General features: G+C 41.0%; 85 protein-coding genes (1 of these 85 only partly in view). 44 read left to right on the forward strand and 41 right to left on the reverse strand.

Annotation, left to right across the window (positions count from 1 at the left end; genetic code table 11):
- Positions 1 to 117 precede the first annotated feature (117 nt).
- From fliR to fliF, 13 genes are all read right to left on the reverse strand, one after another.
- The gene (fliR, locus tag JEP40_RS07745) at positions 118 to 900 is read right to left on the reverse strand and encodes a flagellar biosynthetic protein FliR (protein ID WP_198623077.1); all 783 of its coding nucleotides are present in this window, start codon (positions 898 to 900) and stop codon (positions 118 to 120) included.
- 5 nt (positions 901 to 905) lie between these two features.
- Positions 906 to 1,175 (reverse strand): flagellar biosynthesis protein FliQ, encoded by a 270-nt coding sequence (fliQ, locus tag JEP40_RS07750; protein ID WP_064720361.1) that lies wholly within the window; start codon positions 1,173 to 1,175, stop codon positions 906 to 908.
- Between the two features lie 15 nt (positions 1,176 to 1,190).
- Positions 1,191 to 1,961 carry a flagellar type III secretion system pore protein FliP gene (fliP, locus tag JEP40_RS07755; RefSeq protein ID WP_198623078.1) on the reverse strand — a complete coding sequence of 257 codons (771 nt, stop codon included), beginning with the start codon at positions 1,959 to 1,961 and terminating at the stop codon, positions 1,191 to 1,193.
- On the reverse strand, positions 1,961 to 2,407 hold the full coding sequence (fliO, locus tag JEP40_RS07760) for a flagellar biosynthetic protein FliO (RefSeq protein ID WP_198623079.1): 447 nt from the start codon (positions 2,405 to 2,407) through the stop codon (positions 1,961 to 1,963). The genes fliP and fliO overlap by 1 nt, the downstream gene beginning before the upstream one ends.
- A gap of 3 nt (positions 2,408 to 2,410) precedes the next feature.
- A complete protein-coding gene (gene fliN, locus JEP40_RS07765) occupies positions 2,411 to 2,821 on the reverse strand; it encodes a flagellar motor switch protein FliN (protein ID WP_006533153.1) in 411 nt (136 codons plus the stop codon).
- On the reverse strand, positions 2,814 to 3,842 hold the full coding sequence (gene fliM / locus JEP40_RS07770) for a flagellar motor switch protein FliM (protein WP_088495228.1): 1,029 nt from the start codon (positions 3,840 to 3,842) through the stop codon (positions 2,814 to 2,816). Before fliM ends, fliN begins: the two co-directional genes overlap by 8 nt.
- Before the next feature lie 5 nt (positions 3,843 to 3,847).
- The gene (gene fliL, locus JEP40_RS07775) at positions 3,848 to 4,330 is read right to left on the reverse strand and encodes a flagellar basal body-associated protein FliL (protein ID WP_198623080.1); all 483 of its coding nucleotides are present in this window, start codon (positions 4,328 to 4,330) and stop codon (positions 3,848 to 3,850) included.
- A 177-nt stretch (positions 4,331 to 4,507) separates the two neighbouring features.
- The gene (locus JEP40_RS07780; RefSeq protein ID WP_198623081.1) at positions 4,508 to 5,911 is read right to left on the reverse strand and encodes a flagellar hook-length control protein FliK; all 1,404 of its coding nucleotides are present in this window, start codon (positions 5,909 to 5,911) and stop codon (positions 4,508 to 4,510) included.
- Positions 5,911 to 6,357: a flagellar export protein FliJ gene (gene fliJ, locus JEP40_RS07785; RefSeq protein ID WP_006533149.1), complete on the reverse strand. Its 447-nt coding sequence runs from the start codon at positions 6,355 to 6,357 to the stop codon at positions 5,911 to 5,913. Before fliJ ends, JEP40_RS07780 begins: the two co-directional genes overlap by 1 nt.
- A gap of 36 nt (positions 6,358 to 6,393) precedes the next feature.
- Positions 6,394 to 7,761: a flagellar protein export ATPase FliI gene (gene fliI / locus JEP40_RS07790; RefSeq protein ID WP_198623082.1), complete on the reverse strand. Its 1,368-nt coding sequence runs from the start codon at positions 7,759 to 7,761 to the stop codon at positions 6,394 to 6,396.
- Positions 7,761 to 8,480 carry a flagellar assembly protein FliH gene (gene fliH, locus JEP40_RS07795; protein ID WP_109407805.1) on the reverse strand — a complete coding sequence of 240 codons (720 nt, stop codon included), beginning with the start codon at positions 8,478 to 8,480 and terminating at the stop codon, positions 7,761 to 7,763. The genes fliI and fliH overlap by 1 nt, the downstream gene beginning before the upstream one ends.
- Positions 8,473 to 9,471: a flagellar motor switch protein FliG gene (gene fliG, locus JEP40_RS07800; RefSeq protein WP_006533145.1), complete on the reverse strand. Its 999-nt coding sequence runs from the start codon at positions 9,469 to 9,471 to the stop codon at positions 8,473 to 8,475. Before fliG ends, fliH begins: the two co-directional genes overlap by 8 nt.
- Positions 9,468 to 11,195 (reverse strand): flagellar basal-body MS-ring/collar protein FliF, encoded by a 1,728-nt coding sequence (fliF, locus tag JEP40_RS07805; protein WP_198623083.1) that lies wholly within the window; start codon positions 11,193 to 11,195, stop codon positions 9,468 to 9,470. Before fliF ends, fliG begins: the two co-directional genes overlap by 4 nt.
- A 276-nt stretch (positions 11,196 to 11,471) precedes the next feature.
- On the opposite strand from fliF, the gene fliE reads away from it, so the two are divergent.
- Positions 11,472 to 11,783, forward strand: coding sequence for a flagellar hook-basal body complex protein FliE (gene fliE, locus JEP40_RS07810; RefSeq protein ID WP_004248328.1), 312 nt, complete (start codon positions 11,472 to 11,474; stop codon positions 11,781 to 11,783).
- Positions 11,784 to 11,788: 5 nt separating this feature from the next.
- On the opposite strand, the gene JEP40_RS07815 is transcribed toward fliE, so the two are convergent.
- The 26 genes from JEP40_RS07815 to JEP40_RS07935 all read right to left on the reverse strand — a co-directional run bounded on the left by JEP40_RS07815 (position 11,789) and on the right by JEP40_RS07935 (position 23,985).
- A complete protein-coding gene (locus tag JEP40_RS07815; RefSeq protein WP_198623084.1) occupies positions 11,789 to 13,090 on the reverse strand; it encodes an Arm DNA-binding domain-containing protein in 1,302 nt (433 codons plus the stop codon).
- A gap of 4 nt (positions 13,091 to 13,094) precedes the next feature.
- The gene (xisR, locus tag JEP40_RS07820) at positions 13,095 to 13,331 is read right to left on the reverse strand and encodes an excisionase family protein (protein ID WP_123822292.1); all 237 of its coding nucleotides are present in this window, start codon (positions 13,329 to 13,331) and stop codon (positions 13,095 to 13,097) included.
- Positions 13,332 to 13,535: 204 nt separating this feature from the next.
- Positions 13,536 to 13,742 carry a DUF4060 family protein gene (locus JEP40_RS07825; protein ID WP_198623085.1) on the reverse strand — a complete coding sequence of 69 codons (207 nt, stop codon included), beginning with the start codon at positions 13,740 to 13,742 and terminating at the stop codon, positions 13,536 to 13,538.
- A 7-nt stretch (positions 13,743 to 13,749) separates the two neighbouring features.
- The gene (locus JEP40_RS07830; RefSeq protein ID WP_198623086.1) at positions 13,750 to 14,352 is read right to left on the reverse strand and encodes an MT-A70 family methyltransferase; all 603 of its coding nucleotides are present in this window, start codon (positions 14,350 to 14,352) and stop codon (positions 13,750 to 13,752) included.
- On the reverse strand, positions 14,339 to 14,674 hold the full coding sequence (locus tag JEP40_RS07835; protein ID WP_198623087.1) for a phage protein NinX family protein: 336 nt from the start codon (positions 14,672 to 14,674) through the stop codon (positions 14,339 to 14,341). Before JEP40_RS07835 ends, JEP40_RS07830 begins: the two co-directional genes overlap by 14 nt.
- Complete coding sequence (locus JEP40_RS07840; RefSeq protein ID WP_198623088.1) at positions 14,667 to 14,852, reverse strand: hypothetical protein; 186 nt, start codon at positions 14,850 to 14,852, stop codon at positions 14,667 to 14,669. The genes JEP40_RS07835 and JEP40_RS07840 overlap by 8 nt, the downstream gene beginning before the upstream one ends.
- A gap of 92 nt (positions 14,853 to 14,944) precedes the next feature.
- Positions 14,945 to 16,066, reverse strand: coding sequence for a DNA (cytosine-5-)-methyltransferase (gene dcm / locus JEP40_RS07845; protein ID WP_198623089.1), 1,122 nt, complete (start codon positions 16,064 to 16,066; stop codon positions 14,945 to 14,947).
- 87 nt (positions 16,067 to 16,153) lie between these two features.
- Positions 16,154 to 16,408: a hypothetical protein gene (locus JEP40_RS07850; protein ID WP_198623090.1), complete on the reverse strand. Its 255-nt coding sequence runs from the start codon at positions 16,406 to 16,408 to the stop codon at positions 16,154 to 16,156.
- Positions 16,408 to 16,941, reverse strand: coding sequence for a hypothetical protein (locus JEP40_RS07855; RefSeq protein WP_198623091.1), 534 nt, complete (start codon positions 16,939 to 16,941; stop codon positions 16,408 to 16,410). Before JEP40_RS07855 ends, JEP40_RS07850 begins: the two co-directional genes overlap by 1 nt.
- Positions 16,941 to 17,225: a hypothetical protein gene (locus tag JEP40_RS07860; RefSeq protein WP_198623092.1), complete on the reverse strand. Its 285-nt coding sequence runs from the start codon at positions 17,223 to 17,225 to the stop codon at positions 16,941 to 16,943. The genes JEP40_RS07855 and JEP40_RS07860 overlap by 1 nt, the downstream gene beginning before the upstream one ends.
- A gap of 34 nt (positions 17,226 to 17,259) precedes the next feature.
- Positions 17,260 to 17,598 (reverse strand): hypothetical protein, encoded by a 339-nt coding sequence (locus JEP40_RS07865; RefSeq protein WP_198623093.1) that lies wholly within the window; start codon positions 17,596 to 17,598, stop codon positions 17,260 to 17,262.
- 40 nt (positions 17,599 to 17,638) lie between these two features.
- Positions 17,639 to 17,878 (reverse strand): hypothetical protein, encoded by a 240-nt coding sequence (locus JEP40_RS07870; RefSeq protein WP_087802151.1) that lies wholly within the window; start codon positions 17,876 to 17,878, stop codon positions 17,639 to 17,641.
- A 30-nt stretch (positions 17,879 to 17,908) separates the two neighbouring features.
- The gene (ssb, locus tag JEP40_RS07875; RefSeq protein WP_198623094.1) at positions 17,909 to 18,367 is read right to left on the reverse strand and encodes a single-stranded DNA-binding protein; all 459 of its coding nucleotides are present in this window, start codon (positions 18,365 to 18,367) and stop codon (positions 17,909 to 17,911) included.
- A complete protein-coding gene (locus tag JEP40_RS07880) occupies positions 18,367 to 18,981 on the reverse strand; it encodes an ERF family protein (protein ID WP_198623095.1) in 615 nt (204 codons plus the stop codon). Before JEP40_RS07880 ends, ssb begins: the two co-directional genes overlap by 1 nt.
- Before the next feature lies 1 nt (position 18,982).
- Positions 18,983 to 19,132 carry a hypothetical protein gene (locus tag JEP40_RS19080; RefSeq protein WP_232799201.1) on the reverse strand — a complete coding sequence of 50 codons (150 nt, stop codon included), beginning with the start codon at positions 19,130 to 19,132 and terminating at the stop codon, positions 18,983 to 18,985.
- A gap of 167 nt (positions 19,133 to 19,299) precedes the next feature.
- Positions 19,300 to 19,452 (reverse strand): hypothetical protein, encoded by a 153-nt coding sequence (locus JEP40_RS07890; RefSeq protein ID WP_198623097.1) that lies wholly within the window; start codon positions 19,450 to 19,452, stop codon positions 19,300 to 19,302.
- Positions 19,449 to 19,655, reverse strand: coding sequence for a hypothetical protein (locus JEP40_RS07895; protein ID WP_232799202.1), 207 nt, complete (start codon positions 19,653 to 19,655; stop codon positions 19,449 to 19,451). Before JEP40_RS07895 ends, JEP40_RS07890 begins: the two co-directional genes overlap by 4 nt.
- Positions 19,656 to 19,719: 64 nt before the next feature.
- Entirely contained in the window at positions 19,720 to 19,875 is a 156-nt protein-coding gene (locus JEP40_RS07900; protein ID WP_198623099.1) for a hypothetical protein, read from the reverse strand.
- A 55-nt stretch (positions 19,876 to 19,930) separates the two neighbouring features.
- Complete coding sequence (locus tag JEP40_RS07905; protein ID WP_198623100.1) at positions 19,931 to 20,839, reverse strand: cell envelope biogenesis protein TolA; 909 nt, start codon at positions 20,837 to 20,839, stop codon at positions 19,931 to 19,933.
- 63 nt (positions 20,840 to 20,902) lie between these two features.
- Positions 20,903 to 21,067, reverse strand: a complete 165-nt coding sequence (locus tag JEP40_RS07910; protein WP_185167648.1) for a hypothetical protein — start codon at positions 21,065 to 21,067, stop codon at positions 20,903 to 20,905.
- A 22-nt stretch (positions 21,068 to 21,089) separates the two neighbouring features.
- Complete coding sequence (locus JEP40_RS07915; RefSeq protein ID WP_198623101.1) at positions 21,090 to 21,632, reverse strand: hypothetical protein; 543 nt, start codon at positions 21,630 to 21,632, stop codon at positions 21,090 to 21,092.
- 25 nt (positions 21,633 to 21,657) lie between these two features.
- Positions 21,658 to 21,825, reverse strand: coding sequence for a DUF7279 family protein (locus tag JEP40_RS19255; RefSeq protein ID WP_420094338.1), 168 nt, complete (start codon positions 21,823 to 21,825; stop codon positions 21,658 to 21,660).
- Positions 21,826 to 21,942: 117 nt separating this feature from the next.
- The gene (locus JEP40_RS19085) at positions 21,943 to 22,254 is read right to left on the reverse strand and encodes a transcriptional regulator (RefSeq protein WP_232799203.1); all 312 of its coding nucleotides are present in this window, start codon (positions 22,252 to 22,254) and stop codon (positions 21,943 to 21,945) included.
- Position 22,255: 1 nt separating this feature from the next.
- Positions 22,256 to 22,564, reverse strand: a complete 309-nt coding sequence (locus tag JEP40_RS07925) for a hypothetical protein (RefSeq protein WP_198623102.1) — start codon at positions 22,562 to 22,564, stop codon at positions 22,256 to 22,258.
- A 383-nt stretch (positions 22,565 to 22,947) separates the two neighbouring features.
- The gene (locus tag JEP40_RS07930) at positions 22,948 to 23,253 is read right to left on the reverse strand and encodes a hypothetical protein (protein ID WP_099660664.1); all 306 of its coding nucleotides are present in this window, start codon (positions 23,251 to 23,253) and stop codon (positions 22,948 to 22,950) included.
- A gap of 30 nt (positions 23,254 to 23,283) precedes the next feature.
- The gene (locus JEP40_RS07935; RefSeq protein ID WP_099660665.1) at positions 23,284 to 23,985 is read right to left on the reverse strand and encodes an XRE family transcriptional regulator; all 702 of its coding nucleotides are present in this window, start codon (positions 23,983 to 23,985) and stop codon (positions 23,284 to 23,286) included.
- A 107-nt stretch (positions 23,986 to 24,092) separates the two neighbouring features.
- Between JEP40_RS07935 and JEP40_RS07940 the strand changes: the two genes are divergently transcribed.
- The 37 genes from JEP40_RS07940 to JEP40_RS08120 all read left to right on the forward strand — a co-directional run bounded on the left by JEP40_RS07940 (position 24,093) and on the right by JEP40_RS08120 (position 45,337).
- Positions 24,093 to 24,278 (forward strand): Cro/CI family transcriptional regulator, encoded by a 186-nt coding sequence (locus JEP40_RS07940; protein ID WP_099660666.1) that lies wholly within the window; start codon positions 24,093 to 24,095, stop codon positions 24,276 to 24,278.
- 127 nt (positions 24,279 to 24,405) lie between these two features.
- On the forward strand, positions 24,406 to 24,786 hold the full coding sequence (locus tag JEP40_RS07945; protein ID WP_198623103.1) for a hypothetical protein: 381 nt from the start codon (positions 24,406 to 24,408) through the stop codon (positions 24,784 to 24,786).
- 130 nt (positions 24,787 to 24,916) lie between these two features.
- On the forward strand, positions 24,917 to 25,711 hold the full coding sequence (locus JEP40_RS07950) for a replication protein (protein WP_198623104.1): 795 nt from the start codon (positions 24,917 to 24,919) through the stop codon (positions 25,709 to 25,711).
- Entirely contained in the window at positions 25,711 to 26,436 is a 726-nt protein-coding gene (locus tag JEP40_RS07955) for an ATP-binding protein (RefSeq protein ID WP_198623105.1), read from the forward strand. Before JEP40_RS07950 ends, JEP40_RS07955 begins: the two co-directional genes overlap by 1 nt.
- A 17-nt stretch (positions 26,437 to 26,453) precedes the next feature.
- Complete coding sequence (locus JEP40_RS07960; protein ID WP_198623106.1) at positions 26,454 to 26,684, forward strand: hypothetical protein; 231 nt, start codon at positions 26,454 to 26,456, stop codon at positions 26,682 to 26,684.
- A gap of 188 nt (positions 26,685 to 26,872) precedes the next feature.
- Positions 26,873 to 27,166, forward strand: coding sequence for a hypothetical protein (locus JEP40_RS07965; RefSeq protein WP_198623107.1), 294 nt, complete (start codon positions 26,873 to 26,875; stop codon positions 27,164 to 27,166).
- 129 nt (positions 27,167 to 27,295) lie between these two features.
- Positions 27,296 to 27,721 (forward strand): HNH endonuclease, encoded by a 426-nt coding sequence (locus tag JEP40_RS07970; protein WP_198623108.1) that lies wholly within the window; start codon positions 27,296 to 27,298, stop codon positions 27,719 to 27,721.
- Positions 27,718 to 28,167: a hypothetical protein gene (locus tag JEP40_RS07975; RefSeq protein WP_198623109.1), complete on the forward strand. Its 450-nt coding sequence runs from the start codon at positions 27,718 to 27,720 to the stop codon at positions 28,165 to 28,167. Before JEP40_RS07970 ends, JEP40_RS07975 begins: the two co-directional genes overlap by 4 nt.
- Positions 28,160 to 28,372, forward strand: a complete 213-nt coding sequence (locus JEP40_RS07980) for a hypothetical protein (protein ID WP_198623110.1) — start codon at positions 28,160 to 28,162, stop codon at positions 28,370 to 28,372. The genes JEP40_RS07975 and JEP40_RS07980 overlap by 8 nt, the downstream gene beginning before the upstream one ends.
- Positions 28,365 to 28,763 (forward strand): hypothetical protein, encoded by a 399-nt coding sequence (locus JEP40_RS07985; RefSeq protein WP_198623111.1) that lies wholly within the window; start codon positions 28,365 to 28,367, stop codon positions 28,761 to 28,763. Before JEP40_RS07980 ends, JEP40_RS07985 begins: the two co-directional genes overlap by 8 nt.
- Positions 28,741 to 28,884, forward strand: a complete 144-nt coding sequence (locus tag JEP40_RS07990; RefSeq protein ID WP_198623112.1) for a hypothetical protein — start codon at positions 28,741 to 28,743, stop codon at positions 28,882 to 28,884. Before JEP40_RS07985 ends, JEP40_RS07990 begins: the two co-directional genes overlap by 23 nt.
- Positions 28,856 to 29,449: a recombination protein NinG gene (locus JEP40_RS07995; RefSeq protein ID WP_198623113.1), complete on the forward strand. Its 594-nt coding sequence runs from the start codon at positions 28,856 to 28,858 to the stop codon at positions 29,447 to 29,449. Before JEP40_RS07990 ends, JEP40_RS07995 begins: the two co-directional genes overlap by 29 nt.
- Entirely contained in the window at positions 29,439 to 29,630 is a 192-nt protein-coding gene (locus tag JEP40_RS08000) for a hypothetical protein (RefSeq protein ID WP_109847198.1), read from the forward strand. Before JEP40_RS07995 ends, JEP40_RS08000 begins: the two co-directional genes overlap by 11 nt.
- Positions 29,627 to 30,241: a DUF1133 family protein gene (locus JEP40_RS08005; RefSeq protein WP_198623114.1), complete on the forward strand. Its 615-nt coding sequence runs from the start codon at positions 29,627 to 29,629 to the stop codon at positions 30,239 to 30,241. Before JEP40_RS08000 ends, JEP40_RS08005 begins: the two co-directional genes overlap by 4 nt.
- 639 nt (positions 30,242 to 30,880) lie before the next feature.
- A complete protein-coding gene (locus tag JEP40_RS08010; RefSeq protein WP_198623115.1) occupies positions 30,881 to 31,225 on the forward strand; it encodes a hypothetical protein in 345 nt (114 codons plus the stop codon).
- Between the two features lie 90 nt (positions 31,226 to 31,315).
- Entirely contained in the window at positions 31,316 to 31,705 is a 390-nt protein-coding gene (locus JEP40_RS08015; RefSeq protein WP_014656499.1) for a putative holin, read from the forward strand.
- On the forward strand, positions 31,702 to 31,995 hold the full coding sequence (locus JEP40_RS08020) for a phage holin family protein (RefSeq protein WP_198623116.1): 294 nt from the start codon (positions 31,702 to 31,704) through the stop codon (positions 31,993 to 31,995). Before JEP40_RS08015 ends, JEP40_RS08020 begins: the two co-directional genes overlap by 4 nt.
- Positions 31,982 to 32,314 (forward strand): M15 family metallopeptidase, encoded by a 333-nt coding sequence (locus JEP40_RS08025; RefSeq protein WP_036976899.1) that lies wholly within the window; start codon positions 31,982 to 31,984, stop codon positions 32,312 to 32,314. Before JEP40_RS08020 ends, JEP40_RS08025 begins: the two co-directional genes overlap by 14 nt.
- A gap of 1 nt (position 32,315) precedes the next feature.
- Entirely contained in the window at positions 32,316 to 32,792 is a 477-nt protein-coding gene (locus JEP40_RS08030) for a lysis protein (RefSeq protein ID WP_232799204.1), read from the forward strand.
- A complete protein-coding gene (locus tag JEP40_RS08035) occupies positions 32,789 to 33,208 on the forward strand; it encodes a hypothetical protein (protein ID WP_198623117.1) in 420 nt (139 codons plus the stop codon). Before JEP40_RS08030 ends, JEP40_RS08035 begins: the two co-directional genes overlap by 4 nt.
- Before the next feature lie 441 nt (positions 33,209 to 33,649).
- Complete coding sequence (locus tag JEP40_RS08040; RefSeq protein WP_071233484.1) at positions 33,650 to 34,192, forward strand: KilA-N domain-containing protein; 543 nt, start codon at positions 33,650 to 33,652, stop codon at positions 34,190 to 34,192.
- A complete protein-coding gene (locus tag JEP40_RS08045) occupies positions 34,189 to 34,347 on the forward strand; it encodes a hypothetical protein (protein WP_167652467.1) in 159 nt (52 codons plus the stop codon). Before JEP40_RS08040 ends, JEP40_RS08045 begins: the two co-directional genes overlap by 4 nt.
- A gap of 30 nt (positions 34,348 to 34,377) precedes the next feature.
- Positions 34,378 to 34,563, forward strand: a complete 186-nt coding sequence (locus tag JEP40_RS08050) for a hypothetical protein (protein ID WP_198623118.1) — start codon at positions 34,378 to 34,380, stop codon at positions 34,561 to 34,563.
- 16 nt (positions 34,564 to 34,579) lie between these two features.
- Positions 34,580 to 35,170, forward strand: coding sequence for a terminase small subunit (locus JEP40_RS08055; RefSeq protein WP_198623119.1), 591 nt, complete (start codon positions 34,580 to 34,582; stop codon positions 35,168 to 35,170).
- 1 nt (position 35,171) lies between these two features.
- Positions 35,172 to 36,671, forward strand: coding sequence for a terminase (locus JEP40_RS08060; RefSeq protein WP_198623120.1), 1,500 nt, complete (start codon positions 35,172 to 35,174; stop codon positions 36,669 to 36,671).
- An 11-nt stretch (positions 36,672 to 36,682) separates the two neighbouring features.
- Positions 36,683 to 38,128 carry an anti-CBASS protein Acb1 family protein gene (locus tag JEP40_RS08065; protein WP_198623121.1) on the forward strand — a complete coding sequence of 482 codons (1,446 nt, stop codon included), beginning with the start codon at positions 36,683 to 36,685 and terminating at the stop codon, positions 38,126 to 38,128.
- Positions 38,082 to 39,077, forward strand: a complete 996-nt coding sequence (locus tag JEP40_RS08070) for a phage minor head protein (RefSeq protein ID WP_198623122.1) — start codon at positions 38,082 to 38,084, stop codon at positions 39,075 to 39,077. Before JEP40_RS08065 ends, JEP40_RS08070 begins: the two co-directional genes overlap by 47 nt.
- Positions 39,078 to 39,093: 16 nt before the next feature.
- On the forward strand, positions 39,094 to 40,488 hold the full coding sequence (locus JEP40_RS08075; protein ID WP_198623123.1) for a DUF2213 domain-containing protein: 1,395 nt from the start codon (positions 39,094 to 39,096) through the stop codon (positions 40,486 to 40,488).
- Positions 40,489 to 40,491: 3 nt separating this feature from the next.
- The gene (locus tag JEP40_RS08080) at positions 40,492 to 40,932 is read left to right on the forward strand and encodes a hypothetical protein (RefSeq protein ID WP_198623124.1); all 441 of its coding nucleotides are present in this window, start codon (positions 40,492 to 40,494) and stop codon (positions 40,930 to 40,932) included.
- Positions 40,933 to 40,942: 10 nt separating this feature from the next.
- Positions 40,943 to 42,007: a major capsid protein gene (locus tag JEP40_RS08085; protein ID WP_198623125.1), complete on the forward strand. Its 1,065-nt coding sequence runs from the start codon at positions 40,943 to 40,945 to the stop codon at positions 42,005 to 42,007.
- Between the two features lie 9 nt (positions 42,008 to 42,016).
- Positions 42,017 to 42,259, forward strand: a complete 243-nt coding sequence (locus JEP40_RS08090; protein WP_198623126.1) for a hypothetical protein — start codon at positions 42,017 to 42,019, stop codon at positions 42,257 to 42,259.
- The gene (locus JEP40_RS08095; protein WP_198623127.1) at positions 42,259 to 42,627 is read left to right on the forward strand and encodes a DUF7370 family protein; all 369 of its coding nucleotides are present in this window, start codon (positions 42,259 to 42,261) and stop codon (positions 42,625 to 42,627) included. Before JEP40_RS08090 ends, JEP40_RS08095 begins: the two co-directional genes overlap by 1 nt.
- Positions 42,627 to 42,968: a hypothetical protein gene (locus JEP40_RS08100; protein WP_198623128.1), complete on the forward strand. Its 342-nt coding sequence runs from the start codon at positions 42,627 to 42,629 to the stop codon at positions 42,966 to 42,968. Before JEP40_RS08095 ends, JEP40_RS08100 begins: the two co-directional genes overlap by 1 nt.
- Before the next feature lies 1 nt (position 42,969).
- The gene (locus JEP40_RS08105) at positions 42,970 to 43,410 is read left to right on the forward strand and encodes an HK97 gp10 family phage protein (RefSeq protein ID WP_198623129.1); all 441 of its coding nucleotides are present in this window, start codon (positions 42,970 to 42,972) and stop codon (positions 43,408 to 43,410) included.
- The gene (locus tag JEP40_RS08110) at positions 43,407 to 43,775 is read left to right on the forward strand and encodes a hypothetical protein (protein WP_198623130.1); all 369 of its coding nucleotides are present in this window, start codon (positions 43,407 to 43,409) and stop codon (positions 43,773 to 43,775) included. The genes JEP40_RS08105 and JEP40_RS08110 overlap by 4 nt, the downstream gene beginning before the upstream one ends.
- Before the next feature lie 64 nt (positions 43,776 to 43,839).
- Positions 43,840 to 44,595, forward strand: a complete 756-nt coding sequence (locus tag JEP40_RS08115) for an Ig-like domain-containing protein (RefSeq protein WP_198623131.1) — start codon at positions 43,840 to 43,842, stop codon at positions 44,593 to 44,595.
- A 49-nt stretch (positions 44,596 to 44,644) separates the two neighbouring features.
- Positions 44,645 to 45,337: a DUF6246 family protein gene (locus tag JEP40_RS08120; protein ID WP_198623132.1), complete on the forward strand. Its 693-nt coding sequence runs from the start codon at positions 44,645 to 44,647 to the stop codon at positions 45,335 to 45,337.
- Between the two features lie 20 nt (positions 45,338 to 45,357).
- On the opposite strand, the gene JEP40_RS08125 is transcribed toward JEP40_RS08120, so the two are convergent.
- Both JEP40_RS08125 and JEP40_RS08130 read right to left on the reverse strand, forming a co-directional pair.
- A complete protein-coding gene (locus tag JEP40_RS08125; protein WP_198623133.1) occupies positions 45,358 to 46,218 on the reverse strand; it encodes a phage antirepressor N-terminal domain-containing protein in 861 nt (286 codons plus the stop codon).
- A gap of 69 nt (positions 46,219 to 46,287) precedes the next feature.
- Positions 46,288 to 46,449 (reverse strand): toxin-antitoxin system HicB family antitoxin, encoded by a 162-nt coding sequence (locus JEP40_RS08130; protein WP_004245955.1) that lies wholly within the window; start codon positions 46,447 to 46,449, stop codon positions 46,288 to 46,290.
- Between the two features lie 113 nt (positions 46,450 to 46,562).
- Here JEP40_RS08130 and JEP40_RS08135 point away from each other — a divergent pair, with 113 nt between their 5' ends.
- The 6 genes from JEP40_RS08135 to JEP40_RS08160 all read left to right on the forward strand — a co-directional run.
- Positions 46,563 to 46,820, forward strand: coding sequence for an Arc family DNA-binding protein (locus JEP40_RS08135; RefSeq protein WP_198623134.1), 258 nt, complete (start codon positions 46,563 to 46,565; stop codon positions 46,818 to 46,820).
- Between the two features lie 77 nt (positions 46,821 to 46,897).
- A complete protein-coding gene (locus tag JEP40_RS08140; protein WP_198623135.1) occupies positions 46,898 to 47,185 on the forward strand; it encodes a type II toxin-antitoxin system HigB family toxin in 288 nt (95 codons plus the stop codon).
- Positions 47,182 to 47,754 carry a helix-turn-helix domain-containing protein gene (locus JEP40_RS08145; RefSeq protein ID WP_198623136.1) on the forward strand — a complete coding sequence of 191 codons (573 nt, stop codon included), beginning with the start codon at positions 47,182 to 47,184 and terminating at the stop codon, positions 47,752 to 47,754. Before JEP40_RS08140 ends, JEP40_RS08145 begins: the two co-directional genes overlap by 4 nt.
- Positions 47,735 to 48,205: a hypothetical protein gene (locus JEP40_RS08150; RefSeq protein ID WP_198623137.1), complete on the forward strand. Its 471-nt coding sequence runs from the start codon at positions 47,735 to 47,737 to the stop codon at positions 48,203 to 48,205. The genes JEP40_RS08145 and JEP40_RS08150 overlap by 20 nt, the downstream gene beginning before the upstream one ends.
- Before the next feature lie 111 nt (positions 48,206 to 48,316).
- On the forward strand, positions 48,317 to 48,796 hold the full coding sequence (locus tag JEP40_RS08155; protein ID WP_198623138.1) for a hypothetical protein: 480 nt from the start codon (positions 48,317 to 48,319) through the stop codon (positions 48,794 to 48,796).
- A 62-nt stretch (positions 48,797 to 48,858) separates the two neighbouring features.
- Positions 48,859 to 51,692: the 5' portion of a tape measure protein gene (locus JEP40_RS08160; RefSeq protein WP_198623139.1), read on the forward strand. The gene runs 505 nt beyond the window's last position; only the first 2,834 of its 3,339 coding nucleotides appear in the window; it begins with the start codon at positions 48,859 to 48,861; its stop codon lies beyond the right edge, outside the window.

A 51,692-nucleotide genomic window follows, 5' to 3' on the forward strand; every position in this document is an offset into this window, starting at 1 on the left:
TATAGCAATTGGTATACGTTGATTGTAGAATAAATAAACAACATTGGCTACAAAAAGCGGATTTATTTTAATTGGATGGCTTAAAAATAAACAATGAAACGTTAATAATCTGAAACCTCAAGAAACCAACTGCTGCAATATCAATGTAATGCGATTAAACGTATCGCTAAAGACGCGCTCTGTAAATACAGGCAATGCAGGCATAATCATTGATAATGCTAACATACCAATAGTCAGCGTAAGCGGGAAACCAACCACAAAGACAGAAAGCTGTGGTGTCATACGGTTTAGAATACCTAATGAAAGGTTAAGAACGAGGAGTAGGGTGATTAATGGCATGGCTAGCATCATACCGTTAATAAATATTGAGCCACCACTTTGAACTAAAGTAAGAATACCCAATGAATTAAAAGTCTGATTTCCAATAGGAACTACATAGAATGTATCAACTAATATTGATATTAACCATAAATGACCATCAAAAACCATAAATAATAGCATTGTCAGCATATTAAAAATACGTGCCAAAATAGGCATATTAGGGCCACCTGATGGATCGACGAACGTGGCGAATGAAAGCCCCATTTGTAAACCAATCACTTCACCGGCATGACGAACAGAAGCGAATGCCAACTGCATTGATAACCCTAGAATTGTACCAATCAAAATTTGTTGCAACAGAACCCAAAAGGCAATAATCGAGAATAGAGGCACATTGCTTTGTGGTAAACCGGGTGCGACTAATGCGGTTATCAAAAAGGCGAGTGCAATGCGAAATTTCTTCGGTGTCTGCTTTTCACTAAATAGCGGTGCAGTACTAAACAGTGCAAGAATACGCACAAATGGCCAGAAAAAATCACTAATGTAGCCGTTAAGCATTTCACTGGTCAGAGTTATCATTGCAATTAACCAATCATCCCTGGAATACCCGTAAATAAGTTGCGCATATAATCTAATAGCAAACTTAACATCCAAGGGCCAGCCACTAAAATAGCCGCTAATACAGCTAGAATTTTAGGGATAAACGATAATGTCATTTCATTTATCTGTGTTGCTGCTTGAAGCATACTGATCACAAGACCGGTCACAAGTGCTGACAACAAAAGAGGGCCTGCGAGTGATAAAGCGATTTTCATCGCTTCTGTGCCCAGTGCTAAGACGGATTCTGGTGTCATTGATTTACCTCAGCGCTAATTAAAAAAGCTTTGTGCAAGTGAGCCCAGTATTAATTGCCAACCATCAACTAAAACAAAAAGCATGAGTTTAAAAGGCAATGAGACTGTTGCAGGGGGCACCATCATCATACCGAGCGCCATTAATACACTGGCAACGACTAAGTCGATGATAAGAAAAGGAATGAAAATCATAAAACCAATTTGAAATGCGGTTTTTAGTTCACTGGTGATATAGGCAGGAACTAGAATACGCATAGGTACACTTTCGCGTGTTTCAAATGCTGGGGCATCTGCAAGGCGTGCAAATAGAGCTAAATCTGTTTCGCGCGTTTGTTGCATCATAAATTCACGCAGGGGTTTTGAACCATTGTCTAATGCTTGCTCAAAGGTAATTTGATCTTCAGTAAATGGCATATAGGCATCTTGATAAATTTTATCAAATACAGGCGCCATAATGAAAAAGGTCATAAACAACGCTAGACCAAGAACAACTTGGTTCGGTGGTGCTGAGGGGGTTCCTAATGCATTACGTAATAATCCTAATACGATGATAATCCGTGTAAAACTGGTCATCATCAGCAAAACAGCAGGAATAAAGCCTAATGCTGTAATGAAGATTAAGGTTTGTACTGGCAGTGACCAACTTTGACCACCCCCCGGTAATGATTGTGTAATAACACTCGGAAACTGAGCAAACGCACTGGTTGGGAACAAGACTAAAACCAGTACACTAGCGAAGAGACGCCAACGCGTTAATGCGTTAAAAAAAGTGACACACTGATGCATTATGAGTTGCCTTTATCTCGCTTTAGCGTTTTTTGTAATAATTGAGTAAACAATGGCGATGTAGATGATGTTGTCGCTTCCTGCGAGGCTTTTTCAGGGATAGGTAACTTATGTAACAGATTTATCTGCGATGATGTTACCCCTAATACAAGCCATTCCTGTTCAATTTCAACAACAACTACACGTTCTTTTGCACCTAATGAACAACTTGCCTTAACGTTAAGTTGTGTTGTCGCTCCTTTTAGTGAGCCACGAGCAAAGCCAAAACGGCGAAATAGCCACATAGCGATAATAATAAGAACGATAATGCCCGCAAGCGCCGTGCTGACTTGAGCAAGGCTTTGACCTACAGGCAATGGTTGTGTAGGTGTTTGAACTGTCTGTGTTGTAGCGGGCGCGGTAGTATTTACCGCACCTTGGCTGGAAAAGGAAGGAAGCTGTTCCATAAATTAACGGCTCAGACGGCGCATACGTTCTGATGGCGTAATAATATCGGTAATACGAATACCGTATTTATCAGAAACAACGACAACTTCGCCTTGAGCAATTAAATAGCCATTGATAAGGATATCAAGAGGCTCACCAGCTAAACCATCCAGTGAAACGACAGAACCTTGAGACAGGCTGAGTAATTTTTTAATGGTCATTTTGGTGCGACCTAACTCTACCGTTAATTTGACAGGAATATCCATGATCAAATTAATATCGGATAGATGATTAAGCGTATCGTCTTCAGGTAAAAGATGTTCAAATAAATCGGAACTATTATCCTGGCTTTTCCCAGTTTGCTGTTCCATTGCATCAGCCCACATATCCTCAGCCGATTGTGAATTATCAGTTGGGCGATTTGCATCACTCATTGGTTTGTTCCTCATCCAGAGCGTTTAAAACAGGGTTAATTAGGTGTTCAACACGAAGGGCATATTGCCCATTTACTGTACCGTATTGGCTTGTTAATACGGGCACACCATCAACATGTGCAATCAATCTTTCTGGTTTATCAATAGGGATAACGTCCCCTTCTTTAAGTGTAAGCACTTTTGATAAACGCAGTGGGATGTCAGTAAAGTTTGCGACCAGTTCAAGTTCTGAATGCTGAACCTGGTTGACTAAACTATCTAACCAAACCCCATCTTCTTGACGAACATTTTCAATTGGTGGGTTGATCAGTCGTTCACGTAACGGTTCAATCATGGCAAATGGAATACAAATGCTAAATTCCCCGACCATTGAACCGATCTCTACCTGAAAAGGTGTCGTAACAACAATGTCATTCGGTGATGAGGTGATATTGGTAAATTTTACCTGCATCTCAGAACGAACATATTCAACTTGAATTTTGAAAATGGAATCCCAAGCATCACGGTAGGCATCAAGTGCCAATTTCAACATTTTGTTGATGATCCGCTGCTCTGTGTTGGTAAATTCACGTCCTTCCACAGGGATTGGAAAACGGCCATCACCACCAAACAGGTTATCTACCGCGATATAAACCAGATTAGGTTCAAAGGTAAATAACGCGGTTCCTCGTAACGGTTTTAAATGCACCAAATTAAGATTCGTTGGTACAGGTAAATTACGAGCAAAGTCGTGATATGGGTGAATTTTAACGCCACCAACAGTAATATCAGGGCTCCGACGGAGCATGTTAAATAGCCCCATACGGAATTGACGCGCAAAGCGTTCGTTAATGATTTCTAACGATTGTAAACGTTCCCGAACCACACGACGTTGCGTGTTGGGGTCATAAGGCTGAATATCCGGTTCATTCGGATCCTTCGCTATCGCAGGTTCCCTGTTCGCGCTTTTGGCGTCGTCACCTGATGTGTCATCATTCAGCAGAGCATCAATCTCTGCCTGTGAAAGGATATTATCGCTCATAATGATTATCGCAGAATAAACGTGGTAAACAGTACATCGGAGAGGATCTGTTCAGATTCTCCCGGTACGAGAGTCGGTCTCAGCGCTTCTTTTACATCCGTCATTAGCTGGAGTTTTCCATTGTCTGTCGCAAGCTTGTTAGCTTGTTGACGAGAAAGCAGTAATAACAAGCGGCTACGAACTTCTGGTAAATAATCATGTAGACGCTTACGAGTGTCTTCATTATGCAATCTTAGTGTGATCCCTATGTAGAGCACTCTGTCTAAGTGTTCCTCGTCATCAATTAGATTTACCGTAAAGGGCTCTAATGACATAAAAACGGGTGCTGGTATAACTTTTTGCTGACTAGTGCCCGCTGAACCTGATTTAGCATGCTTCAATGCCCACCAACTATATCCACCGAATGCCGCTGCAATAATGGCGATCACCAATAATACGATGATCAGAATTAAGCTATAGCTTTTACGTTCATTGCTGTAATTAGACATGGACAGTTAAATTCCTGTTTTGTAGTGGATACGTGTTCACTGTTGTGGACTTCCATATCCATCTAAATCAACCTTAATTATCCCGCTATTTCTGTTTTTTAATGGCAGAAACAGATAGGGAAAAAACCATTAACTCTTACGTTTATTGACATAGTATGTCCTCCCAATACATTTGTATTAGGCGAAAATATCAACTCCACCACGAGCAGATGCTAATTCTTGAGGCGTAAGGGTTATCTTTTGTAGTGCCGGTTCAGAGGTTAATTGCATTGAATTACCCTCTCTTCCTTGATGATTATCGGCACCATCTCCACTAAATTGAGAGGAATCTGACATATTTTGTTGTTGCCAACTGTCATTGGTGTCGCTAGACACATGACTTTGCGTGAGCTGGATCCCATTTTCAGAGAGTGCTTGACGCAATTGATGCATGGCATTTTCTAATACAGAACGAACTTGACCATTTTGTGACGCAAGGTGTAACTGTGCCTGTCCATCTTCTATTTTCATGCGAATATGCAATGAACCTAGCTCTTCAGGATGTAAACGTAACTCAGCTTTCTGTAAACCATTACGGCTAAACATGACAATTTGCTGATTAAGTTGTTGTTGCCACTCAGGCGTTCCCACTTGTGCATTTAAAACCTGTGTAGCCATCGGTGAAAATTGCATTTGTGGTTGTGTCGATGAGTGAGCATGGCCCGTAATACCTTGTGAAGCAAAAGAAGATGAGTTAGAGAGCGTGTTGTGAAGGTCGCTTTCTGTAACGCGGTTACCTGTCACTATTTGCTGTGCAACATTATCTGCCAATTTTGCATTTGCAATTTGCTTATCGCCATTTAGTAATGCATTCACTTTTTCTGCTGTTGGCGTTAAAAGTGTTGCGATGCTATCTACTTTTTTTGCAGAAGGCTTTTCTGTTTGATTAGCACCGATAAGTGTACTTTCTGTTGCTAATGTCGCTGTCTCTGGACGTAGCTGGGCTAACAAGGACTTTTCATCTGATTTAGATAGATTAAGCTTGTCGGTAAGGTTGAAGTCCGACATATCGTTATCTTTTGAAATAGTACGTGCTAACGAGGTTAAACCTTCGTCACGTTTAACTGATTGAGGCTGTTGTAATGCTTGAGTCAGTTGTTCTGAAGGAAGGGTAAGACGTTTTAATCCAGGTAGCCCTGCTAGCTGAACAGGAAGTTCAGCAACCATCTCTTCTGCTGACATTAATGCAGAGGCAGTTTTATTTTCAATAATCGCTACAAATTGTTCATTATCAGGCAATGTAAGCGTGAGTTGAGATGCATCTAAAGAAGGTTCTTTTGTCACGTTTAACTCGGCAAAAACAGACGCTAGATGACTATCGTCTTCTTTTGTTTTGTCTTCATCTGAGTGTGAGTGTGTTTTATTCTCTTTGGTAGAATGGTTTGTGATATTGGCTGTCTTTTTATCACCCTGTGCTTGTTGGGGTTGAGAACCCAAAAGCTGAGCGAAAGTCGGGGCATTATCACCGGGTTGGCTCTGTGTAGCAGATGCCGTTCCCGGGGAGGTTGCAGCGACATCCATGGTCAGAAGCGTTATCTCCATCAAGTTGTTCTCCGTAAAGTACTACGCTGTGCGTACTCGTCCATTTGTTTCTGTTCAATACGATCGAGATGTCGCTTACGGCTATCTTCGGCACGTTGCTCCAAAGTCTCAAATGCATTGAGTCGTTGCTGTTTTTCTCGCCATTGTTCAGTTGCAAGATCGAGTTGCGCCTGCCAATGTTGAAGTTGTTGTTTATGTTGTTCGATAGTCAATTCGAGCGTTTTGAGAAATTGTTGGTAGTTTTGCCACGATGCTGACGACATTCCCCCTAAATTCAACGTTTCGTTTAGACGTACACGGTATTCATCCTGATACCCAATCAACATATTGAGTTGCTGTTCCATTTGTTGATGACTCTGCCGGACCTGAGCCAGTTGAATAGCGGCTTGTTCAGCCGCTGTCTGTGCCAGTTCTCTCAGTGTCACTAAAGGTGACTGCTCCCGCATTGGAACCCTCTTTACTTTCTCTGATTATGTTCAGAATTAGTTTACTGTGATCAGTTGATTAAGTTGCTCACATGCACTTTGATAACTGCATTGCTCTTGGATATCTTGTTGTAAGAACTTCGCGAGAGACGGATAAAGTGCGATGGCTTTATCTAGCATTGGATCACTACCCGCGGCGTAAGCGCCTACATTAATTAAATCTCGGTTACGTTGATAACTTGATAAAAGCTGTTTAAACATTTGTACACGACGGTAATGTGTTTTATCAATTAGCGACGTCATAGCTCGACTAATAGATGCTTCAATATCAATAGCAGGGTAGTGTCCAGATTCAGCAAGTGAGCGAGAAAGCACAATATGACCATCTAAAATGGCGCGCGCGGAGTCTGCAATTGGATCTTGCTGGTCATCACCTTCCGTTAAAACGGTATAGAAAGCCGTGATAGAACCACCACCATCAACGCCATTACCTGCACGTTCGACCAGTGCAGGTAATTTAGCAAAGACAGAAGGTGGATAACCTTTGGTTGCTGGTGGCTCGCCGACGGCAAGGGCAATTTCACGTTGTGCCATACTGTAACGGGTAAGTGAGTCCATAATTAACAGGACATGTTTACCTCTATCGCGAAAATCTTCTGCAATACGAGTAGCATAAGAAGCACCTTGCATACGAAGCAGTGGTGATACGTCTGCTGGTGCAGCGACGACGACAGAACGAGCCAAGCCTTCTGTACCAAGGATATTCTCGATAAAGTCTTTAACTTCACGACCACGCTCACCGATTAAGCCAACAACAATGACATCCGCTTGAGTGAAACGAGCCATCATGCCTAATAGCACACTTTTACCCACACCAGAGCCTGCAAAAAGCCCCATGCGCTGACCGCGACCAACCGTTAATAATGCATTAATTGCACGCACACCTACATCAAGAACATCTGTAATCGGTGTTCGCTGTAATGGGTTGATCGGTGGCGTAATGAGTGGGGCACGATAACCTGTATCCGGTGGAGGTAAACCATCTAAAGGGTAACCAGAACCATCTAATACACGTCCTAATAACGCATCACCTAGTGGTAATTGACGACCTTCATTTTCACCACCAGGTGTAGCTTGAGCATAAACACGAGCTCCAGGTGTTAATCCCTCGACTTCCTGTAAAGGCATTAACAGCATCTGGCTACCATTAAACCCAACCACTTCGCTTTCGACTTCTTCAACCGTTTTGCCAATGGTACGTTCTATTAAACACGTAGAGCCAAGGGGCATAACTAGCCCCTTAGCTTCCATGACTAAACCTGTTGCTCTGGTTAAACGGCCATATTGACGCACACGTGGAATTTTATTTAAACGTGCTTCTGCTTCACTGAGTTTTTCTAACCAACGCCCCAATCTTGCTGTCATTACAACGCCTCCGGTGCAGCAAGACGGCAAAGCTCATGCCAACGAGTTGCAATCGTGGCATCGAGATCGCCATCATTCGTTACAACACGGCATCCACCCACATGAATACTGTTATCGGCAACAACTTTCCAACCATGAGCAGAAAGGGAATCACCCAGTTCTTTTTCAATTTGTGGAATATGTCTTGGATTCACGCGTAACTGTGGATTGCTTGAGAACATTTGTTCTTGTTGCAACATTAAGGTTATTTGTGCAAGCAAGGCAGAGCCATCACAGACAGCCGGTTGACCCAGAACTTCTTTGGCTGCTGTAAGGGCAATTTGCATTAAACGTGATGCGATCACACTGTCTAGCCCATTCAATGAATGTCTAAATTCAGCTAACAACCCTTGCCACTCATTAATTAATGGTGATTGCTGAGCAATGCCTTGGCGAATACCTTCTTCAATACCTGATTGTAATCCAGCCTGATAGCCTTCCTGATAACCCTGGTTTTTCCCTGCCTCAAAGCCTTCAGCGTGGCCCAATTTCTGGGCCTTGTCTTTCATGTCATCAAGCATATTAATTTGCTCAAGGACTTTCTGTTGCTGAACAACTTCTTTTTCCTGTTTTTCGACTTCCTTTTCGTCTTCTGTCGTTTCCTCGACAGTTAATGCCCAATCAGTGAGTTCTTTGGGAACCCAAGGCTTCCAGTTAGTATCAGTATGTTTATCAGACATAGGTATCGTCTCCTCCGTGAAGAACAACCTCTCCAGTCTCTGCTAATTTGCGTACCACAAGCAGAATTGCTTTCTGCTCTGCTTCCACTTGAGACATACGAACAGGGCCGCGAGAATTCAAATCATCACGCATGATTTCAGCAGCACGTTGCGACATATTGTTGAGGAAGTGATCGCGTAGCTCTTGATCGCATCCTTTCAATGCCACAACCAAGGAGTCGGATTCCACTTCCTGTAGAATGCGCTGGATAGAACGGTTGTCGATATCGATAAGGTTTTCGAACAGGAACATTTCGTCGATAATTTTTTGTGCCAATTCGCCGTCGTAATCACGTACCGCAGTAATGACATTCTCTTCCTGCTGACTTTTCATCAGGTTGATAATTTCAGCAGCAGTACGAACACCACCCATTTTGCTCCGTTTGAGGTTTTGGCCATCAAGCAGGTTATTCAGTACTTCAGTTAACTCTGCTAATGCTGACGGCTGAACACCACCAAATGTTGCGATACGTAGCATCACGTCATTACGTAATTTCTCATCAAACAGAGCAAGAATATCTGCCGCTTGACCCCGTTTGAGGTGAACCAAGATGGTTGCGATAATCTGCGGATGTTCGTCGCGGATAATATCGGCAGCCATTTGTGGTTCCATAAAGTTAAGTGTCTCGATACCCGTTGTTGTTTCACGGGTTTCAGAGATCTCATCTAACAGATTATTTGCGCGTTCTTCACCCAGTGCTTTGACCAGAACAGAGCGTAAGTAATCGTTCGCATTCACATTCAACGCTGCATATTGAACAGCGTCTTCTTCAAAGCTTGCCATAACATCAATCAATTGCTGATTTGAGATATGGCGCATTGATGACATTGCAATACTCAGCTGTTGAACTTCGCGTGTACTTAGATGTTTAAATACTTCCGCCGCTCGGTCTTCACCGAGTGTTAGTAACATAACGGCGCTTTTTTCGGTTCCAGTTAAGTTATTACTCATTGCTCTTTACTCATCCATTGACGAATTACCATTGCGACGACACGAGGATCTTTCTCTGCCATTTCACGGATACGTTGGCTCTGCAATTCGGCACTGACACGTTTACGTGCTTGTTTACGTCTTGCTTCGTCATCTAATTCTGTTTCATCAACATCATCTTTAACTTTTAGCTTTGTTTTCAGCACGGCTTTCTGTGCTGCAATCTCAGCTTCACGGCGTTTTTCAAGCTGTGGTTTCACCAGTTTGCGCCATAAGATCCATGCGATGATGACAAGTAATAACCAGCGACCTAAATCTAATGCTTTCGCAAGAATTTCTGGGTTTTCCCATACAGGAACGGTAATCACTTTCTCTTCAATATCATTGAACTGCGAGTTCACGACACTTAATGAGTCACCACGTTCTTGGGAATAGCCCATCGCTTCACGGACAAGGCCTTCAATTTGCTGAATTTGTTCATCAGTAAGCGGAATTTGTTTGGTTTCAACAACAGGCTCTTCGCCTTCAGCCGCTTCTTTCGTATCTTCAATCGTTTTATAGTTCACGATGACAGCAACAGAAAGACGTTCGACATTACCCACCGGGCGTTTTATATGACGAATTCGGCGATCAACTTCATAGTTGGTTGTTTCATCTAAACGGCTATTACTGTTTGGATTACGCGTTAATGTACGATTAGTGCCCGTTGTATTGGCTTCATCTGTTTTCTCATCTTCTTGCGCTTTTGGTGTTTCAATTGGCGCTTGAGGCGGAGCAACAGGTTGATTAGACAATGCACCAGGTACACCGCCCGCTAACATGCCCCCATTTTGCTCACTTTGGCTCAATTGTTTTGAACGCACAGTGGCTTGATTAGGTGGCTGATTCGGCTTGTACTCTTCAGCGGTTTCTTCAGTATGAGAGAAATCAACTTGAGCAGTTACCTGAGCATGAACATTTCCGCGACCCACAATTGGACCAAGTAATGTTTCAATACGTTGTTGGTAGCGGCTTTCTAGCTCTTGAACATATTTTAGTTGAATAGAGTTAAGGTCACGACCTAACGCATCAGGTTGTGTCAATAATTTTCCACTTTGGTCAACGATGGTCACACTGCTATCGGGCATGCCCGCAACACTGCTTGCAACGATATGCACGATGGCATTAATTTGACCTTCATCCAGTGCTCTACCCTGTAAAAGACCCACCGTAACGGATGCAGAAGGGGATTTCTGTTCACGAACAAAAAGAGATGGTTTTGGTAGTGCTAAATGAACACGAGCATTTTGTACGGGACCCAATGTCTCGATAGTGCGAGCAAGCTCACCTTCAAGTGCACGTTGATAGTTAATCTGTTCACTAAATTGGCTGATCCCGAACTTTTCTTTATCTAACAGTTCAAAACCGGCAGCGCCGCCTTTAGGAAGTCCCGCTTGCGCGAGTTTCAGGCGTAATTCATGAACCTGATTGTCAGGCACCATGATCGCCGCGCCATTTTGTGACAAGCGATAAGGTACGTTCATTTGTGTTAACTGTGTGACAATTTCGCCACCGTCTTTATCGCTAAGATTACTATAAAGCACCTTATAATCAGGGCTTTGTAACCATAAAAATGCAGCAACAAAAATGGCAATTGCCGCCGAACCCGCAATAATGAGCGGAATTTTCGGATCGGCTTTTATCCGGTTAATAATGGCGTTAAAACCTTTTTTCTGGTTCACAACGTCGGTTTTTTCGGCATTCATAGACAATCCTTGCCTTGTAGTTCGGGATGAATACTAAAAGCGTGGCGTAACAAAACAGACTCCCCTTACGCAAATAAATAAACCTACTCTCAGGTGTCTCATTATTGGCCTTTTGCGTTTCATTTAATGGCGTAATTAGCCCTTAACTTTTGCGTCAATTACTCGCTTTGGAATGAAGCCCCTGTGTTAGGGTATAACTCGGTAAGCGTGTTGGTTCACTTCCTTACTATGACATTGATTCAGTAATTGAATTAGATGATTAACGCAGAGGTTTATATGTCAATTCCAGCTATTGAAAGTGTTCTGGATAAAATGCAAATCCAGACTTTACAAGCATCCAATATTGCAAAACCCCAGCCAGTACAAGCCGGGTTTGCTACTCAGCTTGTTCAAGCTGTGGGTAAAATTAATGAAACCCGAGTGAATGCAACCAACAAAGTGCAAGCGTTTACCTTAGGTACACCCGGTGTTGAATTAAACGATGTAATGGTGGATATGCAAAAATCCAGTATCTCATTACAAATGGGCGTACAAGTGCGAAATAAGCTGGTCGCTGCTTATCAAGAAATTATGAGTATGCAGGTGTGATAGGGTTAACTATTTGATATAAATCGAATGTTATCTTTATTGTGACTCGATGGGGACACATAGGGGACAGAATCATTCAATTTTTGGTTTAATAGCGATATTTGGTCTTGATCGTTCTCAGGCATCCAAGCGCCATAAACATCGTGTACCATTTTTGATGATGAGTGCCCCATCTGTGTTGCAATGAATGCAGGATTCGCTCCAGCAGATAACATCCAGCAAGCATAAGTGTGTCTTGTTTGATATGACTTTCTGTGCCTAACACCAGATCTTCTAATTAATGATCTCCATATTTGCGAGAAACCTCCTGGTGAATAAAATTTAGTAAGAACGCCATTCACACTAACAATGGATGGCTGGAAAACAAATGTGCACGAATCAGTTCTATGCTTATTAAACTCACGAGTCTTTACTTTAACATCAATAGGTACTGTCATCTTTGTATATAAAGACTGATCCTTTAGGCAGTTAAAGGCTGGCTCTAATAAGCTAATTATCCTATCAGTGCTTGCACCTGTTTTCGGGTATGAAAAGTCAGATGGGCCACAAACATTCCTTCTGACCATTATTGTCTTTTTAACCAAGTCCACATCCTCCCATGCCAATCCTGTTAGTTCACCCGGTCTTAATCCTGTATATACAGACAGAATGAGCATATTTCTAGATTGGTTATTCTGACATGCTATTAAAAGTCTTTTAAACTCATCATCAGTTAGTGGATCAGGAATAGGTTTTTCTTTTTTCAGATAACCGCAATCAACAGTAATATCGTCGTCAATATATTTATTTCTATAAGCAAACCTAAATAATGATAAAAGCATGCGCATATAGTTATTTACAGTAGCAACGCTTCTACCATTATCTCGTGTTGGTCTATATTTGTTAGGTAACTGATGATCTGTAAGTAGCTTATTTCTAATTCTTAGCAAATCAGCAGGGGTATATGTTGAAATACTTTTCTTGCAACTAACAAATTGCATTAGCGAGCGAGAAATAGAGTCATAGCGACGCAGTGTACTTGTTGCTATCTCTGTTTTCTTCAGCTCCATATACAAATCAACAAGCTCTATGAAGTTAATATCTTTTGAATATGAAGAGCTTCTCTTGTCATCTGGAAACTCATCATCAAAAACAAATGTTCCCATTTTTATCTTGTAAACAATAGAAGCCCTATATTCACCAGCAATTTTTCTATTCTTTGCTGTATCTGGCATGGACAGCCATTTCCTGATCCTCTTTCCTTTATAAACGAAATTTATCCTGAGAGAGCCATTATGCAACTCAACTCCAGTCGGATATTTAATCATTACATCACCTCGGTTGTTTCTTTTTTTGTCTCTCAATCCATGCGTTAATAGCCTGATGGTTGTACATGCATTCTGAGTTTGGTTTTGGCTCTCCTTCTGGCGATACGTGAATATACTCCCTACCAATTGCCCACGAGCTTTCCCTAGCTCGTTTTATTGTTCCCGGCTTCATCCCCGTAATAGCAACTAAAAGCGGTTCTGTCACCCATTTATTTGGCATCAACTGAGTTAAGTTATCCATTCTTCTCTTCCTTTTGCAGATTTCTGATGTATTGGCACATAACATCTTTGGTGTTGTACTTTGTATGATTTAGAGGCTTAAACTTTGGTGTGTATTTATCTAAGATCTGAGTGGTTAGTTTGTCGTTGGGTATTCCGTGACTTCTGAGTTCGATTAAGCATTCCTTTGCTATTTGCCTTCGTGCGTTTTCCATTGCCTGTGCATTCATAGTCTTTGCCTTTTATTACGCAAAGTGATCATATATGATTTACGAAAGTTTTCTATTTCGACGGGATAGATATTCTTTCCTATCTTTATTTTGTGACTAACGATTATTCCAGTTCGATTATATTTCTTTTTATGGGCTTCCAGTGCCTCATTAATAGCAATCCTTTCTGTGGGTGTGACTTCACCGCGAATTATTAATCTCATAATTCACCTATATTAATTGAATACTTTCTTCCGCTTGGTCGCCATATACATCCCAATTACCGTATTTCTCACGAGCGAATAATTCGAGTCGAGGAACATCTCCGTATAATTCCTCTAAACGATGATGGGCTTCTTTTGGTTTTTCGCTGTGTTCGCCTAAACATGAATAAATAATTTGTCGTACACTTGCAGATTGACGAGGTAGTCCATTTCCTCTCGTGGCGATTAAACACATTTCGACATTTTGACGGGTATAATTACCGCAATTAATCTTTGTCTCATTGTTTAATATTTCCATGAAATCGAAAAAGTCTTCTGGCGGTTTTTTATTTATTCTATCTCCTGCATTTTTATTTAATTTAACCCACGCGAAACCGAACATATTTTTAACTTTAAAATCCCATGCTTCGGCTAATTTAATAGCCTCGAGTGCAAAGTTTCCCGTGTACCACATGCAGAGAACAGCGTTATCAGATGAATATTCAGGTATTTTAATTCGGGTGAGTTGGTGAAAGCGGGTGGTATTGTAATGATTATCTGCTGCTCCATTGGAAACTTTGTTATTGTAAGACCAGGGAGGATCGCACAATATCAAGTCATACTTTTTCATTCTCCGCATCCTTCATACACAAGAAAATAATCATTGCTGCTTTTAATGGGTTGGCAATACAGCACTCTATATTCCCGTCATTAGTTGCAAATTGGAATTTTCTATCTTGATATATAAGGCTAATGCCATATTCGTTAATAATCGGCATTGCATCTGCTGGGTTGTTGCATGGGTCAAATGATAAAATATCATTACCATCCTCTGTAAAATAAGTCAGTGGTTTATAGCTGTCCTTGTTTGACAGTTCTGGGAATTCCATTCCTATAGAATCAGCAACCTTTTTATTAGTTTCGAAGTCAGATAGTTCGGTGTATTTATTCATTGGTTAGCTCCCAATATTCGCAAATTCCTTTCCTGATAATTCCACCTGCTTCTAAATGACCAATTACACAACTAACCTGACTTTTAGAGTATTCAGGACTACATAAGTAATATAATTCAGCATTTGTCAATTTGCTGTATTTTAGAAGATTAATTATTTCCTCTTTTAATTTATTCATCTCTCATCACCTCGCCACAAATAACTTCAACATTCCTCACTGACATTAAATATTCAGCACGTTTATTGCATTCCGATTGCGTGTATAAATCCTCAGATATTGGCACTGCATGATTGTTCATAATTAACAGCAGGACGAATAATTTCATGTTTATTTTCTCTATATGCACATTTAAATATGTGAGCAATAACATCAACAGTCCAAGCATTGCCATAACATTTATATGATTGTGAATTTGAAACTATGTTTTCACACCAACCATCGGGGAATGTTTGTAGTCTTGCACACTCAGTAGGAGTTAATTTGCGATATTGCAGAGTGTTATTATGTTCCCATGAATTAGATGTGAGTATTGGCGACTTTTCAGTGTGAACACCTCCGTTATTTTTACCTCGAGGACGCTGATAGATTGCGACTTTCGGCTCTCTATGTCCGCCTTGGCACGTTGAGAGCGTTGGAGCTTTCCCAACATCAGAATAAACGCGCAGTATAGACTCGTTACCTTTAATATCAGATGCATTGGCAACATGAATTAATCCGTCTTTAGATTGCTTAACATTCTCTCTTAGTTCGCATGGTCTAAATACTATTTGCCTGCGACGTTTATTTAGATATTGATTTAAATTCGTCCCTTTCGAGTAATTAGCATCAATACAATATGATTTTTCTCTATCAGCAATACTGTCATCATCAATAATATCTTTCAGAAAAATACATTTATCTTCTGGCTGGATAACTTCAAAATTAGTCCAATAATAACGCTGTCTATTTTGTGCTGATAATAATGAACTATTAATAAGAGTTTTATTTACATAACCTAATGCACGCTCCGTATGCAGTGTTATATATTCCTCAAACTCTTTTTTCATCTTTACATTTTCAAGCATGAATTTAGCGTCTGGATTATTTTCTAATACGTGGTTCATTATTTCTAATGTCGTCCAGAATAATTTACCGCGCTCGTCTTTATCTCCTAACTGTCTCCCCGACACAGACCACGACTGACATGGAAAGCCGGCAGTAACTAACCCCACATTTGACCAATCAATATCCCACTCGCGCCAATTATTAACATCACCTAATTGGATATTGTCTGGATAATGAAACTCAGATACTTTATTAGCAAATTTATCTATTTCAGCAATGTAATATTTATCAAATTTAATTCCAGCGCGAGACAACGCTAATCGCCCAGCGGATATTCCGTTGAACAAACTTAAATATATCATTTTGATTTCCTATATACGTGTAGAGCCCTGTATTAGCATGAGTAATACATATCCGATTATTTGAATGGTTATTTATTTAGAATATTTAATTAGAATTTCTTTAATCCAATTTTCAGCTTCATCATTGCATGACAAAACATTCTCCATCATTAATTCAATATCGATGGATTCATTTGCAACGTGAGATAATTGGGCCATGATATAAGCGAACTGCTTCTCATCACACTCTATAAAGTTAGCTCTGTATGCACTAATTAAATGATTGCGAGCATATAGAACGCCTAGTTTCATTTGTTCTCTATCAAACTGCAGTCTTGATTTATCCATCACTCCACCTTTATTTGCTTTAATGCCTCGCGAACAGCGTTTAATCGTGATTCCATTCTTAGATATTGAGGGTTGGGTATGGTGGGCCAATCGTTATACCAAGCATCATCACCAAACAAGCTAAGTAACTTACCACCTAAAAAACTATTACAGCACTCATCTTTAACATTGTCTGATGCTTCGATTAAATCCCAATATTCCCTTGCTTCGTGTTTATCTATTTCATCATCGTTGCGTAGTTTGATAACTTGTTTTTTAGCGTATTCGGCATTTGCATCGTTATCAGTGTCTATCTCAGAGATTAAATTAGAATCCAGCTTTCCTATCCAGTAGTGATTATTAATCCTATGAATAAACTCAATTAGTGGGCTACCCATCGAACCCCAAAAGCAAGACCATGAACAACCGCTTTCGCTAATTGTGACACGGCCGTTTTGATTATCGCCGTAGTCCTCAAGGTAGACATGAATAGGGTCGTGTCGCTCGACATCAGTTATTACTAATTTAGTCACTTGAGATTGTTCAATTTTCATCACTTCACCTTATTTGCTGAAAACACTGGGTCAAACTCACGCTCAACTTCAAACGTGCCAAGATATTGGTCGTCAATCCACAACATGAATAACAACGGCCATTTATCTTCCCATCCGTCACAATCATCATGGTAATATTCCGCACATTCTTCAATGCAAAATTCAAAGTCGTCGTCATCAGCACTGAAGTTATGATCATCTAGTAATTCATATCGGAGGTTATTAGTAATTTCTGACGGGTCTTTACCTCTACCACCTGCTATATAAAATTGAACTATTGCCATTATTCATTCCTCTATTGCATCCCTGCGAGTTAAATTAAGCTGTCCGTAGCTTTTCGATTTCAGGGTAACGCGAACGAATTAATTTAAATGCCTCATCTAAACTAATTTCGCCCTCCATTCGCTTATCGAACCAAGCTTGAATATCTTCTGAATTCCCGTCACTATCATCTAGGTCATCAAAGATGTTTACATCAGTTCCCCACTCTAACGCGCCAAGTAGCCAGTCCTTAGCTTCAATTTTTTTTCCTTTCTCGATTAAAAAGGATGCAATTTGAATAGTTAAGGAGAGCCTTACCATGATGCATACATCAATATTTGCCATTGCGGCTCTACCTTGAATCGCGTTAATTTCTTCTTTGAGTTTATCTGTCATATCTATCTCCTGTTTGCATCCTTGTAAGTATATTCTTTGGTTATTTAATGTTTTTCTTAATTAGGTAAGAAAGAAAGCGCAATGCGCGCTGATAGAATTCAGGTCTATCATCCCAAATGTTGTAGCCAGCATATCCAGTATCGGATTCATAAGGCTCAGATGGGTACTTCTTGAATATTCGCGCTTTGGCTTCAGCTTTGATTGCAGCTTCCTTGCTGAAATATCGCCTATTCCTAGTTGGCGAGTAATAGACTTTTACCACCTCAGTAGTTACAGGCATGGTCATATCCTTTGGTTAAACGGGTAGGGGTTAGAAGGGTATTTCTTGGCTATCCCAATCTTGAGGTGGCTCATTTTGCTGAGCTGGTTGCCTTTGCTGTGACTGCTGAGGTTGTCGCGCTGGTTGTTGGCTTCCTGCCTGATTACCACCTAGCATCTGCATTGGTCCACCGACATTTACCACCACTTCCGTTGTGTATCGGTCTTGACCGCTTTGGTCTTGCCATTTTCTGGTTTGCAGAGAACCTTCGATATATACTTGACTTCCTTTTCTCAGATATTCACCTGCAATCTCAGCTAATTTCCCGAAAATTACCACGCGATGCCACTCGGTTTTTTCTTTCATCTCACCGGTTTGTTTATTACGCCACGATTCTGATGTGGCTAGTGTGAGGTTTGCTACTGCGCCACCTGATGGCATATAACGGATTTCTGGATCCTGCCCCAAGTGACCAATGAGAATACATTTATTCACGCCTTTACTTGCCATTATGCAGTTTCCTTAAGTTCTTTAATCCGAATTCCTGTTACACGTTCACATTCCTTTTGTGATTCAGTACCAGCCAATGCATTCCATGCTTTTTTGTACTCATCCATGATTTGTGATTGATTCGTAGCTGTGCCAAGAAAGTTAGTGTAATCAGCTAACACCTGTTCTGCCGTCCGTGGCGCTACGTTATGAATTTCCGCATCTGCATCAATTGCTGTTTCTTCTGTTGGAATACAGAACGCTTGAAATGCCGCGTATTTATATGCAATCGACATGGCTTTATTTGTGGCTTTATCTCCGCTATCCATAGCCTCACCATAAGTCACTACCGTGTGCTTACTGCCATCTTCCGTGGCAACAAAATCAAATTCAGCCTTAACCACAACGTAGAATATCTGACCACCTCTTTGTGTTTGTCTTTCCGTGACTGAGCGTTCAATGATCCGTGGAAGAATAAGCAATCCATGCTTAACTAAAGCTGGTGCAAGAGCGTTATATACAGCGTCAATCCCTCTGAACATAAACCCTTGCTGTTGATTTTTACTTCCTTTCTTTATTCCTGTTTCAGCCATTTCCTTGGCTACATTGCTAATCGCTTTATATACAGCAGTCATGTTAATCTCCAAGATACTGACCTTGACGTCGTTCGCTTCCGTAGTAATCGACTTCAATATTGCCACTAGATACAGAATTCCTTTCTGCATCACGTAACGCTTGAATGCGAGGAGGCAGTGGAGGGTGATTTTTCGATGCATCCAAGTTCATGTGTAGCAACTCCATTGCTAGTCGCTTTTCTCTCTCCTTGACACTCGTATTTGGCAAATGCCCCTCAATCATTGCAATAGCTTGAGCCAGAGCTTCCTCTCTGTTTTTTGCTAGTGATGATGATGTTAGGCGAGGGTATTTGTCGGTAGGGTAGGAATTAGAAACATTCATTGAAAATCTCCTGTAAAATCCTTTAACGGTATCGACACTCCTTGTCGTCCTAACACTTCCGTTTGATACATAAACTCATCGTGTTCGCGTTCCTGCGATTCTTTACGCATCCTGCGTAATTCTTCTAGCCATTGTTGATGCTGAGTCACGCAACCCTCCTTAGCTTAGAAACGCGCAATATCCTGTTAATAAAGACATCCTTACCAATCGCATTGATAATCCGCTCAAGCGATTCATCGTCACAATCGAGCACATATTCCATTGCCTCGATTGAGTCTATTTCCGTTAATTTAGCCAACTCAGCGAAACTTCCTGTTTCAATGCTGAGCTTGCTACTTTCGTCAAATTCCATGACTGTTTTATCGTGAATTACCCGAGTTCCGTTCGAGTAGCTGTATGAAATTCGCATAATCACCTCAACTTACAAATGTCGGTATTACGCCAACGGCTGTCACAATGACCACGGATAAACTAAATAACCACGATGGCGTGTGTTTATTTTTACGTGCTTGAGGCGTAGTGATACGCACCGCCATGCAATCACGCATAGCGCTGTAATAGTTAGTTTTCATTGTTACCTCGCTAGGTGAGCGATAGGGTGGTTATCTGGTGTTGGTGCAGTGGGTATTAGTAGTTCATTGTCATGTGAGGGATTTGTTTACTTGCAACTAGCTTAATAAATTCAGTTGCTAATTTTTCATCAAATCCGTTACTTACTAATGCCTGTAATGTTTCTTGGTTATACTTGCGGCGATGTTCCTTATCAGCCTGACGTTTAGCTTCTTCCTGACGCTTACGTTCTTCTTCTGCTAATCGCGCTTGCTCTGCTTCCCGTGCTTTCTTTCGCTCGGCTTCGATAGCTAATTGTTTCTCGCGTTCTGCCTTTTCCTTGGCTTCTTTTGCCGCTTGCTCTGCACGTTGAATAGCTTCCTGCTTTTCACGCTCTGCACGTTCGGCGGCTTCTTTTGCTTCGCGCTCACGCCGTGCTGCCGCTTCAATTTCTTGCCTTGCCTTGCGTTCAGCTTCAAGTCTTGCCTGTTCCGCAGCTTGTCTTTTCATTTCTTCTTCACGAGCAATGCGCTGGCGTTCTTCTTCGGCTTTGCGCAAATCAAACAGCTCGTTCATTTGCAGAGCTTCTTCATGATCAACTTCGATTTGCTTCTTAAGCGCTTCGGCTTCTTCGCGAGCTTTTTCTTGTGCTTCCCACTCTGTTAGTGGCTTGCGAATATCTGTGCTTAATGCATCTAGCTCGTCACGAAATAACTTACGACTAGCATCAACCTTTTTTGGTAACTCTTTTAACTTATCGACAACTGCTTTACCTTCCTTGTCGATATACGTTTTTGTTTGAGCAACTTTGTACGCCAGAGATGCAAAAGCCTTTCGGTTTTTAGCTACTGAGAAATCACTGTCGAGTTCTTTTCGTTCTTCTTCTGCAAGAGATTTAATGTGCTCTAGCATCTGATTTACTTTTTCTGGTGCCGTAAACAAATCCAGCGCCGTAGCTTGTTCAATTACGACTAATTCATTTGCCATTCCTATGTTCCTTATGTGCGTATTCCTCACTATTAATAGCGATATGAATGATTAAGTGGTGGGTTACTGCTGAGGTATTTCTTTGATATCTAATTCCGTGATATTGGCTTTTGCTCCAATTACAGCCCATAGATAAATATGCTCTGCGCAATCACCTTCATCTTCTGCTTCAATATCCTTTTCCCAAGGCTCGCCATTCCATTTACAAGTCACTTTGAACATTGGCATGTCATACTCCCTCCGTTATTAACTAAATACGCATTGGCATAATCAATACCGATACCGGTTTGTACGGGTTGAATATGTCGCAAATAATAGCGTCTTGACCTGTTTTGAATTGAAGTTCGATAGCTGGCATTTTAGGGTTAACATACTTTGCTATCTTCTGTAATTTGGCGAGAAATGAAACGTTAATACCTATTTTGAATGGTAAGTTTTCTTGCATTTTTCGTGTTTTTTCGATTAACTTGTCGATATGTGGGAAACGACCATCGATAACACTACACATTGAAACACCGATTAATATGTTTTCATCTGAAAACAGCCTAACAATTCCGTCATCAGTATCGAAAATTGCATAATCGAATTGCTTAGTTGGTAATTTACCGACTGATAAAATAACTTCATTTTCAATTTCGTTATCGTGTTCGCCATATGCCAGCATGTGACCATCTGTGCCAGCCACTTTGCCGTTAGGTAGAAAACAGATACCGCAAATGTAGTAGCGAATATCTCTTATTGCCATACACTCCATGACAGCAAGTAGAGTGCCTTTATCTATCTTTAACTCCATCTCTATCTCCTATCTATTAATCAACTCACCAAGATGGCATTGATTTTCTAGCCTTTCTTATCTGGCGATTTGTTGGTTTAACTGCATAACTGAAACACTCGCCATAATCGAAGTTTGAAAATACAATCGTCCATCTATCTTTGGTTCTAGCCATACAGCTTTCGTGATAAGCAATGTCCATATCAAATCTCATGAATTACTCCTATCAATCAACTCACCACAGCCCACAGAATGGACTGTAATTAGTTAACTGTGAATTTAGGTAATAAAAAACCCCGCGATTGCGAGGTCTTATGTTAGTTGGTGTAAATCACCATTTTTTATTTGGGTTTCTTTGATGAGCATGATTTACAACTCTATTCATAATGTCATCTTTAGGTGCGTTATCTTTTGGCTCGCAGTCTCTTGGTAAAGACCCACTCATTAAGGCTCTATCGGTTGCTGTTAATGTTCCATTAGGTACTTCAATTGGTTTATATGGGTCAACAACAACGCTGGGATCTGTTTCTTTAGCTATAAGCGCCTCAGCTATTTTTAACTCAATTAACTTTCCTCTAGCCAAATATCTACGCATTTTAGAGTTAAGCTTTCCCGTTTGAGGAAGATACTTTATCTTCGCCATGTTAAGCCCTCGCAGTCACTTCTCCAGATTCTAACAGCGTACCAGATTTTCTATATTTAGCTGAGTAAATACTAGAATTTGGCAAACAGGTGTTATCTGCTGAGTCATAAACTTTAGTGCTACGAATTGAAATTGCTTTCTCAACTCGGCTAATTGGTTTGCGTTTTAACGATAAAGTAGGGCGTTTTTCTTCTTCTACATGACCATGAATAGATACTTTTAATTGCTCATTCATAGCATATGCGTTTTGTAATTCTGCTCTACGTTCAGCTCTGCGACTTCTTGCACAGTTATACCCACGAACACCCATAATGACCTCCTACAATTAGCTTTGGTGATTGGTGGTAGCGCACTCATCTACCATTCACGCTTAGCGTGGCGATTACCAATCCCAAAACTTACTGTCTTTGGTTTGCGCATTTCTCAGCGCGTTCTGTTAAAGAGCGAACATCCTGTTTATCTATGGCTCCTTGCCTTCGATGTGATTAACTATACAAGCATTGCTTTATTAAAACAAGTATAACTTGTGTTTAAACTTGAGTTAATCTTTACTTAAACAATAAATGCTTGTTTTTATTTGTGTTATTTTTTGTAAAAATTTTAAATTTTTTATTCTTTTGGCAGGTTTTGTGATTTGCCGACATAAAAATCCCTCATTAAAGAGGGATCTGTGGTGGGGAAAATGATAGGTGGTTAGTTTTTACTTGATGTTATTTCTGCGAAATCCAGTAGCGCTTTCTGGCAATCGTTGGTCATATCAACTAAGGTGCTGTTTTTCTTTTTTGCCTCATTGCTCATGAATTTATCTATAAACTCATCCCCATCTGGAACATTATTTTCTTGCTGAAATTTATATAAAGAAGAGTAAGCGTTGCACTCAGATGCTTTCATGATTGTAGTTATCAATTTGAAGTCATCTTCATTGGTGAGATCAATCTTATTAGTAGCGTGAGCAGATATTGAAGCAACCGTAATTAGCAATAAAGCTATATTTTTCATTTGGCTACCACCTGATAATTGAATAAATTTCTATCCATGAAATTTGTATTTTATAGACTGGCTAACTAAAACTTTGGCGTGAATGTAAAGACCATTGATACTGTCCTCTTCCAAATACCAAGTTTCATATCTTGCATTATCAGATATAACAGCCAGCCTCTTATATTGCTTTTGAAGCCTTTTTATATATAGCTGATTATCTAAAACAAAGACATAAATTCCATCACCATCAAAAAAGTTAGTGGTGATATCTACGAATATTTGATCTCTAGGCTCAAATGTTCCAGCCATAGAGTCACCTTTAACAGTGATCATCTTGATTGTGGATGCAGATCTACCACCAAACAGTCTTTTTGCTTCATCCGCTGAATACTCAATAGCTGTTATTGTTTCAATGAAATCATCAAGAACCATCACACCAGGTCCTGCACTAGCTTGGATATCCAGCATTTCCACCTTGTAGTTATTTTTATCTGAAATTTCACCATCTTGCTTTATTTGAATACTACTGACTTTGTTTTTTTCATCAATGTCAGTTATTCCGAATAATAACCAATTGGTATCAACTTCAAGTATTTCAGCAATTTTAATAACTCTGTTTTTTCTTGGCTCAGTACTGGTCTCCCACTGCTGTACTGATTGTGGTGATACGCCTACCAATTCAGCTAACTCAGCTTGGGTCATGTTTTTTGCAAGTCTAGCTTGCTTGATTCTTTCGCGCATAGTTTTCATTCGCTCAATATACAAGTTGCACTTTTATTTTTCCAACAAGCAATGCTTGCTTAAACAAAGCAATTCTTGTATTCTTCTTGTTGTTAATCAGTTAAAGGAATATCTTTATGAATGCATTGGAAACAACAATTAAAAAAGCAGGTGGAATTCCAGCCTTAGCTAAGAAGCTAAAGATTAGCGATCAGGCCATTAGACAATGGGAGCACAAAGGTCGAATTCCTCCTGCAAGATACGCTCAAATTAACGAACTATTCGGAATACCATTTGAGCATTTAGTAAAAGATAAAAATTAGTTTCACCCGCTCTTTAACACCTCTGCGCTGGAAAACGCGCATCAAAACAATCCGCTCATATGGAATGAGCTATGGATCATTACTGCTGTTCCCAATATGGGAAGTAATCTAAGAAGGAATTTAACAAATGGAATACGGAAACACATGCAAAACAGTTCGTGACAAACGAGCTATTGAATTTAGAACACGCCACTTAGTAAGTAGCGCACTTCAAATATTACGTGATGGGGATCAGCGAGAAATTGCACAAGCCACATCACGCTCAGACTCGACTATCTCAAGAAGAATCCAATCTATTGATGGTGTATGCGAAATGCTTGCTACACGTCGCGTGGTTGGTTTTGTCAGGGAAGGAGAGAAGGTTATCAGAGAATCAGACTACAAACTCTATTTAGAAAATATGGCTGAACTATCGAGATTAAAACTTCAAGTTCATGCATATGAAAAAGCCTCAATCGTTGGAGCGACTGAGGCCTTTAGAGAAGAACAATTAGGTCTGTTCAACTAACAAATACACTGTATCAATAACCAGTATTAAAGGGAAGCTGATTTTGAGCTTTCCTTTTGCTGATACAGCTAATTAATGGAGTAATTATATATGAATTCTGTTTACTTAACAAACAGATATGGAGGTCATCATGAATACAGCGGAGATATATAAATTCCCTGTTGAACCGGAGAAACCACGCATGGCAGAACTGGAAGATGGCTATACAAAACTCGCTAATGAGTTGCTGGAGTCTCTTTCATGTTGTGATCTCACCGTAAGGCAACTCAGGGTTATGCTGGCTTTAATCAGAAAGACGTACGGATTTGCTAAGAAAAATGACCGAATTGCAGATTCTCAATTAGCTGAGATAACAGGACTGTCGAGACAAAATGTTAATAAGGCTAAAAAAGAATTAATTTCAATGAATTACATTATAAAAGATGGTAATAAAATTGGAGTTAATAAAGAAATTTCAGCATGGAAAAATCAATCTAGAGACAGTGTCTCTAATTTGAAGACTAAAAAAGTCTCTAACTTAGAGACAAATGATGTCTCTGACTTGGAGACACACAAAAGAAATACTTTAAAGAAAAAAGAAAATATTAATACCCCTATATCCCCTGAACAAAAATCTACACCTAAAAAACAAAGTTTCGATCCGCTTAGCGTAGATATACCCAGTTGGTTAAATCCTGACACTTGGAGAAATTGGGTTGGGTACCGAAAGGAAATTAAACAACCGATAAAATCTAAGCGAACTCTCGATGGGCAAATAAAACTTCTTACTGAGTGTTATGAGCTGGGTTTTTCACCTGAAGAAATAATCAATAACTCGGTTACTAACGGTTGGCAGGGATTATTCAAGCCTAAAACGCCATACCAAAAACCTAATCGAATTATTCAACCTAGCCAAACTCAAGAATTCATACCGGAGAACTTCTGATGACAGCAACGGCAACACTGGCGCGATTAAAACGCATGATGCCAGAACACATCAAACCAAAGTTCTCAACGGCTGAAGAGCTAATGGCATGGCAACGAGAGCAAGGAGAAATTGACTCTAAGCGGATCGCAGATGAAAACCGCGTAACTCGATTGAATAAAATTATGGGCCGTTCTGGTATCAGCCCATTACACCAAGAATGCACATTTGATAATTACCAAGCCACAACACTGGAGCAGCGAACTGCATTGTGTGAAGCTAAAAATTATGCTGATAACTTTGGAAAAAACTTTGGTGGGTTCATCTTCAGCGGCAACGCAGGAACTGGAAAGAACCATCTAGCAGCGGCAATTGGGAACAGCCTAATTCAGCAAGGCAAGAGCATTTTAGTCGCCACACTGCCAGATCTGATGATGCGAGTTCGTGAAACCTATCAGAAGGATGCCAAGACCTCAGAATCAAAACTAATCGATGACCTGTGTGAAGTGGATTTGCTGGTGCTGGATGACGTTGGTGTGCAGCGGGGGAACCTGAACGAAGATCTGATTATTTTTCAGGTGGTAGATCGCCGTTTAGCAAACAAAAAACCAGTTGGAGTGTTGACAAATCTAGCGTTCGCAGAGCTTTCAAAGGCGCTGGGTGAGCGTGTTATTGACCGCCTGAGAATGGGTAGCCCAACAACGATTAATTTCACTTGGGGAAGTTTCAGAAGACAAGTTAAGTAACTAAAAGGAATTTTAAAATGAGCAAACACAGATTTGGTAAACCTTATGTTAGACGTTTACGCCCTGATGATATTCCAGAATCAGAGCAAGCAGAGTGGGCTATCCGTTATATAAACAACCCAAACCGACATCTATCAACCACCAAAGCGTACGCAGTTTGCATGCATGGGTTTAAAGGTGTTTTCCAGATATCTCTATGCAAGAGATCGCTAATGAAATTAGTAAAAATGGCACTGAGTGATGATTAACACGCAAGAGGATTTTTAGATGAAAGGAACTAATTATAAAGATCTCCTATGGGCTTATGCCGACGAGGCTACCTTCAGGAAAAGAAAATACATAAAGAACTGCAAAGACTATAACCGCAAGTTTTTCAAAAATTACCGAAGCGAGAAAGTGCTTAATCGACTATTTAAAATTGACTGGGAGGCATCTAATGCAGGGAACTAATCCAACAGATGGTATTCGGTTAGAAGTTCTTTACATGGGTAAAGAAAATGACATTTTTGTGATTTTTCTCAATGGTCCCGCTCCAATAAGTGCATTGCAGGACATTGAAATCAGCCTATTGCAAGATGCTGAAGAGTATGAACTGTTTACCGAACATGGAACATATCAAATCAGCGTAACGAGAGATAAGGGTGAATATGATAGCTATGGTCGCTGTGAGATTGCGCCGTATTGGGATTTCGACATTCAATCATTTGAGCCAATGCCAGAGGGTGAGTGATGAACCTATTAATTCATTTGCTTCATAGCAGATGGGTGCTGATTAAATGGTGCAAAAATAATAAGCCAAGCCGTGATTTAGCAGAAAATATCATTAGGCACTACGGCTTGAGTGGTTGGGTGGCTAAAGATGTTGAGCGCATATGTGACGGGGGAGCTAACAGTGACAAAAAAACAACGTGAAAATCTACGAATGCTATTCGGTGGTCGATGTGCCTATTGTGGCTGTGAGTTACCAGAAAAAGGCTGGCATGCAGATCACGTAGAGCCTATTTACAGAAAAATAGACAGGATTAACGGGAAGGTAGTAGCCACTAGTGAGTGTTTTAATCCAGAAAAAGACACTGAGGATAACCTCGTTCCAGCCTGCGCACCCTGCAATCTATTTAAATCTGTTTATAGCATTGAAGTATTTCGAGAAGAAATAAAGAAGCAGGCAGATAGGGCAAGAAAATCATCTGTTAATTTTAGAACAGCGGAACGATTTGGGATGATTGAATTAGTCGATAGGCCCGTAGTTTTCTGGTTTGAACAGTATCAACAGGAGGTTAATTGACAAATGATATCTGTCTCCATAAATCCAACCTCAAAGGCATTTTCAAAACCCTCTCAGAAGTAACAGAAACCGGTAAGCGATACCGAATCAAAATCACCGAATGGCGTGAACTCAGAACAATACCAATGAACAAAACATGGCGAATGTGGGTAGAAACCACAGGCGACTGGCTACGTGCGCGTGGCGTTGTCATTGATATTAAAAATGGCGCTGGTGAGGTTGTTCTATCAAAGCCCATCACTAACGAAGAAACGCACGAGTATTTTGTTGGTCACTGGCTGGGTCGTGATGAAAACGGAGAGCGTGAGAAAACTAGCAGGATGGATAAAGTGAGGATGCTCATCATGATGGAGAAACACGAAGCGTGGTGTATTGAAAAAGGCATTCCAATCATCATCCCGAACGACAGCGAATACATGAAGCTTAAGGATAAACAAAATGAGTAAATACGATAGATCATGCAAAGGTGTAACAATCGACGTGTATGACGTTTTAAAAGCGTTTGAAGTAACCAACCCAGCATTACAGCATTTAATTAAAAAAGCTCTCTGCGCAGGGTTGAGAGGGCATAAAGATAAAGAGCAAGACTTATGTGAAGTGCTGGCATCGGCAAAGCGAGCTATTGAGTTGGAGGCTGGAAGCAATGGCTAGAGATAACTTTCCAGTTGAAAACGCAATCACAATTATCAAATCAGTGAGGCACTTGGAGTTATTTGATACAAAAACAGCGTTTGCAGTGACGGGTTTAACGATCAATCAATGTCGAGAAACAATCATGCATCTCAAAAAGATAGGAGCAATAAGAAAGTCTGATAAAAGTGCGTGGAAGTTTGTTGTTTGTGATAACGCGATACAGCTAATCAAATCATATGCTGACGATAGAGAAGAGGTGAAAATAGCTAGACAAAAGGCGAGAGAGTTTAAATCTCGACCTATGAAATTTGTCGATAAAGCCAATGTTGCAGGTATGGGTAATCCGATGTTGATGAAAATAGACTCATTACTCAAAGGGGTTCGCAATGAACTGCATGTCATGCAATAGACGGCTAACAGATGAAGAAATTTATGTGTGTAGCAAGTGTGCTGATGAATACGCTCATTTGGAAGTGATGGATAAAATCAAAGGAGAGGGAGATGCAGAAGTTAAGGCGACGGCGCTGTAAAATATGCCGAGAATGGTTTATTCCAAAGCAGAGTTTTCAAAATTGGTGTAGCCCGGAACATGGATTTGAATTATCCGAGCAACGAAAAAATAAAGATAGAGAAAAAGCATTAGCAAAACTTAAAAAGGAGAACCAGAAAAAAGAGCGAGAAGCAAAAGACAAACTCAAAGCCCGCAAGTTAGCAGTAAAACCCCTCTCATATTTCACCAAACAAGCACAAACCGCATTCAACGCATTTATCAGAGAAAGAGACAAGGATGAGCCTTGCATCTCTTGTGGTCGTTTTCACAATGGTCAGTATCACGCAGGGCACTATAGAACCACAGGAGCAAATCCTGAGCTTAGGTTTGATGAAGATAATTGCCATAAACAATGCGCACCATGCAATAACCATCTATCGGGAAATATCGAAAACTACACACCTCGACTAATAGAGAAAATTGGTCAGGAGCGTTTCGATCGTCTGATGGGTTCTCATGAATTACCAAAGTGGAAGCGCGAGGATTATGAGCGGATACGTGATCACTACCGAGCCAAGTTAAAGGAGCTGAAAGATGTTCACTGACTTAATCGCAGCTATTGAAGAAGCAAGATATTTAAAATCCAAATCAGGTGGTCGAGTTAACTTCTGTGTAATCCAGATTGCTGAATGCATGGAAGTATTATGCGGGCTGATGGATGGTGTCAGGGTTTTATATACAACTGCGAATGATGATTATCACACAGTATTACCGGAGGCGAGATGAGGGAATGTGATCCGTTCAATCTACTGTCTCTTTATTCAAGTAAAAATGAATTAAGACGGGTTTGGGGTTCTAATCGAAAAAACGCATTAGATAGTAAGCGAGTCTGGGTTCGCTACATGCTAATGACGTGGGGGAAGGAATATGGTGGCAATGATTATCCAGAATCAGGATCAGATAGTGTCATTGGGCGATTAATGATTAGGACGGAATGGAGCGAAGCTGAGGGTGAGCGAATAATAAAAGTTGTAAAAGATTTGCACAAAATGGGATATCAAGGAGAGGAATTATTCAAAAAGTCACATGAGATATTAAATCCTAAAAATAAAATAAGCGACCTCATCGCTCTCGCCAAAGAATCAGATGATGCCGCTTTTGTAGAAAATGTAATAACGAAAACATTTGCTAAAAACAATCCGATTCGTTATGTAGCTATTAAACGATATTGTGATCGCAAATACCCGCAAAAGATGGCTCGTGAATTGAGTTATCAAACAAAAATCAGCATACAACAAGCAGTTAGAAGAATTGGTTGGGCTGAAAGTATTCTTGAAGAGGAGATGTTTTACGCAATGAAGCATGAATTAGAAAGGGAATTATGTCTAATCTCATAAATATTTAAAATATATATTGCAAATGCGAATTTTATATGTATAGTTTGTGATATGCTCGGGCAGTAAAACAAAGAGCAGATATATTAAAGAGGGTAAGAAATTACCTGCTGATTACGGGCTGAAAAGTTCCGATCCAAGACCTCGCTTCGGCGGGGTTTTTTGTTATCTGCAATGAAAACTCTATTTGCCAGCTTCCGAATTTCACTTGGCGGCATTAAAGCGAATAGGGTTCTTATTGTGGAGAGCGCCGAGACTGATCGGCAGTGTATGGACTGTCGGATGTACCGTACACCATCCAGAGGCGGCCTTTGCGGATTAGGCTAAGCCCCTGAGAGTATCTGGAAACCGACGAAGGATTAAATAGCCTTCCTCCACAATCTCACAATAGTGCCCATCATAGTCCCTACGCAGAACGGAGAAATCTGGTTTGCGATACACTTGTGGCTTTCTATTTTAATTCCCCCGAATTCGAGGGAATAAGTTTCTGATATTATTCCAGAGTGCTTATTTGCATTGTGGTAATTCAACCATCCGGATTTGCCGGATAGTTCACATTCAGAAGATCGCTTAGGCGGTCTTTTTTCGTATATACGTTAAGTCAACTTAACGCATAGTGTTATTTCTTGTTTGGAGGCTGGTATGACGATTAATGATTTAAAGGCAATCAATGATCTGTATATAGCCAATGAACGTAGAAAAGCGATTATTGAAAGAGCTGAAGTAAAAGCGAATGTTTATGAGTCCGCTAAAAGATTATTTCAACTTGCGGAAGATAACGATTATGTAAAACGTAGTGATGGTTATATTGATGTAATTCTAACGGGTTGCAATGTTAATGTTTTTCTAAACCTAACTAATCATAGCGGGTTGTTTAAAAAATGTGGCGATAAAATATACCAACACATGTTCTGCAATAAACTCCTTATGCATGAAAAACTAAATCATATGGGCGGAGTTAATTTCGCCAGAATTATCCTTTCCTAAACATGCCGACCACAGAATCAATCACCCTCGTTATCACGTTCACACAAGAGCTTTGAGTCGGCGTTCTATTAACTAATCAGGACTACATATATGCAAGAGCCGTTAACAGGCACAGCAACCGCCTCGTTAGCGGGTGTCTCTATTGTAGGTCTCTATTCAGGTATGGACGCAGGTGTTGTTATCGGTGCGTTCGCAGGGGCGGTGATATTTGTATTGTCTGCTCATGATATCCGACTGTTAAAGCGATGGGCGTATTTCACGGTTGCATTTGCTATCGGGATATTAGGCGCTGATTTCATGTCGTCACTACTGAGTGGCATTATCGGAGATAGAGAGGTCGATCGCTCTGTTGGTGCCATGTTCTCATCGGCTGGTTTGGTTGGTGTGTTAGTAACGATATCTAAACCTGGTGCACTCACTGACAGTATCAACAACGTTATTAATAACCTGATAGATAAATTCAGAGGAGGTGGAAGATGACCATCTCAATATTTTGGATTTACGTTAATTTCTTTTCCTGCTTATTGGCAACGATTCGTCTCATTAATTATGAGCGCAACGGTGCTCAGTACAAGTTCTTTCCATCACTTATCGCATGGGTGCTTATCGTTATGCTGGGTTCTATACCGCTTCGTATATTAACGAATGATTACGTTCATGCAGATCCATTTGAAGTCGGAATCAATATCACACTATGCGCGCTAATAATTCTTAGTCGTGGGAATGTGATGCAAATATTTAGAGGGGTTAGTAAAAATGACACTCGGTGAGAAACAACGCAAGTTCACTCGCATGATTGCGGACTTAATTATTTTTGCCTACGACAACGGATATGAGCTGACATTCTCGGAAGCATACCGAACACCAGAGCAAGCACAGTTAAATGCTAAATCAGGTGCGGGTATTAAAAACAGCTTACACACACAACGCCTAGCTGTGGATTTCAACCTATTTAAAGACGGTAAATACCTAACAGCATCAAGTGACCATAAATTACTTGGTGAATATTGGGAATCTATCGGCGGTACGTGGGGCGGTCGATTCAATGACGGCAATCACTACTCGTTAGAACACAATGGCGTTAAGTGATATGAAAGCGATCATCTGGAAAGGTTTCTCTTGGGTGATGGAAAATATGACTGTTGTTGGAATGACTATTTTTGTTGTCATGTTTCTTACTGAAAGTATAAAAAATACTGCTCTGGAACACGATAACAAATCACTCACTGAACAACTATCACAACAAGTCGAAATCAACAAAGACTATCAAGCCCGCATCACTCGATTAAATCAACTCGATATTCGTCACTCACAGGAGTTAGTTAGTGCAAAGAATGAAATCGACACTCTTCGTGATGCTGTTACCTCTGGCTCTAAGCGGGTGTACATCAAAGCCGAGTGTCCAGCAGTCACCAAGAATCCCACCGAAAGCGGAAGCGATGAAGCCACCGCACGACTTAACAAAGCAGTTGAACAAGATTATCTACGTCTCAGAGAAATGATTGTCGAGAACGAACAGCAAACGTTGTATTTGCAGGATTACATTAAAACGGAGTGTTTACGATGAGCGAGCAAGCATCAAAGGTGCTGATTGATTTACTGGAAAAGGCATCTAATGGTGTCGATTCTGCGGTTGCATTTAGTCAGGCGCAAATTCCTGAAGTTATTAGTCAGTTATTAGCATGGAAGATGGCGATGGGTATCATTTGGTTTGCTTTTGGCTTGGCGACTATTGCATTCGCTGTATTTATTCCCGTATGGGCTGGTCGCCAGCGTCGAAAAGGTGCTTTATGGACTTATTATGATGGAGATGCTCGATTTAATCTGAGTTCAATTTCGTATGATTTCATTAGAACACCATTTCCACTTGGCTTGCTTTTTATCGGCGTGCTCATTTCAGTTGTGAGCTTAAATTTTTGGCTGAAAATACTAATAGCTCCGAAGTTATATCTAATCGAATACGCAGCTTTACTAATTAAGTGACAAACAATAAGGCAGAACAAAACAAACCTCGCTCAATAGCGGGGCTTTTTAATGGAGAAATATCATGGCAGTAGAAGGTTCAGATAATCCAGTTAAATTCCGTGAAGAGCTGGATAAAAGCATTCCAAAAGAATAACCCCGACAAGGTTAGATAAATCGTTTATCCATTAAGGAGAGTGATCATATCTTGACTGCTAGGAACAGACTAGAAGCGACCTGATTAACGTAGTGATACGTGATGATGGTTGCGAGTTTTACATACGGGATTATCCCGTATCTGCATAAATCGTATTTCACTCTGTGCACCACATGCACGCACATCTAAAAACATCGAATCGTTATTTAGGAATGAGCCTTTGAGGAGATCAGTTATAGCTGATACTGCTTCGATGGGCTGATTTCCTATGTGGCAAGGGTTCATTACTAAGTAAGGACAGTATCATGCAATATCCAAAAGTTATTGTTAATGGCGTATCGGTTAGAGTTGATAGCGCTGGGCGTTATAGTTTAAATGACTTGCATTCAGCAGCAGTATTGAAAGGCGAGGCAAACGAATCGCAAAAACCAAGTAAGTTTATTCGCAGTGCTTCTGTGAAGCGATTTGTTTCTGCTCTTGATGCCAGAGGACAAAAAAGTCCTTTGAAAGAAAATCAATCACTTAAAGTCATTAAGGGTGGTAATGAACAAGGCGTGTGGGCAGCAGAGCTTTTAGCTGTTCGTTATGCCGCTTGGATTAAGCCAGAGTTTGAAATTAGTGTGTATGAAACATTCCGAGAGGCAACGCTTAACGGGATATCAAATATGACAACACTAAATCGCTTGGACTTACTTATTGCCACCGAAAAACAAGAAATAAGTCACTGCGCTCGCAAGATGAATAGTTGGGGTGTAGGAGGACGTAAAAAGTCACTAGCTGATGCTCGAGCTAATATTATTGCTCAAATGGATCCTGATATGGTTTCAATCATGGAAGGTTATCAATGACCAAACAAGAAAAAGACTGGCTAGATACTCTCCATCGTCAATTACAGCAATCACTTGAATACTTACATTGTGGCAGAGTTGATGATGGCAGGATAGTTGCTGAAATCGTCGAGCGAGAGTTAGGCAAGTTAGTCAACAAACAGAAAACCAAATAGGCCCTAGTGGCCTTTTTTATTGGGTGGGATATGTCAGAAAAATATCAAGTAATAGCAACTAAGAAAGATGGCACAACCTACGAAGGCATGATGACCACTAAAGAACCTCGTGTGACTAACGGGTTAATCGGTATCGCATCACTCGATGGTTCATGGGTATACATATCACCTGATGAGATTAGTGATATTAAATATATGCTAGTGGTTGAACAGTAAATATTAAGGAAAGGGTATGGCTCAAAATAAACCAACGCTCACAGATGAGCAGAAAGTTCTTTTTGATGCCCTAACAAAGTTACAACAGAAATTCGTGTTAGGCATCCTGAAAGGACTCAATCAAATAGATGCTTACAAGCAAGCTGGCTACAAGGCAAAGAGCGATGATTCAGCCCGTGCGTCTGCATCTGAAATCTTAACAAATCTTAACGTTAAATCGTTCTTAGATGCAATGAATGAGGTAGCCATTTCTAATGCGATTATGAGCCGTGAGGAAGCGCTAGAGAGACTTTCTTCTATTGGACGTAGTTCAGTATCAGAAATGGTTGAATTCAGTGAGCATAAAATGGGAACTGATGACGATGGTAATCCAGTTATTCAATCTGTGTGGAGATTTAAAGATTCCGCATTACAAGACCCTAAAGCACTAGCGGCAATATCTGAACTCACAGCAAGTAAAGATGGCATCAAGTTAAAGCTTCATGATCCTAAAGCCGCGATTAAGCAATTGGCTGATATGCAGGGCTGGGAGCCACCGAAGAAAATTGAACATTCAGTAGATGAGCAAATGGCAGAGTTGCTGAGAGAGATATCATCGGAGTCATAATATGGCTGCAAAAAATCAGCAATTTGAAATATTAAAAAAGAATTTAAAGGATAGGTTTTGGCGTTTAAATAATCTCTATTTCATTACTGATAAAAAAGGTAAGAAAGTAAAGTTCAGAATGACGCCTGAGCAGTTTGAATACTTCGATGGTATGCATACACGCAATATCATTCTAAAGGCTCGTCAGCTAGGCTTCACAACACTTGTTTGTATCGTTCAATTAGATGCAGCTTTGTTTGAGTCAGCCAAGTGTGCATTGATAGCGCACACCTTAAATGACGCTAAGCGATTATTTAGGGAAAAGGTTAAATACGCATATGACAATTTACCTGCAGTAATTCGAAGGGCGAACCCCGCAAAGAATGACTCTGTTGGTGAGTTGGTTTTCAGCAATGGCGGTTCACTTTATGTCAGTACCTCGTTTCGTGGAGGGACGCTACGTTATTTGCATATCTCTGAATTCGGCAAGATATGCGCCAAGTATCCAGATAAAGCCCGTGAGATTGTCACTGGTGCATTTGAGGCGGTATCAAGTGATTGTTTCACGACGATTGAAAGTACAGCAGAAGGTCGAGCAGGTTATTTCTTCGATTACTGTCAATCTGCTGAGAAAGCACAAATTCAGAGTAAAGCTCTCTCTAATTTAGATTGGAAATTCTTTTTCTTCTCATGGTGGAAAAATCCAGAATATGCCATTAACCCTGTTGAACAATTACCAAAACGGTTAGTTGACTACTTCGATGAGATATCAAGTAAACACGGCGTTCAATTAAACGAGCATCAGAAAGCATGGTATTACGCCAAAGAGAAAACACTTGGCGACGATATGAAACGGGAATACCCGTCAATACCGTCTGAGGCATTTCAGCAATCAGTTGAGGGCGCTTACTACGCTAATCAATTCCGCTTTCTCTACGAAAATAAACGTATTGGCACACTTCCTGATAACTCACATCTGCCGGTGCATACGTACTGGGATATCGGTGTGGGTGACTCCACTTCAATCTGGTTTGTGCGTGAAGTCGGTGAAGAGTTCCATATCATCGATCACTACTCAAATAGTGGTGAAGGTCTACGGCACTACATGAAAGTGCTGAAGGATAAAGGCTACACATATGCAAGTCACAATGGCCCTCATGATATTGATAACCGCGAATTTGGTTCTGATGCGAAATCTCGTAGACAGTTGGCGCGGGAAGGGTACGAAATCGACGGTGAGAACTATTCAATGCGATTTGACGTAGTGCCGAAACTTTCCATTGATGAGGGTATAGAGGCGGTTCGTGAAATCCTTCCGCTCTGTGTTTTTGATGAGAATAAATGCGGTGAAGGGATCGCACACCTTGAGGGGTACCGCAAAGAATGGGACGACAAGCGCGGTTGCTGGAAAGATAAACCACTTCACGATTATACGTCACATGACGCTGATGGGTTTAGGTATTTTGCAGTGAGCAGAAGAAATAAGAAGGCTCATGTTGGAATGTTAGTTCGCAAACGTTAATGAGGGCGATAATGGAAGAAAATCAACAAAAGCTGTCATTAGCGGTTAATAACGCTATCAAGGCAGTTGCTAGAGCAAGAATGGATTATGTTTCTGGCGGCATTGGTATCAATAACACAAAGCGACCAAGAATATGGAATGAATTTGGTTACCCAGAGAATTTAACATTCGATGATTTTTATAATGCATACGATAGGAATGCGTTAGGTGGAGCTGCGATAGATCGATATATCTCTGGGTGTTGGATTGATATTCCAGAACTATTCGAGGGAGATGAGGAGGCAGATAAGGATGGCTCTACAGAATGGGATAATCATTTAAATAAACTACTCAAAAGGCATTGGGAACAAATCAAAGAAGCGGACAAGCGTAATTTAATTGGTCGTTATTCTGCGTTAATTATTCAAATAAGAGATAATAAACAATGGAATGAGCCTGTTGATATCAGTGTTGTTAAGCGCTTAAAAGAAAAGTCTATAGTCAGATTCATCCCGGTATGGGAGGCGCAACTTGACCCGAAGAATTGGTATGAAGACCCATCTGATGAGTGGTATGGGTATCCTTCAATGTACGCATTTACTGAAATTCCAGTTAGCACTGATAGTGATGGTTCACCCAATAGAATTATTGATATACATCCAGATAGGGTAATTATTTTTGCCGAAGGCTCCGCTGATGGGAAACTAACATCTGGATCGCCATTGTTGCGCAAAGGCTACAACAAGCTACTAGACGCAGAAAAAGTATCTGGCGGTAGTGCTGAGGGATTCTTAAAAAATGCCAGTAGACAGCTTAATTATTCGTTCAGTAAAGACACTGATTTTCAGAGGTTAGCTGAAGCGTTAGGCACAGATATGAGTGGGCTTGCTGACGCACTGGATGAGCAAGTAAGGCGGTTAAATAAGAGTATAGATGCTTCAGTTATGATGCAAGAAGGAACCGCAGGCGTACTCTCTGTTACGCCAGCAGACCCAGAGCCAACTTGGCGCACTATTCTTGCTGAATTTGCCGCCTCCATTAATATGCCAGTTAAGGTGCTTATCGGGCAGGTTACAGGAGAACGAGCCTCAACCGAGGATATGAAAGACTGGGCGAAAACATGCATGTCTCGTCGCAGAGGGTTCTTAACTTCTGTTATCGAAAGTCTAGTTTCGCGGTTATGGTCAATTGGGGTTATTGATCAAAGAGAAGAAATAACAGTTAGCTGGTCTGATTTACTCGCACCAAGCCAGTCTGAAAAGCTAGATAATATGAGTAAAGCTGCTGATGTTGCACAAAAAACACAAGCATCATTTGGTTACTCTGTGTTGATGGAAAATGAAATCAGGGCGCTGGGTGAATATCCGACTTTAAAAGAGTTTGATAATACTGAGCCACCAGAAGAAGGTAAAAAAGGAGATCCATTAATTGATGATGATGAATCAAAAGATAGGGTCACCGATAATACCGAGAAATAAGGCGGACCCGACACAGTCAGGAAAGCCAGTCAGAAAAATGTACCGCGATATCGAAAACCGGTATCACGAACTGAAAAAAGCACTCCGCCAACTGCTAGACCTGTCATTGACCGGCAGAGAACGAAATCAGAACTCACTTTACAGCTATATCCTCGCTAAAAACGCACAGAACGAACCAGATTCGCTTATCAGGGTTAACGCGGGTGTTTATTCGTATGATCTGGCTGAGAGGCCTGATGAGTACGCACGATTCCTTGAACGGCTGCAATCTATTCTGGATGAGTACCTGCTTGAGGGTGGGAATGAAAATCTGTGGGCGTTCAGCCATGTTGCGGCGGAGTATGACCGAGGCACACTGAATGCGTATACCAACCTGTCGTTACAGTCAGAGGTGTATGCGTCACAGACCACTCTCACTTACCTGATGTCGCAGCCTGCGTATCAGAACCAGATAGCTGCCGCGTTTATCTCAACGTTCAGCGACTGGAGGGGTATTTCTGATGCCGCCCGTGCCGACCTTTCAAACATCATCGGCACATCGATAGCAAGAGGGGTTAATCCAAGAGAAACGGCAAGGGTAATCAGCAAGCGATTAGATGTATCAATGTCCAACGCAAAGCGCATAGCTCAAACGGAACAAGTGGGAGCGTTACGCAGAGCTAATTGGAATGAAACTACATGGGCTAGTGAATCGCTAGGGCTAAAAACAGGATTGTTATGGTTGTCAGCACTAAAGCCAACCACGCGCAGCTGGCATGCAGCACGACACGGCAAGGTGTTCACTGTCGAAGAAGTCGAAGCGTTCTACGCTGATGGCGGCAACCGGTTTAACTGCTACTGCGCGACACAACCGGTACTACTGAATGACGACGGGACGATTTACAACAAAGGCATTATTGACCGGCTGACAGCAGAGCGGAAAGCCTGGTCAACAGACGAAGATTCATAACCAAAGAGGCCACCACATGAAGCTTTCGGGTATTCATGTTAAATCGCTGGCTATCAACTCCTCCAATATCTCAACTGAAACCATCGACGGTGACGAGCATATCGTCATTCGCGGCGTTGTGCCTGTTGTTGATGACGTTGTGATGAACGGGGGGCTGTATCCGGCCAGCGAAATTAACAAAAGCTTTCAGTCGATGGAGGGGCGGCAGTGCCCGTACGGGCATCCCAAAATCGGCACAGATTACGTATCGGCTGACACGCCGAGAGCAGTAAACCAGTTTCATATCGGCGCATGGGCTGAGAATGTCCGCAAAGATGGTGAAAGAGTCGTCATGGACGTGAAGGTCAACCGTCGGTTTGCTGATGCCACTGAGAAAGGCAAAGAGTTCCTTGCCCGTGTGGATGACATCATTGCCGGTAACAGCACAGACCCGATCCACGTCTCTACCGGATTATTGTTGCAACGTGAGCAGAACAAGGGTAAGTCAAAAGGCAAGCCATATACATGGGTCGCAAGAAATATGCACTTTGATCACATTGCCATTCTTCCGGCTAGTGAACCAGGGGCTGCCACACCAAAAGACGGTGTCGGGATGTTTGTTAATAGCAAAGGTGAAAAGCTAAATATTGAATTGGCTGATTTAATTGATGCGGCAAACTGCACTGAATCCGGTTTTTTCAACAAAACGAAGTTCTTCTTCACCAACAGATCAAACTTCTCTTTCGAGGATATCCATAAAGCACTGCGCGATGCCCTGAGAGAACAATCATCAGGTGACGACTGGCCTTATCCGGAAACAGTTTGGCCTGATAAATTTATCTACTACAAATCAGGTAAAACGTACCAGCAAAAGTATCTCATTGACGACAACGGCGAAGCTGATCTTGTCGGTGAGCCCATTGAAGTTGTGCGCAAGCCAACAGAGTACGAAGTAAAAACCAATAAGGAAAATGACCCGATGAAACAAATCATCACTAATGCGCTGAAGGCGAAAGGTATCGAGACAGAAGGTAAATCCGATACTGAATTACTGGATGCGTACAACCAAATGAACGCAGAAGAAAAGAAAGAAGAAACGCCAGAAGAAAAGGCTGCGCGTGAGAAAAAAGAAAAAGAAGAAAAGGATAAATCTGACACGGCAAACAACAGTGATCTGCAGCAGCAAATCACATCCGCCGTAAATGCGGCGATCGCCCCACTTCAAGCGCAGTTAAACGCTAGCGCAGACAAAGAAGTAAATACCATGCGTGATGCCGTGAAAGCTAAATTCGGCATGTCAGATATCGCCGTTAACGCACTAAGTGGCGACCCACTGAAAGAACTGTACGCGCAATGCAATGCATCTCATGGCTTGAATGGTTCATTCCAGCAAGTCAATTCATCTCAGTCAGTTTCAGATATGCCGGAGTAAAACATGGCGAATAAAAAACGTGTAATTCATGCGGGTGGCGTATTCACTAACCCATTACTACACCGCGAAGGTGCGGCAACAGTTGATACCAAGGCGGGTATTGTCGGCTTCTATGATGAGACTACCGCTAAATTTACGCCATCGGTTGATGGTAAAGAAGCAAATGTTTTGTATGTGTCCGACTTTGATTATCTTCGCTGTCAGTCAGTTGATGATGCAATCAAGGCTGGCGATTGGGTTGTTGCAATTCAACCAATGCAAGGTTTGTTTTTAAATGTGCGCGCCGCTGCTGGTACATACAAGAAAGGTCAAGCGGTTATTGTTGCTAACGGTCAGATCACACTGGCCACAGGTGCTGAAGGTGAGGCAGTATTTGCCTATATTGAAGAAGATACAGCCTTAACCGTTACGGCGGGTGAGCTGGTTCGCGTTGTGTTCAAGTAAGGAGAACTGAATGTTTTATTTTTCAACTAAGAAGGCAACCGAAACGGGAAACCTTGAAGCAAACCAAGCGCAATTCGGTGCGTTAAGTTTAGAGCGTAACTCGTCTGCTCAGGCTGTGGCTGATTTCATTTCTCGCGCTCGTAATGTTCCTGCTTTAGATGCTACCAATGCGATAGATGACATTAAACGTCTGTACAAAGCATATGACCAGACTGTGTTAGCTGAATTCCAGCCAAATACTGAATTCACATTGTTAAACGACCTCATGGGCCTATCTCGTTCAGTTCGTATTGATGAGTCGGTCTATGAATATGCGCGTAAAGGTGGCGGTGGCGTAGCTCATACGTCAATGAGCGGTCAGGTTGGTGCGTTACTTGAGGCTAGCGCTTATAGCTTTGATGGAACTATGGTGCCAATTCATGACACGGGGTTCAAGTTTACATGGCGAGACCCGATTTTCGGTAAGGGATCTGCATTGGCTTCATTGGCTGACGCGCAAAAAGATTCTGTCGATACTGTTCGTCGCAAATACCTTGATTTTATCTGGAATGGTTTCCGTGACGCTGCAGGTAACTTCATTAGCTTTGATGGCAAGACATTTAAAGGCCTACGTAGTGATGAGCGTGTAGCGCAGGTCGCATTAACTATCAACTTTTCAACAGAGCAAGACGGCAAGAAAATCCGCGCAGAAATAATCAAACTGCGTGATGTTCTGAAGTTGAAGAACCTGCAATATGGCGAGCAAACCTGGTATGTCTCAGGTGAAATTCTGTCTAATTGGGAATCTATCTACTTCGACGTGAATCAAACCCGCACCATTCTTGAGGAAATCAAGAAAATCACGGGCATCAAAGACATTAAGGAAGATTACGAACTGAAAGGTAATGAAGTTCTGATTATTCCGCTGAGTGCCGGCGTTATTGCTCCTATTGTTGGTCAGGCATTTGGTACTGTTGCTGATCCACGCCAGTTCTATAACTCTGACTATGTATGGCGCACGTGGGGTGCTGCTGGTCTGATGGTTAAGCAAGACATCAGTAATCATTTCTCAGTTGTTCATGCGAAAGGTAATTAAGGGGGATTTATGGCACTGGTAAAAGTAGTTTCAAATAACTTCTTCGCTGGTGCCGGCTTTCTAAAGGTAGAAGCCGGTAGCCAAATGACAATGTCAGATGAATGCGCGAAAGAGTGGGAAAAGGCTGGTTTGGTTGAAATTCTCTCATCGGGTGATATTGAAGTAGCATCACATAGTAACGATAATTCTGAACAGCCTGAACAGCCTGAACAGCCTGAACAAGCAAAAGCGAAACAGAGCGGTAAAAAATAATGCAGATAACTCTTGATGACGTAAAGCCGATGATTGCGGAACTCGGGTTTACATTGCCTGATTCTGTGCTGTCGCTGTTACTGAGTCAGGTTAATGCAAAGTCCGGATGTCTCGAAGCCAACTACGACGAAACCACGCAGAAGTTGCTGCTGATTTACACTGTTGTGCGGCTGGCATCACTGTTTGGCGCACGAAAGATATCATCACAGAGCGCTCCTAACGGGGCGTCTCGTTCTTTTGCGTATGATTCTTCCGGTACTGATTATCTACTGAACCAGATCCGCGCATGGGATAGTGCAGGATGCCTTGCTGATTTGCCATTATCTAGTAAAACGGTAGGCTTTTTTCGGGTGATTGGAGGTGTCTAATGAGTTCAGTTGCTAATTGGGCTTACACATCGTGGGCTACTCTGTGGAAACCAAACGGAAAAGATAAATACGGCAAAGTTACATTCTCTGAGCCGGTTCATTTTCTTTGTGGCTATGGTAGCGAGCTTAAATCTGGAAAGTTGGATATTGGCTCTGAAATCACTATCAAGTTAGTTTTTTGGACTGAATATGCAGATGCTAAAAAAGGTGACTTTATCGCTATTGGCAAGCACTCAGGTGATCCGTTATCTGTCGGCGCTGATGAAATCAAATTCATTGGGCGAGATGAGGATTTATTCGAGCACATTGCGGATGACTATACTCTGATAACGGCGGTGTGATATGGCAGCAAGAGTAAGGGGTATTTTTCAGGCTAACGCAAACCTTAGAGCACTTGTGAATGGCATTCAAGACAAAAGAGCTGCAAGAGCAATGTACATGGCGCTTAATATCGGAGCTAGCCAAGCGGCACTATATACACCTATTGATTCATCTACGCTTATTAACTCACAGTTTCGTGAGATAACCGTAAGAGGAACCAGATTAACGGGCAGGGTTGGTTACTCTGCAAAATATGCCATGTATGTTCATAACGCGTCAGGAAAACTTAAAGGCCAGCCGAGAGCTGACTTTGGAGTCACTAGAGATGGTGTTTCTTTTGGTGGTGGTACAAAAACTGGGAAATACTGGGACCCTAGCGCTAAGCCGAGATTCTTAAAGGCTGGATTTGATGAGTCTCGTCAACAAATTGAGGAAGCGATAGAGCGGGAGATGCGAATATGATACATGAAGCATTCGAACGCTACTTAAACAGAGGTAATTTGCTTGATGGTTTCATTGTTCAAAGGTTTGCGTGGGACGAAGAGGAAGATACAAGACACCAGCAATATGCAGTTATTCAGCCGGACGATAGTAGCGGTCGATTTGCTGATTTAGGTGCTGATGATTTCGTGGCGCTTATTCTTGTGTCTGCATGGAAAGACCCAGAGCCAACAGTGATAAGAGCTAATGAAATTCTAAATTACGTTGCTAACAACTCGTTAGATTGCGAACTCAATTCAATCTACAACTTAGGCGGTCTATCAAGACCCATACCGACAGAGGAAGGTCGGTTTATCTTTAAGCTTTCTTTCCGATGTACATCTTAAATTAAACACATCTCAACGGGTCGCTTATGCGGCCTTTTTTATTTGCAAATAAAGAGGTTATAACATGGCACAATGCCCTGATGATAAAGGCCTAGTGATGGGTAACGCAGGTATTCTGCGCATTGCAAAAGGCTGTTCAAATCAATCACCATCTCAGATTCAATTTTTGCGATTAGGTGCATTAACAAGTAAATCGACAGACTTCGGTATGGAAACCGTCACGTCCAATGCCGATGATACGAAAGGCTTAGCAGAATCTATCGTCACTGGCGCTGACGTAACTATCAGTTTCGATGGTGAGCTTAAAAAAGCAGGTGTTGCGGGTTCAACTTCCGCTTTCGACATTGCTAAAGAAATTCTTGATGAAGTTAAAGCTGGTCGTCAACCTTCATACTGGGTTCAACTCGACATGAAAGGTGACGGCAGTGATGTTATTCAGGGGTACATGACTTTCACGTCCTGGTCAATGGAGTTTCCAACAAAAGAAATCTCCACCTACTCTGGTGAGTTGAAAGTTGCTGATGCAGAAACGGTTGAATGGCTACAAGAAGAAATCGCAGTTGTAAGTGTTACTGTCGAGCCAGCCACCTTGTCTGTGAAAGTGGGTGAAACTAAGACATTTACTGTCAAATTTACACCAACTGATGCGACTAACAAAAACTACACTGCCGTAAGTGATAAGACGAGCTTTGCAACAGTTACCAAACTTGTGAATGTGGTCACTGTGCGTGGTGTTGCTGAAGGTACTGCAAATATCACTGTCACATCCGAAGATGCTAGTAAAACAGCCAAATGCGTGGTCACAGTTACCGCTGCTTAATATTACAAAGGGTGCTTTCGAGTGCCCTTGATAATATTCAGGAGGGATTATGACGCCTATTTTAGAAATCGGTGAGATGGTTGTCTCTACTGATAAAAATGTTTACTTATTTAGACCATCGTTCATCAATATGACAAGAATTGGCGAGCCTAAACAGATTGTGAGTGCGTATGGTCAATTAAATGGGGCTGAGGTGCAAGAGTTAATTACTCGCGCCGTAATGAATTACAGGGTTATTCCTGAGTGGTTAATAAAAGCGATTAGCAAGCCAACGTACGGACGCAATATCCTGCAAGCGGCAATGATAGTGATGCAGGCGTGTTGTGATGATGATTGTTCTGAAATCATTGGCGAATGGAAATCAGGTAAACGAGGTGTCGTCTATAAAAACGGCAAGATGCCAATCGCTGATATTATCGTTATTGCCAGAGAATTATTCACTCACGGAATTATTGGTAAAGCGAAAATCCGCAAACTTCAACGCAACGAAGGTAAAAACGAATTCTCAGATGAGTTCATGGCAATTGATTACATCAGTTCTGCTCGTGCGCACTTTGGCATGAACCGTGATGAAGCCGAACAGTTAACAATGACTGAATTTCAGATGATGCTCAAAGCTAAATACCCTGACGAGAAAGGCTTCACAAAAGAAGAATACGACAACATCATGAAGCAAGATGATAAGCGTAATGATGAGTTAATCAGTGGTAAGCGTCGACTGGTGAGTAGGAAGAGAAAGTAGCCCATCCTTGGGCTTATTTTTTAGAAGCCAATTTGCTCCTGTCTGATTCTATTTATCACACGAGAATTGTCGAATTGGTTTGGCTGAATATGTGTTGTTGCTTTATATAATATTTCTTGCATTTTTTTAGCGTTTCTCATTGCCTCTCTTGGTGCATCATGGAATCTCCCAGATAGGCTATGCTCGGCTACTTTTAATAATGGATATATGTCATTCATAGCTGTGGAGCATAGAACCAAAAAGCTCCAACTCCAGCATAAAGTAACAAGTTCATCATCTGTTAGTGTTTTGAGTTTATTTGAAACTTCTTCCTGTTTAGGAATGTATTCACCTTCAAGTACAAACTTGTGAATATACTCAACCGCATCGGGTATCTGATCTGCTGTCAGCTCTTCAATGCTACTAACATTAAATTTCTGGTGAACAAGAGAATAGGCTTCTGGATACATAATGCCTTTCTTGCTTACTAATAAATTAACAGCATTCTTTAATGGGTTTCGTTCTTGAACAGTTGATTTATGTTTTTTCTTAACTTCACCAGTAGTCCAATATTCATAAAGTACATCGTCACACTCTTCTTGGTACTTTATTACTTTATCGCGGATCTCTGGTTTGACTTTGTTAGGGCTGATAGTGTGAAGCCACCCTGCAAGTTTACGGAGAGCTAGGCAAAGCATTGATTGCTCACCGCCTTTTGAAGGTATCACGATTTCCGTGATCCCTTTACTAAACCTTTGTTTTAGCTTTTCAAATTGAGATTGCCAAGTTAACCCCATACCTTCAACTATTGGCTTCATTGGTACATATGGTTCGCCGTTGAAATTTACTACATACAGGTTGTTACCGTGGAAAGGTACGTTAATTGTTGATACACTAGTCATGTCGGTTACTCCGTAGTTTCTGACAAATTAGAAGCCCTAGCTACCGCAAATAGTTGGGGCTTCGCTGTTTTAGTTGACACGTTTTTCTCTTTCTTTCACATACCAAGCTATCGCTTGATTAACTATTGAGTTTTGCGAAATACCATCTTTCGCTGAGAGTTCTACCACTTTACTTTTTAACACCTCTGTTAATCTGAGTTGAAATTTTCCTGTTTTCTTATTGGTATTCATATCTTCATCCTTTTATGTGTCTATGTGACATCACAAAGATATCAATGTGAATCTATATAGTCAACGAATAATTGACTATATTGTGATATCACAATGACTTTACTGGTGGTTGTATGTCACAAAAAAATACGCGAATAAGAGATATAACGCCTTATAGCCTTAGAATGCCTGATACTCTGAAAGAAAAGTTAATGCAAAGGGCAAGTAAGAACGGGCGATCTCTTAATGCTGAAATGGTTATGATTCTTCAGTCTGCCGTGGATGAGGATAGCACCCCAAAAAACTTAAACGAGCTATCACAGCTTGATCCTGAAAAGTTCAAAGAATTGTTCATGGAAACCGTCAAGAAGATGTATGAAAAAAATAAATAGATAATATTTTTTGTGGTCAATCAAACATCTTCCCAAAATGGGAATTTCATGCAAATATATAGAGAGCATGGTTAGCCGTGAAAATAATAGGTGAGAAGCAGATTCTGGATTTTTGTAAAAAGCACAATCAGGCTAAATCAGGGATGATGTCTTGGATTGCGGAAGTAAGAGCAGCTAACTGGGAAACGCCTCAAGATATTAAAAACAGGTTCGTTACAGCTAGTTTTCTCGCTGACAACAGAGTCATTTTTAATATAAAAGGCAATAGTTATAGATTGGTTGTTCAAGTTAGATATGTGAATGGCATCGTGAAGATTGAAAATGTCATGACCCATCCAGAATATGATAAGTTGAGGTTAAAATGACAAAATTTAAATTGCGCATTTTAAAAAATGATAGTGACTATAATGAAGCGATGGAGCGCATATCTGAATTAATGGATTTAGATCCAGATGTGGATAGCGATGATGGTAATGAATTAGAAATGATAGCTCTTCTTATTGAGGATTATGAAAAGAAGAACTGTCATATAGAAAAACCATCTCCAATAGAAGCTATAAAATTTAGAATGGATCAATCAGGCATGTCACAAAAAGACATGATACCTTTTATAGGCTCAGCCTCTAAGGTATCTGAGGTACTTAACGGTAAAAGACCACTAAGTATAAATATGATTAAAAATATTCATTCTGGTCTGGGAATACCTCTTGATATTCTTATTCAAAATGAAAGCGATTTAGTTGAAAGCATAGACAACTCCTCTCTGGGAATCTTTATAAGAGCAGAGAGAAAAAACAGAGAGCGAGTAAAAACGACCTCCTTAAACTTCCCTAATAGCTTTGAGTTTGGCTCACCTATAAGTATGTCCGATGGAGAGGTTAAAAAATTTACACATTCAAACTGGGGAGTGAAGAATGAGCAAGTCATTAATTAAATCAGCTAAGAAAAAGCTTAATCTGGTTAACGTATTAATGAAAAATGGTGCTTTTTCTATTAATAACGATCTGAAAGCTACGTTCATAGACAATGAGTTTATCGATGGGAAAAAAACAGAAACTCAAACTATGTGCGGAGTTACGCAAGCTTATCCATTAATAGCTAATGACAAAACTCAATACGCTTATATTTTTGAGTTTGAGTCTGCGATTAGAGTTGTCTCTAAAGGAAGTGATAATGAAGAATTTATTATCTTTATGATTAATGGTCTTTTTGAGGTTTCGTATAGCTCACAAGAAAAGTTAAATGATGAAGAGCTAAAGGCTTATGGTAATGCTCAAGTGGCTTTTGATGCGTGGCCTTATTGGCGTTCCTTTGTGCATGAATCCTGTTCAAAGATGGGTACACCAAGATTAAGGATTGGTGGATATATCCCAAATGATGATTAACCACCTATGGGTGGTTTTTTGTGCCTAGTGTTTGCTTTTCTTTGCACCACAAACAGCTAAACTAATAACAAATTAACTAACGAGGATGGTGTTGTGAGGAATGCGCTACTTATGCTTTCATTTCTATTACTAGCTGGATGTGGTGATAAAGGTAATGAGAGCGCCTTTGGTATCATATGGGATGAAAAAGTATCAAACATCTCATTTATTGATAAAGACAAATGCGAATCAAAAGATGAGGTTACAACTTGCGAAATTGGTTCAATATCGCCATTTAATAAATGGTCAAGAAGTAATGAGTTAATCTTTTTAAACGACAGACTAGAATCAATAAAAGTCACAATCACTGCCAGTAGTGACAACCCTGGCGATATGGATGAATTTAAAAACAATTTACTAAGTGAATTGGATTTTATAAGTAAATCTGGCGCAGGCATTGAAAAAATAGATGAAATAAAATCTCAGTGTATTGATGGTAATTGTACTGAATACAGCGAGTTAATTAAAACAAAAAATGGTGATGTGAAAATCTGGATTACGGTACCTCCAACAACCATCTATCCAGTTGCAGTAATAACCTATTCAAAATAGACAGCAAACATTTAACACAACCCTGCCAATCGGCGGGGTTTTTCATTTTAAGGAGCCGATAAATGGCACAAGTAGGCGAAATTGTTTATCAAGTGCAGATGGATGTTCAGCAGCTACTTACATCTCAACGACAGCTAGAACAGCGATTAAATCGCATGGATGATAGCTTTAACAGAACATCTAGAGCGGTGAATGACACTGAGCAATCAATGCTGTCTCTCTCGAAGGTTGCTGGCGTTGTAGCCTCTGCATTATCTGCTGGTGCGATCATTAACGCAGTCGATGAATGGGGGCAAATGGCTGCGCGTATTAAAATGGCACTCAATTCAGTTGAGGGTGATGTTGAGCGTTATGCAGAGATACAGCAACGCTTCTTAGAAGTTAGTAACCGAAATGGTAAGGCTATTGAGACAACTCAAGAGTTATATGCCGGATCTGCAACTTCAATGAAAGAATTGGGTTATAACACAACTCAGACAGTTGACTACATTGAGTCTCTTTCTTCTGCATTCACAGCTAACGCAACTGGCGTACAACAAACAGAATCTGCAATGAATGCTCTTAATAGGGCTATGGTTATTGGTACATTGAAAGGCAACGATTGGCACTCTGTTTTAAATGCCACACCTTCCGTTGTTGCTGATATTGCTAAAGAATTATCTCGCTTGCGTGGCGGTGTAAAAGTCACTGAAAACGACGTTAAGAAAATGGCAATGCAGGGCGGTATTTCCATGAAGTTATTCGCTGACGCAATGATTACGGCGCGTGAAGAGAATAACGCTCTTGCTGACTCAATGGATAACACCATTGCAGACGGTTTTACAAAGTTAACAAACTCAGCGAAAGCCTATTATGGCGAGATGAACCAGACTCTAGGAATTACTCGATCTGTTTCTGCTGGATTCGCGGTATTAACTGACAACTTTGATAAAGTTTCTGCCGCTACAAATATTGCCATTATTGTAATGGGTGCAAAAATGGCTGGTGCGTTAGCATCCACAATAAAGGCGAAAATAGGGGATATCTCTGCTTCAATCGGTCAAGCAAATGCGACATTGCAGTCAGCAAGAGCCAATGAATATGCTGCAAACACAGTGGTTAGGAAAACACAGGCAGATCTTGCTGCCGCTAGGTCTGCTGTGGCGTTGGCGCAGGCTGAATACAATGTTGCAAAAGGAACTCTAGCAGAATCCACAGCGTTAGATAACCTAATTGCAAAAAGAACCATGGCATCAAAAGCGGCGATAGCTCATACGCAAGCGACGATGGCGCAAACCGCAGCAATAAATACAACCTCAACAGCAGCTAGATCTGCATCCTTATCATTAGGTGTTCTAAAAGGGGCTATGAGCTTAATTGGTGGCCCAGTTGGTGCTGCCATGTTAGCTGGTGCCGCCATATATTATTTTTATCAAAAATCAGAGCAAGCAAAACAAGAAGCTAGAGATTTTGCTGATAGCGTAGATCAGCTAACTGCAAAACTAAAGGAGCTTTCGTATCAGGAGATAGCTCGTGATGCTCAGGATGCTAAAGATAAGCAAGAATTATTACGTCTTGAAATGAAAGAGCAGGAAAAGCAATTATCAAAATTAAGGGCTGAAATAGAGTTACAAAAAACAGCATTAAGTGGAATGCCTGATCTTATTGATAAAAACACCACGAGAATCCTACGTGAAGTTACTAGAATTGAAGGTGATTTAGCGGAGAATAGGAAAAAATCAGAAGTCATCACCAGATATCTAGTTGATGCACAAGAGGAATATAACAGAAAAACAAAAGAAGCCATTGATTTAAGCGTTAAAAATGCATTAGTTATTTTTGCAGAAAAAACAGGGTTTGGTGATCTGGCGAATAAAATTAGGGACGCTACAAATGCCAAAAGAGAGTTTAATGCCACTGGTGCGGATTATGGTGGAGAGGAAGGTGAAAAGCTAAAAAAACAAATGGAAAGGCGCCTTGAGCTTTCTAAAAGAGAAGGCGTGGAGAGGGCTAAGTTACAGGCATTATATGCAGCGCAAGATGCAGGTGTTTTTGATAAAAAGGCAATCGATGAATTGCAAGAAATGGCCGCTCAAGAATATAAAAACGGGCAAGTCAAAAAGGAATCAACAAAAGCCACAGACGCAGCATACGAAGCATTAAAACGCCAGAGAGAAGAGATTGAACTTTTAAACAAAGGTTACAAAGACGGCTCTCTTGAAATGGCTAAGTATGACGCGGTTAAGGCGCTTGGTGACAAAGCATCTCCTAAGCAGATTGAAAAAGCGGAGCAACTCGCAGAAGAAAAGTACAACATTGAACGTAATCTAGCAGATAAGAAAGCCGCACTTGAGCTTGATTTAGTTGCCAAGGCTAAAGAATCTCACGATAAACAGTTGGCAGACTTAGAGCGGATAACAAAAGATGATGTATCTCTCACTGAACAAGCTGCAAGGCGCAAAGCTGAAATTGAAGCGGAATACCAACAAAAGATAGCCGAAATAAAGGCTAAAAACGCTGTATCACCTCAAGATAATTTAAAAGCACAAGTAGACCCTGTTCAGCAACTAAAAAATGAGCATGAGCGTAAACTTGCGCTTATAAAAGAGTACGAAAACCAAAAAGTTTTAACCGAACAACAAAGCTTAGAGTTAATGAATGCTGCTAATACCCAATACGAGCAAGACCGCATGAATGCTCAATGGGAGATATGGCGCAATCAGAGTCAAGCTAATCAGTTCTTAGCTGATGGGTTGGACGCATTAGGGCAACGTTCCGCTAATGTGATTACAGGGTTATTAACAGGCACTCAATCCCTTAACGATGCTTTCCGCAATGTAGCATTAACCATTGTAGACCAAGCTGTTGGCGCTCTGGTTCAAATGGGTATGCAACAGGTTAAGAATATGATTATGGG

The organism is Proteus vulgaris (genome assembly GCF_016239305.1).
GTDB classification, from domain to species: Bacteria; Pseudomonadota; Gammaproteobacteria; order Enterobacterales; family Enterobacteriaceae; genus Proteus; species Proteus vulgaris_C.

Bases quoted from the DNA above. Each gene is read 5' to 3' on its own strand.
- fliR (WP_198623077.1), bottom strand. From the start codon at position 900: ATGATAACTCTGACCAGTGAAATGCTTAACGGCTACATTAGTGATTTT.
- fliQ (WP_064720361.1), bottom strand. From the start codon at position 1,175: ATGACACCAGAATCCGTCTTAGCACTGGGCACAGAAGCGATGAAAATC.
- fliP (WP_198623078.1), bottom strand. From the start codon at position 1,961: ATGCATCAGTGTGTCACTTTTTTTAACGCATTAACGCGTTGGCGTCTC.
- fliO (WP_198623079.1), bottom strand. From the start codon at position 2,407: ATGGAACAGCTTCCTTCCTTTTCCAGCCAAGGTGCGGTAAATACTACC.
- fliN (WP_006533153.1), bottom strand. From the start codon at position 2,821: ATGAGTGATGCAAATCGCCCAACTGATAATTCACAATCGGCTGAGGAT.
- fliM (WP_088495228.1), bottom strand. From the start codon at position 3,842: ATGAGCGATAATATCCTTTCACAGGCAGAGATTGATGCTCTGCTGAAT.
- fliL (WP_198623080.1), bottom strand. From the start codon at position 4,330: ATGTCTAATTACAGCAATGAACGTAAAAGCTATAGCTTAATTCTGATC.
- JEP40_RS07780 (WP_198623081.1), bottom strand. From the start codon at position 5,911: ATGGAGATAACGCTTCTGACCATGGATGTCGCTGCAACCTCCCCGGGA.
- fliJ (WP_006533149.1), bottom strand. From the start codon at position 6,357: ATGCGGGAGCAGTCACCTTTAGTGACACTGAGAGAACTGGCACAGACA.
- fliI (WP_198623082.1), bottom strand. From the start codon at position 7,761: ATGACAGCAAGATTGGGGCGTTGGTTAGAAAAACTCAGTGAAGCAGAA.
- fliH (WP_109407805.1), bottom strand. From the start codon at position 8,480: ATGTCTGATAAACATACTGATACTAACTGGAAGCCTTGGGTTCCCAAA.
- fliG (WP_006533145.1), bottom strand. From the start codon at position 9,471: ATGAGTAATAACTTAACTGGAACCGAAAAAAGCGCCGTTATGTTACTA.
- fliF (WP_198623083.1), bottom strand. From the start codon at position 11,195: ATGAATGCCGAAAAAACCGACGTTGTGAACCAGAAAAAAGGTTTTAAC.
- fliE (WP_004248328.1), top strand. From the start codon at position 11,472: ATGTCAATTCCAGCTATTGAAAGTGTTCTGGATAAAATGCAAATCCAG.
- JEP40_RS07815 (WP_198623084.1), bottom strand. From the start codon at position 13,090: ATGATTAAATATCCGACTGGAGTTGAGTTGCATAATGGCTCTCTCAGG.
- xisR (WP_123822292.1), bottom strand. From the start codon at position 13,331: ATGGATAACTTAACTCAGTTGATGCCAAATAAATGGGTGACAGAACCG.
- JEP40_RS07825 (WP_198623085.1), bottom strand. From the start codon at position 13,742: ATGAGATTAATAATTCGCGGTGAAGTCACACCCACAGAAAGGATTGCT.
- JEP40_RS07830 (WP_198623086.1), bottom strand. From the start codon at position 14,352: ATGAAAAAGTATGACTTGATATTGTGCGATCCTCCCTGGTCTTACAAT.
- JEP40_RS07835 (WP_198623087.1), bottom strand. From the start codon at position 14,674: ATGAATAAATACACCGAACTATCTGACTTCGAAACTAATAAAAAGGTT.
- JEP40_RS07840 (WP_198623088.1), bottom strand. From the start codon at position 14,852: ATGAATAAATTAAAAGAGGAAATAATTAATCTTCTAAAATACAGCAAA.
- JEP40_RS07850 (WP_198623090.1), bottom strand. From the start codon at position 16,408: ATGGATAAATCAAGACTGCAGTTTGATAGAGAACAAATGAAACTAGGC.
- JEP40_RS07855 (WP_198623091.1), bottom strand. From the start codon at position 16,941: ATGAAAATTGAACAATCTCAAGTGACTAAATTAGTAATAACTGATGTC.
- JEP40_RS07860 (WP_198623092.1), bottom strand. From the start codon at position 17,225: ATGGCAATAGTTCAATTTTATATAGCAGGTGGTAGAGGTAAAGACCCG.
- JEP40_RS07865 (WP_198623093.1), bottom strand. From the start codon at position 17,598: ATGACAGATAAACTCAAAGAAGAAATTAACGCGATTCAAGGTAGAGCC.
- JEP40_RS07870 (WP_087802151.1), bottom strand. From the start codon at position 17,878: ATGCCTGTAACTACTGAGGTGGTAAAAGTCTATTACTCGCCAACTAGG.
- ssb (WP_198623094.1), bottom strand. From the start codon at position 18,367: ATGGCAAGTAAAGGCGTGAATAAATGTATTCTCATTGGTCACTTGGGG.
- JEP40_RS07880 (WP_198623095.1), bottom strand. From the start codon at position 18,981: ATGACTGCTGTATATAAAGCGATTAGCAATGTAGCCAAGGAAATGGCT.
- JEP40_RS19080 (WP_232799201.1), bottom strand. From the start codon at position 19,132: ATGAACTTGGATGCATCGAAAAATCACCCTCCACTGCCTCCTCGCATT.
- JEP40_RS07895 (WP_232799202.1), bottom strand. From the start codon at position 19,655: ATGGAATTTGACGAAAGTAGCAAGCTCAGCATTGAAACAGGAAGTTTC.
- JEP40_RS07900 (WP_198623099.1), bottom strand. From the start codon at position 19,875: ATGAAAACTAACTATTACAGCGCTATGCGTGATTGCATGGCGGTGCGT.
- JEP40_RS07905 (WP_198623100.1), bottom strand. From the start codon at position 20,839: ATGGCAAATGAATTAGTCGTAATTGAACAAGCTACGGCGCTGGATTTG.
- JEP40_RS07910 (WP_185167648.1), bottom strand. From the start codon at position 21,067: ATGCCAATGTTCAAAGTGACTTGTAAATGGAATGGCGAGCCTTGGGAA.
- JEP40_RS07915 (WP_198623101.1), bottom strand. From the start codon at position 21,632: ATGGAGTTAAAGATAGATAAAGGCACTCTACTTGCTGTCATGGAGTGT.
- JEP40_RS19255 (WP_420094338.1), bottom strand. From the start codon at position 21,825: ATGAGATTTGATATGGACATTGCTTATCACGAAAGCTGTATGGCTAGA.
- JEP40_RS19085 (WP_232799203.1), bottom strand. From the start codon at position 22,254: ATGGCGAAGATAAAGTATCTTCCTCAAACGGGAAAGCTTAACTCTAAA.
- JEP40_RS07925 (WP_198623102.1), bottom strand. From the start codon at position 22,564: ATGGGTGTTCGTGGGTATAACTGTGCAAGAAGTCGCAGAGCTGAACGT.
- JEP40_RS07930 (WP_099660664.1), bottom strand. From the start codon at position 23,253: ATGAAAAATATAGCTTTATTGCTAATTACGGTTGCTTCAATATCTGCT.
- JEP40_RS07935 (WP_099660665.1), bottom strand. From the start codon at position 23,985: ATGAAAACTATGCGCGAAAGAATCAAGCAAGCTAGACTTGCAAAAAAC.
- JEP40_RS07940 (WP_099660666.1), top strand. From the start codon at position 24,093: ATGAATGCATTGGAAACAACAATTAAAAAAGCAGGTGGAATTCCAGCC.
- JEP40_RS07945 (WP_198623103.1), top strand. From the start codon at position 24,406: ATGGAATACGGAAACACATGCAAAACAGTTCGTGACAAACGAGCTATT.
- JEP40_RS07950 (WP_198623104.1), top strand. From the start codon at position 24,917: ATGAATACAGCGGAGATATATAAATTCCCTGTTGAACCGGAGAAACCA.
- JEP40_RS07955 (WP_198623105.1), top strand. From the start codon at position 25,711: ATGACAGCAACGGCAACACTGGCGCGATTAAAACGCATGATGCCAGAA.
- JEP40_RS07960 (WP_198623106.1), top strand. From the start codon at position 26,454: ATGAGCAAACACAGATTTGGTAAACCTTATGTTAGACGTTTACGCCCT.
- JEP40_RS07965 (WP_198623107.1), top strand. From the start codon at position 26,873: ATGCAGGGAACTAATCCAACAGATGGTATTCGGTTAGAAGTTCTTTAC.
- JEP40_RS07970 (WP_198623108.1), top strand. From the start codon at position 27,296: ATGTTGAGCGCATATGTGACGGGGGAGCTAACAGTGACAAAAAAACAA.
- JEP40_RS07980 (WP_198623110.1), top strand. From the start codon at position 28,160: ATGAGTAAATACGATAGATCATGCAAAGGTGTAACAATCGACGTGTAT.
- JEP40_RS07985 (WP_198623111.1), top strand. From the start codon at position 28,365: ATGGCTAGAGATAACTTTCCAGTTGAAAACGCAATCACAATTATCAAA.
- JEP40_RS07990 (WP_198623112.1), top strand. From the start codon at position 28,741: ATGAACTGCATGTCATGCAATAGACGGCTAACAGATGAAGAAATTTAT.
- JEP40_RS07995 (WP_198623113.1), top strand. From the start codon at position 28,856: ATGCAGAAGTTAAGGCGACGGCGCTGTAAAATATGCCGAGAATGGTTT.
- JEP40_RS08000 (WP_109847198.1), top strand. From the start codon at position 29,439: ATGTTCACTGACTTAATCGCAGCTATTGAAGAAGCAAGATATTTAAAA.
- JEP40_RS08005 (WP_198623114.1), top strand. From the start codon at position 29,627: ATGAGGGAATGTGATCCGTTCAATCTACTGTCTCTTTATTCAAGTAAA.
- JEP40_RS08010 (WP_198623115.1), top strand. From the start codon at position 30,881: ATGACGATTAATGATTTAAAGGCAATCAATGATCTGTATATAGCCAAT.
- JEP40_RS08015 (WP_014656499.1), top strand. From the start codon at position 31,316: ATGCAAGAGCCGTTAACAGGCACAGCAACCGCCTCGTTAGCGGGTGTC.
- JEP40_RS08020 (WP_198623116.1), top strand. From the start codon at position 31,702: ATGACCATCTCAATATTTTGGATTTACGTTAATTTCTTTTCCTGCTTA.
- JEP40_RS08025 (WP_036976899.1), top strand. From the start codon at position 31,982: ATGACACTCGGTGAGAAACAACGCAAGTTCACTCGCATGATTGCGGAC.
- JEP40_RS08030 (WP_232799204.1), top strand. From the start codon at position 32,316: ATGAAAGCGATCATCTGGAAAGGTTTCTCTTGGGTGATGGAAAATATG.
- JEP40_RS08035 (WP_198623117.1), top strand. From the start codon at position 32,789: ATGAGCGAGCAAGCATCAAAGGTGCTGATTGATTTACTGGAAAAGGCA.
- JEP40_RS08040 (WP_071233484.1), top strand. From the start codon at position 33,650: ATGCAATATCCAAAAGTTATTGTTAATGGCGTATCGGTTAGAGTTGAT.
- JEP40_RS08045 (WP_167652467.1), top strand. From the start codon at position 34,189: ATGACCAAACAAGAAAAAGACTGGCTAGATACTCTCCATCGTCAATTA.
- JEP40_RS08050 (WP_198623118.1), top strand. From the start codon at position 34,378: ATGTCAGAAAAATATCAAGTAATAGCAACTAAGAAAGATGGCACAACC.
- JEP40_RS08055 (WP_198623119.1), top strand. From the start codon at position 34,580: ATGGCTCAAAATAAACCAACGCTCACAGATGAGCAGAAAGTTCTTTTT.
- JEP40_RS08060 (WP_198623120.1), top strand. From the start codon at position 35,172: ATGGCTGCAAAAAATCAGCAATTTGAAATATTAAAAAAGAATTTAAAG.
- JEP40_RS08065 (WP_198623121.1), top strand. From the start codon at position 36,683: ATGGAAGAAAATCAACAAAAGCTGTCATTAGCGGTTAATAACGCTATC.
- JEP40_RS08070 (WP_198623122.1), top strand. From the start codon at position 38,082: ATGATGATGAATCAAAAGATAGGGTCACCGATAATACCGAGAAATAAG.
- JEP40_RS08075 (WP_198623123.1), top strand. From the start codon at position 39,094: ATGAAGCTTTCGGGTATTCATGTTAAATCGCTGGCTATCAACTCCTCC.
- JEP40_RS08080 (WP_198623124.1), top strand. From the start codon at position 40,492: ATGGCGAATAAAAAACGTGTAATTCATGCGGGTGGCGTATTCACTAAC.
- JEP40_RS08085 (WP_198623125.1), top strand. From the start codon at position 40,943: ATGTTTTATTTTTCAACTAAGAAGGCAACCGAAACGGGAAACCTTGAA.
- JEP40_RS08090 (WP_198623126.1), top strand. From the start codon at position 42,017: ATGGCACTGGTAAAAGTAGTTTCAAATAACTTCTTCGCTGGTGCCGGC.
- JEP40_RS08095 (WP_198623127.1), top strand. From the start codon at position 42,259: ATGCAGATAACTCTTGATGACGTAAAGCCGATGATTGCGGAACTCGGG.
- JEP40_RS08100 (WP_198623128.1), top strand. From the start codon at position 42,627: ATGAGTTCAGTTGCTAATTGGGCTTACACATCGTGGGCTACTCTGTGG.
- JEP40_RS08105 (WP_198623129.1), top strand. From the start codon at position 42,970: ATGGCAGCAAGAGTAAGGGGTATTTTTCAGGCTAACGCAAACCTTAGA.
- JEP40_RS08110 (WP_198623130.1), top strand. From the start codon at position 43,407: ATGATACATGAAGCATTCGAACGCTACTTAAACAGAGGTAATTTGCTT.
- JEP40_RS08115 (WP_198623131.1), top strand. From the start codon at position 43,840: ATGGCACAATGCCCTGATGATAAAGGCCTAGTGATGGGTAACGCAGGT.
- JEP40_RS08120 (WP_198623132.1), top strand. From the start codon at position 44,645: ATGACGCCTATTTTAGAAATCGGTGAGATGGTTGTCTCTACTGATAAA.
- JEP40_RS08125 (WP_198623133.1), bottom strand. From the start codon at position 46,218: ATGACTAGTGTATCAACAATTAACGTACCTTTCCACGGTAACAACCTG.
- JEP40_RS08130 (WP_004245955.1), bottom strand. From the start codon at position 46,449: ATGAATACCAATAAGAAAACAGGAAAATTTCAACTCAGATTAACAGAG.
- JEP40_RS08135 (WP_198623134.1), top strand. From the start codon at position 46,563: ATGTCACAAAAAAATACGCGAATAAGAGATATAACGCCTTATAGCCTT.
- JEP40_RS08145 (WP_198623136.1), top strand. From the start codon at position 47,182: ATGACAAAATTTAAATTGCGCATTTTAAAAAATGATAGTGACTATAAT.
- JEP40_RS08150 (WP_198623137.1), top strand. From the start codon at position 47,735: ATGAGCAAGTCATTAATTAAATCAGCTAAGAAAAAGCTTAATCTGGTT.
- JEP40_RS08155 (WP_198623138.1), top strand. From the start codon at position 48,317: ATGCTTTCATTTCTATTACTAGCTGGATGTGGTGATAAAGGTAATGAG.